Here is a 42,091-nt window from a genome sequence, read left to right as displayed (position 1 = left end):
GGGAAAATGAGAAATTCCATTGAGTTTGAAGTGTATGGGAAATATGCGCTGTTCACCGATCCACTGACAAAAATGGGTGGGGAAAAGCTCAGCTATCAGGTACCTACATACCAGGCATTAAAGGGAATAGTCGAGTCTATTTACTGGAAACCCACATTGCTTATGATTGTCGATGACTTGCGTGTCATGAATCCGATTCGGATGGAGTCGAAAGGCGTCCGGCCGATCGAATACGGCGGGGGGAATACGCTGGCGAATTATACTTACTTAAGAGATGTTCGTTATCAGGTACGTGCACATTTCATCTTTAACCCCCACAGGCCGGATTTGGCGTTCGACCGCGACGAGAACAAGCATCATAATATTCTTAAGCGTTCCCTAAAAGCCGGCGGCAGGAGGGATATCTTTTTAGGTGCCCGTGAATGCCAGGCTTATGTGGAACCTTGCGTATTCGGAGAAGGTGGGGGCTATTACGATCATGTTGATGAAGTGTATTTAGGGACGATGGTACACGGCATCAATTATCCGGATGAAACTGGCAGTAAAGAAATGGAAGTCCGGTTATGGAACCCGGTCATGAAAAATGGTGTCATCCATTTCATTCGCCCTGACGAATGTAAGCTTGTGCGAAAAATTTCTGAAATGGACATGAAGATTTTTAATGAAAACAACGTTGAGCCTGCAGATAAACTTCTTGAACAATTAGAGAAGGAGGGGGGGAGCAGATGAGTTGGTTATTGAATTTATATGATACGTATCAAGCGAATGTGGATCAAGTGGGGAAAATTGAAAAGAAAAGAAACGGTCAGGAATTTACATTACTTCCAATCTCCCATACTACGCAAACCGCCCATATAGAAGTGGAAGTGACTGAAACTGGCGACTTCCACTCAGCCCGGGTGATTGATAAAAACGATGCCATTACATTAATTCCATGTACCGAAGAATCATCCAGCCGTTCGGGTACAAAAATAGCCCCTTACCCGTTGCATGATAAACTCAGTTATGTTGCTGGAGACTTTGTTGCATATGGGGGGAAAATCAAGAAGGAAGAGTCTTTTTCTTATTATATTTACCAACTGGGCGAATGGGCGAATTCGGAGTATGGAAACGCGAAATTAAAAAGTATTTATATTTATTTGAAAAAGAAACGGTTAATTCATGATCTTGTTGAAGCTGGAATTTTGTTTTTGGATGAAAAAGGGCTTTTAATTGAAAAGTGGGACAGCAAATACGGGAATAAGCCCCCTTTATATTCTACTGTTACTGGTAGTATAGACAGTGCTTTCGTAAGATTTACAGTTTATTCGCCGGAAAAAATTTTAACAAAAATTTGGAAAGACCCTGAGATGTACGATTCATTTATAAAATATTATAACCGCTATTTAAAAGATCAGGATCTTTGTTATGTCACGGGTGAATTATTGCCGATTACTGAAAGGCATGCCAATAAAATAAGGAATTCAGGGGATAAAGCAAAGCTGATTTCTGCCAATGATTCGAGCGGTTTTACGTATAGAGGAAGATTTACAGAAAGCAGGCAAGCAGCGAGCATTAGTTACGAAGCCTCGCAAAAAGCACACAATGCGCTAAAGTGGCTGATTAACAGGCAAGGTAAAATTATTGATAATAGAGTTTTTCTGGTCTGGGAAAACGGCGGGAATGAAGTGCCGTCATTTACAGAAGATTCGTATGATATAACCAGCCTGGATCCTTTTGCGCTTGGAGAAGAAAAGAAGGTTAGTTTTACAAATCAGGAATTTGCCAGAGAGTTTTCAAAAGCACTGGACGGTTATAAAAATAACCTTTTAACTGAATCCAATATTAATATTTTGGTTTTAGACTCGGCAACAACCGGCAGATTAGCCGTTCTTTATTATCGGAATTTAGACAAGGAAATCTATTTTGAAAATCTGGTTAAATGGCATACAACTTGCGTATGGTTTCATCGCTATCGAAAGAATGAAAACAATCAACCAATTTCATTTTTCGGTGCGCCTGCAACGAAAGACATTGCATTTGCTGCATACGGCCCAAATGCAAGCGACAAAATCGTAAAGGGTTTAATGGAAAGGATGCTCCCGTGCATTGTTGAAGGAAGGAAAATTCCAACTGATATCGTCAGAAGTGCATTTCACCGTGCTTCCAACCCGGTTGCAATGGAAAAATGGGATTGGGAAAAAACATTAAGTATTGCATGCGCTTTAATTAATAAAGAGGAGGGATATAATTTGGCACTAGATAAAGAAAATAATAATCGGGACTATTTATTTGGAAGATTGCTTGCGATTGCCGATGTACTGGAAAGAAATGCTCTTGATTCCAGTGAAAACCGTGCGACCAATGCCATCCGCTATATGAACGCTTTTGCACAGCATCCGGAACGTACCTGGAACACGATTCAGGCAAGTTTGCAGCCTTATCAAGTCAGGCTTGGAAAAAGAGGAATATATTATTCGAGATTAATCGATGAAGTGGCATCCAAACTTAAATTCGAGGATTTTAATGATAGGCCTTTATCTGGCAAGTATTTGCTGGGTTTTTACAGTCAGCGCTATGATTTGTATCAGAAAAAAGGAAACGATGCTTCTGAATCAGCTGAAGAACAAAATTAATTGAGGGGGAATATAAAAATGCCAACGTTAGATCATAAAATTGATTTTGCAGTCGTTTTGTCCATTACAAAAGCAAATCCAAATGGTGATCCGTTAAATGGGAATCGCCCGCGCCAAAACTATGATGGTTATGGAGAAATTTCCGATGTTGCTCTGAAACGCAAAATACGAAATCGTCTCCAGGATATGGGTGAAGCAATTTTTGTCCAATCTAATGATAGAAAAACAGATGCTTATAACAGTTTAAGAGAAAGAGCAGAAGCCAACCCGGAACTAAATAATATTTTAAAATCTAAAGATGGATCCAGTGAAGCTTTTGCCGCAATTGCATGTAAAGAATGGATCGATGTCCGCAGTTTTGGCCAGGTTTTTGCATTTAAAGGTTCAGGAAATAAGGGTGTATCTGTCGGAATAAGGGGACCTGTTTCGATCCATACTGCCACAAGTGTGTCACCGATCGATATTACGAGTATGCAAATCACAAAAAGCGTGAATTCGGAACCTGGTAAAGACAGGGGATCCGACACGATGGGGATGAAACACCGCGTAGACTTTGGCGTGTATGTATTTTACGGCAGTATTAACACCCAGTTAGCGGAAAAAACAGGCTTTACAAGTGAAGATGCAGAAAAAATTAAACAAGCATTAGTAACCTTATTTGAAAACGACGCTTCTTCGGCACGTCCGGAGGGAAGCATGGAAGTCCACAAAGTTTACTGGTGGGAACATAATTCAAAGCTCGGCCAGTATTCATCCGCAAAAGTGCATCGATTGTTAGAAGTCACACCGATTGCCGATAATCCTAAGTCTATCAATGATTACTCGATTACTTTAAACGAATTAGAAGGTTTAAAGGTTGAAGTAATCGATGGAATTTGAAGAAGACAATTACCTTATGTTGTCGGGCATCCAGCATTTTCAGTTTTGTAAACGGCAGTGGGCGCTCATTCACATTGAACAATCCTGGGAGGAAAATGTTAGGACAGTTGAGGGGCAAAATATCCATCGTAAAACGGATAGCCCCTTTATCCGGGAAAAACGCGGGGATAAACTGATTGTCCGTGCCATGTCGATTAAGTCAAATGAATTAAAATTCACTGGAATATGTGATGTCGTCGAGTTTGTAAAAAATGATAATGGTGTAGAAATCTTTGGAAATGAAGGCAAGTACATTCCTTATCCGGTGGAATATAAGCGCGGCAAACCAAAAAAGAACGATTCCGATATTTTGCAACTGGCTGCACAGGCGATGTGCCTGGAAGAAATGCTGGTATGCGAAATCGACAAAGGCTATATATTTTACAATGAAATCAAGCATCGGATTAAGGTGCCGATTTCCGAGAAAGAAAAAAATAAGGTGAGAAAAATAGCAGCTGAAATGCAGGATTATTATCAGCGCCGACATACACCAAAAGTAAAAACAGGCTCTTTCTGCAATCAATGTTCCCTTCAAAATTTATGTTTGCCGAATATCATGCGCAAACGATCTGTAAAAAGTTATATAGAAGGGAAGATATTTGAATGAAAAAACTTTTGAATACATTATTTATTACGCAGCCAGATGTTTATCTGTCTTTGGACGGTGATAATATTGTACTTTCGAAAGATAAGGAACAATTGGGGAGGCTACCCTTGCATAATCTTGAAGCAGTCGCTGCTTTTGGTTATACTGGTGCAAGCCCTGCTTTGATGGGCTACTGTGCGGAAAGGAATATTTCCTTAATATTTTTTACGATGAATGGACGCTTTTTGGCAAGAGTAATCGGCAAAAGCAGAGGTAATGTTGTTTTAAGAAAAAAACAATATCGGCTGTCTGATGATGAAAAAGCTTCTGTTCGAATTGCCCGTAATTTTATAGTCGGAAAAGTATATAACCACAAGTGGATGCTCGAAAGAATGACGAGGGATTATCCTTTGCGTATTGATGTAGCCCAATTTAAAGAAGTATCTCAATACCTATCATCAATAATTAAACAAGTTAGAGTGTGTGAGAGTTTAGAAGAGTTAAGGGGATTGGAAGGCCAAGCGGCAATCAATTACAATAAATTATTTAATCAGATGATTTTGCAGCAAAAAGAAGATTTTTTCTTTCATTCCCGTTCACGACGGCCTCCACTGGATAATGTGAATGCCATGTTGTCTTTTGCTTATACTTTGCTTGCGAATGATGTGGCATCTGCTCTGGAAGGTGTCGGTCTTGATGCGTACGTGGGATTTATGCACCGTGACCGGCCGGGACGGATATCCCTGGCTTTAGATTTAATGGAAGAATTGAGAGGAGTGTATGCGGATCGTTTTGTTCTTTCCATGATTAATATGAAGGTGCTCAACAAAGATGATTTTATAAAAAAAGAAAATGGGACAGTTATTATGACAAACGAAGCACGGACAAAATTTCTGAAAGCCTGGCAAAATAAAAAACAGGAAAAGATTACTCATCCATTTCTAGGAGAGAAGATTTCATGGGGATTGGTACCCCATGCGCAAGCGCTATTGTTGGCACGCTATTTAAGAGGGGATTTGGACGAGTATCCGCCTTTTCTGTGGAAGTAGGTGAAATTGTATTGCTTGTTGTGATCACTTATGATGTTAGTACTTTGACGGGTGCAGGACAAAAAAGATTAAGAAAAGTAGCGAAGATTTGCCAAAATTATGGGCAACGTGTGCAAAATTCAGTGTTTGAATGTTTTGTGGACGCAACGCAATTTGCTTCTTTAAAGATCGAACTAGCAAATATCATTGATCCTAAAGAAGATAGTCTAAGGTTTTATCAGCTGGGTAACAACTACAAAAATAAAGTATCCCACGTTGGTGCAAAACCATCTTTGGATTTAGAGGGCCCCTTGATATTCTAGTGCGAAGGTATAGCGCACATTTATTACCGAGCAGCTTCGCACCAATTTATTAACCAATAATTTCAAGATTATGGTTAAATCAGGATAACGTTCTTTGCTTTTGCAAAGGGAATAGTGAATTTTAACTGATTTAAAGCAATAATTTTGGTTATTTTGTCTAAAATTCGCCGTCGCTCCCTACTTGGGGGCGTGGATTGAAATCGTTTAGAATAATATTAGCCATTTTCAATACTTCGTCGCTCCCTACTTGGGGGCGTGGATTGAAATAAATTAGTGCTCGCAGCCCTGACCAGCTACAAGTTGTCGCTCCCTACTTGGGGGCGTGGATTGAAATCATCTAAAATTTGATTTCCAACACCGCCGCCAAACGTCGCTCCCTACTTGGGGGCGTGGATTGAAATGCCTTTAAAAGCGATGTGTTTTTTCTGCGATACGTCGCTCCCTACTTGGGGGCGTGGATTGAAATTGCATCACTAATACGATTTGTCAAACTGTTAGTTGTCGCTCCCTACTTGGGGGCGTGGATTGAAATATGATTTTCGATTCTTTCATCCATGGTCAATCCATGTCGCTCCCTACTTGGGGGCGTGGATTGAAATCCGCCCAGCAATAGCCTTTTTCATTACAAAGCGCTGTCGCTCCCTACTTGGGGGCGTGGATTGAAATCGCTGTATCTTTCAGCAGTGTATTCGACAGCGTGGGTCGCTCCCTACTTGGGGGCGTGGATTGAAATCATGTGCTTAAATTTCTTGTGTTCATGGCCATTTTCGTGTCGCTCCCTACTTGGGGGCGTGGATTGAAATTTTTTCTTTGGCTGTTTTGTACGTCACACCATCCGTCGCTCCCTACTTGGGGGCGTGGATTGAAATCAATTCGCTTAAAGATAGCTCATACAGCTGCCGAGTCGCTCCCTACTTGGGGGCGTGGATTGAAATCTACCCTTGTTTTTAATACTTCATCAACCTCCGTAAGTCGCTCCCTACTTGGGGGCGTGGATTGAAATTTTCATAAAGCTTCCTAGGAGTGCCTTTTCAGCGTCGCTCCCTACTTGGGGGCGTGGATTGAAATCAGCATGATAAAATAGTCGGCTTCTAGTTTAGAATGTCGCTCCCTACTTGGGGGCGTGGATTGAAATAATCCAAGCATTCCTTAATTGTTCAATGTTCATGTCGCTCCCTACTTGGGGGCGTGGATTGAAATATACATGCCTATTTTTTGCGTAAAATACCCCCCAGTCGCTCCCTACTTGGGGGCGTGGATTGAAATATTTCTATTTGCTTCCAATTCTTCCCGGATGTATGTCGCTCCCTACTTGGGGGCGTGGATTGAAATATGAAATCGCCATCAATGACAAAGCATTCTAAAGTCGCTCCCTACTTGGGGGCGTGGATTGAAATAATCGGGTTTACTTTTGTTTTGGTTGGCATTTTTGTCGCTCCCTACTTGGGGGCGTGGATTGAAATTTCTTGCGCACCGGCCGGATCCAGAAAAATGTGGCGTCGCTCCCTACTTGGGGGCGTGGATTGAAATATTTAATTTATTATTTAACTTAACTAAAGTATATCGTCGCTCCCTACTTGGGGGCGTGGATTGAAATAATACGTCCGTTTGGGTATTTTTCCCAAAACTTTGTCGCTCCCTACTTGGGGGCGTGGATTGAAATTGCTTTTAAATCCACACCAAACACCGTTAATCAAGTCGCTCCCTACTTGGGGGCGTGGATTGAAATATTTTGTTTTGCAGTTTGTTCACCTTTTCCTGCGTCGCTCCCTACTTGGGGGCGTGGATTGAAATATATTCCGGTAACTCCCTCATGTCGCGTGTTTCCGTGTCGCTCCCTACTTGGGGGCGTGGATTGAAATACTACTTTACCGGAACGCATGATCCCATTTCCGGTCGCTCCCTACTTGGGGGCGTGGATTGAAATGAGGTGTCTATATATTAACTTGATTTTGATTAAACGTCGCTCCCTACTTGGGGGCGTGGATTGAAATCAGATTCGTAAGCAGTCCCGACGATATTATACATCGTCGCTCCCTACTTGGGGGCGTGGATTGAAATATCGAATAGCAATAGAAAAATTCGTTAGTCATTCGGTCGCTCCCTACTTGGGGGCGTGGATTGAAATAGCGCAGGAAACACTGCACAATATTGGCTTGATCGTCGCTCCCTACTTGGGGGCGTGGATTGAAATAATACGTCCGTTTGGGTATTTTTCCCAAAACTTTGTCGCTCCCTACTTGGGGGCGTGGATTGAAATTTGAGCAGTATTTGCTGTTTGTTGCGCATTACCAGTCGCTCCCTACTTGGGGGCGTGGATTGAAATAAAAAATGGTTGCATTTTATAACCGCGTGATGCAGTCGCTCCCTACTTGGGGGCGTGGATTGAAATATTAGTCATAGTTGGATGATTAGAAGCTATAACCGTCGCTCCCTACTTGGGGGCGTGGATTGAAATAACAAGAAGCTAGATATATTTGCAGGGAAGAAATTGTCGCTCCCTACTTGGGGGCGTGGATTGAAATTTCTCATGTAATTAAAAAGATCCCGTAATGGCATGTCGCTCCCTACTTGGGGGCGTGGATTGAAATACCTTTAGCCTCTTTAACTTTTATTTGATCACCGTCGCTCCCTACTTGGGGGCGTGGATTGAAATATACATGCCTATTTTTTGCGTAAAATACCCCCCAGTCGCTCCCTACTTGGGGGCGTGGATTGAAATATTTCTATTTGCTTCCAATTCTTCCCGGATGTATGTCGCTCCCTACTTGGGGGCGTGGATTGAAATATGTTGGACAAAATGCACGCTTACCTTTTCCTGTGTCGCTCCCTACTTGGGGGCGTGGATTGAAATAGTCTTGTATACTCTTTTTAGTAATGCCTCATCAGTCGCTCCCTACTTGGGGGCGTGGATTGAAATAAGATTTAAAGTACCATCTGACAAGACAATTCCTGTCGCTCCCTACTTGGGGGCGTGGATTGAAATTCCACTAATAACACTTTCCGCAATCATTTCCCAGTCGCTCCCTACTTGGGGGCGTGGATTGAAATTACTATTGATAAGCGTTCCTTATGATCATTAACCGTCGCTCCCTACTTGGGGGCGTGGATTGAAATTTACCATGTCGCAAATATCGACCAGGAACTTGTCGTCGCTCCCTACTTGGGGGCGTGGATTGAAATTAATTTCGGATTTTATGCGGACGGTGTTCGTTATAGTCGCTCCCTACTTGGGGGCGTGGATTGAAATACAAGGAAATAACGGACATCATGAACGTTGTTTCGGTCGCTCCCTACTTGGGGGCGTGGATTGAAATTCCTTTTAATGCTTTTAGTTTTTTGACAAGCAAAGTCGCTCCCTACTTGGGGGCGTGGATTGAAATATTTAGTTTCATCCCATCCACCGCCCGTTTGCATGTCGCTCCCTACTTGGGGGCGTGGATTGAAATCGGAGTATGTCCGATTATATACAGCCATGCTCAGTCGCTCCCTACTTGGGGGCGTGGATTGAAATTTCTTTGTTAATGTCGCCGGATGCTTCGCATTTGGTCGCTCCCTACTTGGGGGCGTGGATTGAAATAGGTACAACCGCCGTCGCTGCCGTCCGTACTAATCGTCGCTCCCTACTTGGGGGCGTGGATTGAAATCGGTCCGCGAGGTTGTATATCGAAAACGTAAATAGTCGCTCCCTACTTGGGGGCGTGGATTGAAATCGGCCGTTACGCGTCCCTTTGTATCTACCGTAACGTCGCTCCCTACTTGGGGGCGTGGATTGAAATCGATAATGCCCGTCATCAGAGATTTAGCGAACGCGTCGCTCCCTACTTGGGGGCGTGGATTGAAATAAATTAACTGAAAAAGGGGAAAGGTGGTGCCGGAGTCGCTCCCTACTTGGGGGCGTGGATTGAAATTGTTTCCGTACCAAAAGAGCCCGTTTGGACTTGTGTCGCTCCCTACTTGGGGGCGTGGATTGAAATACCAAGCGCCTGAACTGTATTTTCCGGTAAGAAGTGTCGCTCCCTACTTGGGGGCGTGGATTGAAATGTCGAAAAATGCTGCCATGCTGGCGACAAGCTGCTGTCGCTCCCTACTTGGGGGCGTGGATTGAAATATATGCCGGCAGTAGTATCTTTTCCGGATGCTTAGTTGCTCCCTGCTTAAGTTCGTGGATCATATGAATGTGAGAGAAAAGGGATAAGAAATTACTAATAGTTGTATCAGTATCTTTCCTTAGCACAAAAAGAATGGATACCCCTTCATATCACCGCGGCCGATTGATTTTGGTCATGTAGCACAGTTTTGCTGTTCTTTTCAACTGAACCTATAATCTTTTTAAAAGATTCGCTTGTAGCTTCAGTTGTCGGCTAAAGGATACAGCAACCGATGCTTGCTTTAGGGAATTCCTCCACCTGGACATTATATTGGTTGGAATCGGAAAGCATGGTTTGGACTTTATCGGCCATCGTTTGGACAGATAATTTTCTGATTTCCTGCGAGACGATTGCGTAACCTCTATCATGCTTTCCTGCACGGGCTACTTCAATGGCAGAATTTAAAGAAACCAAAATTTGTTTATTCGGCAATATCATTTACGGACAGGATCATATCCTTCTTTTCTCAGGAGGACTTGCCCTGTTTTTGGATAATATCCAACTTTTCTTTTGTCGTCCATGCAGCGATTGTTTCCGCATTCCAATCGACTGATTTAGCTTTTTCTACCCAATTTTGGTATTGGCAGCTGTCATACTTGTCCGCTGGGCTGCTTTCTATTGCGCTTTCATCCACTTACTTGCTGGATATTGAAACTTAAAGGACTCTACAAACGCCTCTGTATTTTGTACGAATGCAGCCAAACCTTCGATGACTTGTATCATTTTTTCTTTTAAATCATTTTGCCCGAAGCAAACAGTCTTGAAATTGCAGAAGATTTTCAATGATTCACCTAACGAAACGCGACAATTGAAACATTCATCTTCCTCGCCTTTTCCATCAAGCCTTGGGTAGGAGTGCGGGGCTTTTTTTGAAATGAATCCACTTCATGTAAATTCCCCCAATTGATGGCCGGTTGCGTTGCCAGCCCAGGTTCTTCCAAGCGCCCTCATACAGAAAAATTATCATTGCTTCCATAAAAGAAAAGTATGGATTTTGTAGTTTATGTCGATTGCGGTTTTGCTTAACAATCTTGAATAAACAGAGAAAATTTATGAAGCAATATCCATCGTTTTTTGCCTGTAACAATAAAAAAACCTAAGGCAAAGCAGGTCATTTCTCGACCCACTCCTCCTTAGGCCTGTCCAGTTCCATTTTCTGTAATTCTAATTTCATTTTCTCTGCTTCTAACAAAAAGTTCTCGTTTTTCAGTTTCTCCAGTTCCAGTTCTTTTTCCAACACTTGCAACTTTATCTTTTGCCTGTCTTTAAAAAAATTTGTAATTACTGCGATAATGGGCACAGAAAATATAAGTACAACGGTAACCATGCCTGTCGACATAAGCGCGCCCCCAGTCCTGCTATTTGTCCCTATTATACAATAATTACTGAAGTTTTTAACACTTTTAAATTATAATCCTTTGTCCGATGCGGCAGCCAAGCAGAAACATTAAAAAAAGCAGTGTGGCCTGCCATTGGCAAAACCGCACTGCTTTTCTGCGTTAAGCCGGATCTCCGGATCAGGAACTTGAGAACTCTCCATCACCCCGTATTCCTCAACCCTGCGGCGATGCCGTTGATCGTAAGCAGGACTTCCGTCAGCAAGTCTTCCGCTTTCTCGTCGTTGTTTTCGCGTTCGCGCAAGTGCGAGATGAGATAGACCTGGAACAAGTTCAAAGGGTCAACGTATGGATTGCGCAGGCGGACAGATTCTTTGATGTTCGGCGTGTAATCGAGCAGCTCTTTCTGGCCTGCGACTTTTAACACCATTTCCTTCGTCAGTTCGTATTCTTCTTTAATCAGGCCGAATATGCGGTTTGCGACGGCCGGGTCTTTCACGAGCCTCGTGTATTCTTCAGCTGTCAAGAGCTCGGCTTTAATCAGGGCCATCTGCAGGTTATTGATCGTTGCTTTAAAAAACGGCCATGATTCGTACATTTGCTGGAGCAGGCGCAAATTGCCGGTTTCTTCCACATATTTGCTCAAACCCGTGCCGGCCGCGTACCACGCAGGGAGGAGCTGGCGGCTTTGCGTCCATGCGAACACCCACGGAATCGCGCGCAAGTCTTCAAAGCGTGCGCTCCCTTTCCGGCTCATCGGCCGTGAGCCGATATTCAGTTTGCCGAGTTCGTTCAAAGGCGTTGCTTCTTTGAAATATGCCAGGAAATCCGGGTCGTTGAAAACGAGTGCCTGGTATTTTTCAAGGGCGTATTCCGAAATTTTATCCATAGCCCGGACAGCTTCCTCGTTCGGCGCTTTTCCTTTTTTCTCGTTCAGTTTTTGTTTTGCAATCGCGACCATCATCGTGGATGTTGCCTGCTCAAGGCTGCGGTAGGCAATGTCACGCAGCAAATACCGCGATGACAGCACTTCACCCTGTTCGGTGATTTTGACGCCGTCGCCGAGCGTGACCGGAGGCTGCGACAAGAGGCTCGAATACAGCGGGCCGCCGCCGCGCCCGAGAGAACCGCCGCGCCCGTGGAAAAATTTCAGCTTGATGCCGTATTTGGCGCCCATTTCGTGGATTTCTTTCTGGGCCTTATACAGCTGCCAGTTCGCGGTGAGCGTACCGCCGTCTTTGCTGCCGTCGGAATAGCCGAGCATGACTTCCTGCAGGTTGTTGCGCACCTTTAAATGGTTCCGGTAAACCGGGAGCCGGAACAAAGTCTCGAGCATTTTCGGGCCGTTCCGCAAGTCTTCAATCGTTTCAAGAAGCGGGGCGATATGGATTTCGCTTAAAATTTCCCCGTTCGGGTACACGCGGTACAGGCCGGCTTCTTTTGCCAGCACAAGCACTTCGAGCACATCGCTGACCGAGTGCGCCATGCTGATCAAATAAACTTGTATGGAGCGCTCGCCGAACGTTTGGTGGGCGCGTTTGATCATCCGGAATGTATTGATGACTTCCTGTGTTTCCGGTGTAAACGTGTCATAAATGGAAATCATCGGCCGCGGATCGTTTAATGCTTTCAAAAGCACCTGTACTTTTTCCTCTTCTGGCAGATTTTTGTAGTCTGCGGCAATGTTAACATTATAAAGTACCTCGGCAAGCGCCGCTTCATGCTCACCGCTGTGGTTGCGGATATCAAGCGAAGCGAGGTGGAAGCCGAACAGCTCGACCTGCCGGATGACTTTACGGAGCAATTTAATCGGATGGCCGTCAGGATGGTGCTGGCTGATGCTGTTCCGGATCATGTACAGATCGGCCAGAAGTTCCTCTGCGGTTTGGTATCCGCCTTTGTGATGTTCTATGCATTCAAGTTTATGCAGCATGATCGTCAGTTTTCTGCGGTAAATTTCATCTTTTGTCGGCCAGGTATCACTAACCCGCATCCCTTTTTCTTCGTTCTCCACAGATGCGAGCAGGGCAGGGCTGGCGTTGACTTTTTTGGACGAATGGCTGAGCAGCTCCCTGAGCATGCGGAGCGATTTTTTATACTTGTTCAAGACAAGTTCGCGCTGCATCTCGAGCGTTTTCCAAGTGACATCTGCGGTGACGTTCGGGTTGCCGTCGCGGTCGCCGCCGATCCATGACCCGAAATGGAGATAGGGAGGGACTTTGAAACGCTGCCCATACGTTTCATACAGGTAATCTTCCAAATCTTCATGGATTCGCGGCAGGACGTCAAACAGGACGTTGTCAAAATAATAGAGGCCGTTTTCCACTTCATTCGAAACAGTCGGTTTCTTTTCTCGGATTTCGGCACTCTGCCAAAGAATGGTGATTTCATTAAAAATCGTTTCTTCAATAACTTTTTTCTCATAACGCGTGCTTGCAAATTCAAGCGCCTTTAAAAGGTCCGCAATGCGTTTATGGATTTTCAGAATCGTCCGCCTTGCTGCTTCCGTCGGATGTGCCGTAATAATCAGTTCAAGCGATAAAGTATCCAACATCTCTGCGACCATATCGGCAGGCACATGTTCTTTCTGCAGCGTTTCGATGCCGTCTTCCAGAGAACCCGGCTGAACCTGGTACGTATCTTCCGACTGGTATTCCCTCCGGCGCTTAATTCTGAAATTTTGTTCGGCGATGTTGAATAATTGCAGATAGGTGGAGAAAGCGCGGATCACTTCCTGCCGTTGCGGCGGTTTAAGGGTAGTAATTTCATTTTTTAATTGAAGGTAAATGGACTGGTCTCCTGTTTCCCTCGCTTTTTGCGCAAGGGAGCGAATGTTGGTAATAATGTTGAGCAGGTCTTCGCCGCCTTCAAATAAAATGACTTTGTCCAACAAGCCGGCGAGAAAATCCATGTCCTCCTGCAATGCCAGCCGGCTTGTTTTCTTTTCGTCAATTTGATGCAAAGATGATCGCTCCTTTCTGGTTGGTAAGAAAAATGCACAAAGAAAAGGTTATTACTATTATACTTGTAAACTTTAAAAAGTCTAATACTTTATAAAATTAAAAAACAGTTACATAATTATATTCCCGCTATTTTGAAGTTGAAACCTTATGCTTACAGTTTTTTATAGATAACAAAAGCATAAAATACGAATATTAAAAAGTCAATAACATATATTGTTCGGATTTGAAAACCTCCTATTTGAACTTTCTCAATAAAGATTTAAAGAATCAATTGGTTCATTAATAATAAATTAAGAAAACGTTGCTAAAGTAGAAGAAAAGTCAGCCGGCAATAAAAGAAAAGGGGGAATGTTTTTCTTTGAAAAAAATCCATTTATATGAGATCGACTTTATGCGCGGCTTCATTATGCTCTGTGTACTGTCTGTCCACACGATGTCCATTTACGACAGCCGGTTGGAAGACTGGACAGTGGAATTTCTTGCGATGTCCGCCGTGCATTCTTCCATGCATGTCATGCGAATGGCATTTATGTTTATTACCGGGCTGGTGCTGTTTATAACGTATTACCGGCGCGATTTCCAAACTGTGGCTTTTTGGAAAAAACGCCTGTTTTTCACGATGATTCCTTATGTATTTTGGAATATTGCCTATATTCTTTTTAGAAGTGCCGCTTCTTCGATAAATCTGCACGGGTCTTTTTTCAACTTTGTAAAAACTTTAATGGTTTCCCTGATCCACGGAGATCAGTTTTACATTTATTATGTGTTGGTGACGCTGCAGCTGTACATGATCTTTCCGCTGATGCTGCACGGTTTGCGCAAATTCGAAAAATACCACATGCAGATTTTTCTCTGGAGCGCGTATCTCCAGCTTGCAATGACAGCGTTTTTCAAGTTTGGAATACCTCATCTGGACACTTCCCATTGGCCTTATCTTTTCGCGAATTATGGCGTATTTGTGCTGACGTACCAATGCTATTTTATTGCCGGGGGAATTGCTGCCTGCCATTACGATAAAATTGTCAAATTTATTGAAGAACATGCTCGTTTTTTAACAAGCATATTCTGTGCCAGTTTGGTCATGATGTGGATCCATTACTACCTGAACCGCTTTATTTTGCATGAAAGCGACCATAAAGCCCAGTCTGTGCACCAGCCGGTCTATCTCCCATGGGCCCTCCTTGTGGTGGCGCTCGTACTGTATCTTGGGAGGTTGTGGGCAAAACGGCGCACAGAGAGGAAGTGGAAGCTATTCAGCTGCTTTGTGATGACAGCTTCTCAAACCTCGTTCGGCATGTATTTGGTGCAGCCGTTTTCTTTATATGTGATGGGCAAATACATGATGCCTCATTTGGCTGGAAACAAATGGCTGTTTTACGGGTCCCTGCCGTTTGGCATTTTATTTGTTTATTTTTCTTCCATGCTGATTGCGTACATTTTCTATAAAACTCCGATTTTGTCCTACTGCATCGGCAGGAAATCGAAATTTCCGGTCCGCGCCAAAACGGTACAGGTGCCGGACAAGCAACAAATTTAATGATTTTAGGAGCTGGTATGATGTCTTATTTAATAGAAAGACTGGACGATTTGTTAACTGGCCCGGATAAACCATTGATCAAAGATGCCGGGCGCTGGTATTCGACACATGAATTACAGGGGGATATTGCAAAAATACAAAGCGATCTCGCAGCGGCGGGCGTACAGCCCGGCGACCGGATCTTGCTCAGCCTTCCGAATTCCTATACTTTTGCGGCCGCCTATATGGCGGTGATCGGCTACGGGGCAACAGTCTGCCCGGTAAATCCGGAAATGCCGGCGTATGAGCTGCGGGCGTTTGTCAACCGCTGCCGGCCGGTTTACGGTATTGCGCGCGGTGTTCATGCGGATGAACTTTTAAACGGCGAAAGTTCTCTTAAAAATCTTTTTGTAGCGGATGAAAAAATGCAGAATTTTCATTGGTTTGTAAGAAGCGAAGGCACATGGGAGGAGAGAAAAAACCAGGGTGCTGCAATCGTTCGGAAGAGCAGGGAACCCGCTGGAGATCAAATTGCCATTCTGCTCTATACATCAGGAACAACCGGCAGCCCGAAAGCGGTCGGGCTTACCCATGACCAAGTGTTTGCGGCGGCCCAAAACATTATTGCCTCCCACCGGCTGACTTCGGATGATATTACGTATTGCTTCCTGCCGCTTTTCCATATTAATGCGGAAGTGGTAGCTGTCCTGTCGACGCTGCTTTCGGGCGGAAAAATCGTGTTAGAGTCGAAATTCAGCGCCTCGAAGTTTTGGAAAACGGTTTGTGAAGAAAAAATTACATGGATATCAGCCGTGCCTGCGGTGATTTCCATTATTTTAAATATCGAAAAACCCAAAGAAATTCCGGATCATCTGCGGTTTGTGCGCTCAGCATCCGCGCAGCTGCCGATTTTGCATGCGCGGCGTTTTGAGCAGGAATTCGGCATTCCAATCATTGAGTCGTACGGGATGACGGAAGCGGCCAGTCAAATTTGTGTAAATCCGCTTCCGCCGGAAAAACGGGTACTTGGTTCGGTAGGCATCCCGGTTGGGGTGGAACTCGCCATTTCCGATGAATCCGGGCAGCATCTTCCGCCGAAAACGGTCGGAGAAATTGTGATCCGCGGCAAAAATATCATTACGGAATATGTGAAGGCCGAAAACCAGGACGATTTCCGGGACGGCTGGTTCCATACCGGCGATGTCGGTTATGTGAATGAAGAAGGATACGTCTTCATCGTAGGGCGAAAAAAAGAGCTGATTAACCGCGGTGGTGAAAAGATCAGCCCGTATGAGGTTGAAGAGGTGATCCGTGGGCTGCCTGGCGTGCACCAGGTGGCGGTCATCGGTGTGCCTGACCCGAAATACGGCGAGCAGGTAGCCGCCTGCATTGTGCCGGAAAACGACGACCCGGCTTCATTAAAAGCGTTGGAAGAAGCGGTGATGGAGCATTGCCGCCGGTCTTTATCGAGCTATAAATGCCCGTCAAAAATCAAATTTGCAGAAGAACTGCCAGTCGGCCCAACCGGAAAAATCCAGCGCATCCGTCTGAAACAGGAAATGGGGCTGCAGAAAATCGCCGGGCAGTCCGGACGCTAAACCATTACGAAAAAATCACGAGAAATATCGTTCCCAAGGGACTCACAAGTTCCGGGGGAATTATACGGCCTTGTGAAAAACATGCATGCCATATTGGGCAATTTTGCTTAACTTTAAAAAGGAAGAAGGGAAAAAAGTGAAAAGAAAGAGACCGCTTGTTTTACTGCTGGCATTTTTGCTTGTTGCTGTTTCCGCCCTGGCCGGCTGCGGTTCGGATTCGAGCAGCTCCTCAAACAGGAAAACGATCCGCATCGGCTACCAAAAGGGCGACCCGCTACATATTACAAAATCACTCGGTGAATTGGACAAGCGCCTGAAGGAAATGGGCTATAAAGTCGAATGGAAACAATTCCAGGACGGTTCCGCTCTCATTGAGGCACTGAACGCGGGCAGCATTGACTATGGACGTACCGGGGATATTCCGCCGATTACCGCACAGGCTTCCGGTTCCAAAATTGTCTATGTCGGGGCCGGTCATTCGAAAGCAAAAGGGAGCGGTATTCTTGTCCCTAAAAATTCTTCAATCAAGTCCATCTCGGATTTAAAAGGGAAGAAGGTCGCTTTTTCGAAAGGGTCCAGTTCCCATTACCTCGTTGTAAAAGCTCTGCAAAAGGCGGGCTTGTCATTGAAAGATATAACCCCGGTTTATTTAGATCCTTCAGAAGCGCGGATCGCGTTTGAAAAAGGCAATGTCGATGCATGGGCGGTTTGGGATCCTTACACTGCTTCCGCACAGGTGAATGCGGGTGCAAAAATGCTTGTAAGCGGCGAAGGATTGACGACCGACCGGGATTTCATTATTGCATCAAAAAGCTACGCCGAATCGCATAAAAAAGTGACGGATGCGGTTTTGGAGGAAACGGAAAAAGCAATGGAATGGGCAAACAACCACCACAGCGAACTGGTTAATAAACTTGCCGGAGAACTGAAAATGGATAAGAAGACAGTACAAACAGCGGTTGAACGGCGCGTATACGGCTTCAGCAAAATTTCGGATACCATCTTGAAAGAACAGCAATCGATCGCTGATTTATTTTACGAATTAAAAGTCGTTCCGAAGAAAGTAAATGTCCAGGATGCGGTTTTGAAATAGGGAGGTGCAGATGATGCAGAAAGAAAAGAAATGGGCGGCGCGTGCGATCCCGTGGGCAATACCGGTTCTGCTTGTGGCCGTGTGGCAGGTGTTGTGCACGGCCGGCGCCATTCCGGTGAATATCCTGCCTTCGCCCGTTTCGGTTGTGAAAGCTGGGATCGGGCTTGCGGCATCCGGCGAACTGGCGCAAAACATCGGTATCAGCCTTTACCGGGCGCTGATGGGTTTTCTCATCGGGGGGTCCATAGGGTTTGCGCTTGGCATTTTAAACGGGATATTTAAAATATCCGATCTTCTGATTGATTCTTCCATACAAATGCTACGCAACATCCCCCATCTTGCCTTGATTCCGCTTGTCATTTTATGGTTCGGGATCGATGAAACATCAAAAATTTTCCTCGTTGCGCTCGGGGTTTTATTTCCGGTTTATATCAATACGTACCATGGTATTAAGTCAGTTGACAAAGGGTTGATTGAAATGGGAAAAGCCTATGGGTTGAACGGGATGTCGCTGTTTTTTCAAGTTATCTTTCCGGGTGCGTTATCTTCTATTTTGGTCGGAATTCGCTATGCGCTCGGCGTGATGTGGACGACGCTCATTGTAGCGGAAACGATCGCCTCGAATTCCGGTATCGGCTATATGTCCATGAATGCCCGTGAGTTTATGCAGATGGATGTCATCGTGCTCAGCATTGTGATTTACGCCATTCTCGGAAAAGTATCGGACATGGTTGCGAAATTTTTTGAAAATAAATGGCTGCGCTGGAGAAAACAGACGGCTTAAGCGGAAGGGAGTGGAAACGTGAAAGAAGAACAATTTGTGTTAAAAGCGGAACATGTCGGGAAAGCTTACGGGGATCTCCATGTGTTAAAAGACATCAATTTGCAAATTGCAAAAGGGGAATTTGTGGCGGTTGTCGGAAAAAGCGGGTGCGGGAAAAGCACGCTACTCCGCCTGATCGCCGGGCTCGAACAGCCGACGGAAGGCACCATTACCCAAAACGGGGAAAAGGTGGCAGGCACAAACGGCCGGGCTCGCATGATGTTCCAGGACGGGCGGCTTCTGCCATGGAAAAAGGTGATAGACAACATCGACCTCGGCTTAACAGGCGGCTTTAAGGATAAAGCAATGGAAGCTTTGCGGAGCGTCGGGCTGGAAGATAAGGCGAAGCATTATCCGCAGTTCCTTTCCGGCGGGCAGAAGCAGCGGGTGGCGCTTGCCCGTGCATTGATCCACGAGCCAGAGCTGCTTTTGCTGGATGAACCGCTCGGCGCGCTGGATGCATTAACGAGGATGGAAATGCAGAACTTGATTGAGGAGGTTTGGATCAAAAACCAATTTACCGCAATTCTGGTGACACATGATGTAGAGGAAGCGGTTCGCCTCGCTGACCGTGTGATCCTGCTTGCGGATGGCGAAGTCAAAATGGATAAGGCGATCAGCCTTCCGCGTCCGCGCATCCGTACGCAGCCGGCTTTTGCAGCTTACACGGAAGGAATTCTCGGGGAAATTTTAAATCCCGGTTTTCAGCAATACGACAGACGAAAAGCAATCGGAAAATTTTAATACGGTAAGGTAGGGCTAATCCTAAAAGCCCATTTGAAACAAGAAAACCCGTATAGGGAACGTTATGATTCCCAACGGGTTTTCTTTGTTTGTTGATCTGCGGAACAGCCTTTTTTAAAAACCGCTTTTTCACCCGCACGGTGATATAAACCGGCGTGTAATTGGGCAACCTATAGGCATGATCTATGTGCGAAGGGGTTGTTTGGGATGAAAAAGAAAATTTTTAAAAAAGGCGCTAAATTTTTGGTGCAACCCATCGGCCGTTACCTGCTGAAAGAGAACCACCGCCTTGCCTGCCAGTATGCCGGTTATTACGAACGGCTCGGCATCAACAAGCGGGTCATTTTTTACGAATGCCGGGATGGCGCCGGGATAACGGATAATCCGTATGCCATTTTTAAATATCTGCTTGATCATCCGGATTATCAGGATTTCATACATATTTGGTCATTCAGCGATTTCGCCGCGGCCGGACCGGTGATTGCAAAATACCGCAACCGCCCGAATGTGAAATTTGTCAGGCGGAATTCGAAAAGCTACTTAAAGGCGCTCGCCTCATCCGGGTATTTGATTAACAATGCGACGTTCCAATCGTTTTTTTCCCCGAAACCGGGCCAGATTTATATCAATACTTGGCATGGGACGCCGCTGAAACGCATGGGGTTTGACATTCCGGGAAATCCTGCGCATTCGCAAAATGTCGTGCGCAATTTTTTGAGCGCGGATTATTTGCTGAGCCCGAATCCGCATACGACAAAAATGTATACGGACAGTTACAAATTAAAAGGGCTTTACGGGGGCAGGATTCTTGAAACAGGTTACCCGCGCATCGATTTGACAATCCGGACCGAAGCTAGGAAAGTCAGGGAGGAATTGGGAAGTCTCGGTTTAAAGCTTGATCCTGAGAAAAAAACGGTTCTTTATGCCCCGACATGGAAAGGGGAAGATGTATCACATGTGGAAAATGATGCCGAAAAGATTATGGAAGATTTTTTTGTGCTCGTGCGGAAAGCAGGCGATGCATACAATTTCCTGCTGAAAGTCCACCCGTATCTTTACGGGGAATCGGCAAAACTACCGGCCCTCCGGAACAGGCTTGTACCCGATTCGTTTGATACAAATGAACTGCTTGCAGGCGTCGATGTGCTGGTGACCGATTACTCCAGCATTTTCTTTGATTTTCTTGTGACAAACAGGCCGATATTGTTTTATGTGCCGGATGCAGAGCGCTATAAAGAAGAACGTGGTTGTTATTTTAAATTTGAGGAACTGCCGGGCCCCGTATTTTCCCATGTGAGGGATGTTGTAAAGACGCTCCCGCAGATTGGGGATTTACAGGAACAGTACAGGGAACGGTATGAAGCAGCTAAGCAGGCGTTTGTGTTGTATGAGGACGGGAATGCAACGGAGCGGATTATCCGTTTTATTTTTCATGGCGAAACCGGCGATGTAAAGGTATTGGATCATTTAAATACGGGAAAAGAAAAAATCCTGATTTATCCGGGTGGATTAAAAGATAACGGGATCACTTCCTCTTTTATCAATTTAATGAATAATCTTGACCACAGCCGTTATGACGTCAGCTGTTTCAGCGGCTATCCGCGTTCACAGGAAGTGCTGAAAAACATCGCGAAGATCCATCCTGCTGTCCGCCTGTTGTTTAAGCCCGGGCTTCCGCTGTACACGCTTCCCGAAGTGTACCGGGATAAATGGATCCACCATTTTGGAAAGCGCGGCCGGCTTGAGCAAAAGCTTTATCCGCACCGGGCGTACAAACGCGAACACCGGCGTTTATTCGGGCGCACGGCATTTGATTATGTCATCGATTTCAGCGGCTATAGCCTGTATTGGGCGAAACATCTTCTTCCGGCAGAAGCAAAAAAGAAAATTTGTTTTATGCACAATGACCTGCTTTCCGAAAGCCGTAAAACTATAAACGGGAAGATGCCGCACTATATTAATTTGAGGGGGCTGTTTACGGTCTATAACGATTTTGACAAGCTTGTAAGTGTTTCAAAAGGGACAATGGAGCTGAACCGTGAACGTTTATCGAAATATGCCCCGATGGAAAAATTTTACTATGTGATGAATTCGATTCAACCGGAGCGCATCTTTAAGATGGAGGAGAAGCGCCCGCAGTATCAAATGGAAATGGGGGGAGAAATCACGTTTATTCCCGAGAAAGACCGTTACCATTTCGTCAATATGGGCAGGCTGTCACCTGAGAAAGGGCAGGACAGGCTGATCCGGGCTTTTGCCAATGTCTATGCGAAACATCCGGTAAGCCGTTTGCTCATCCTCGGCCAGGGCCCGCTGAAAGAGGAGCTCCAGTCGTTAATCGACAGTCTGGGCATTGGGGATGCTGCTTTCCTTTTGGGGCAGATCGAACATCCTTTTCCGCTTTTGCGCCGATGCGATTGTTTTGTCCTGTCTTCGCATTACGAAGGGCAGCCGATGGTTCTGCTTGAAGCGATGACGCTCGGCATGAAAATCATTGCGACAGATATCGTCGCCAACCGGACCGTGCTCGAGGGCGGCAAGTACGGCCTCCTTGTTGAAAACAGTATAAACGGGCTCGAAAAAGGGATGCTTGCGGTGCTGGAACGCGGCGGAGAACTGGCTTCAGAGCCGTTTGATTACAGGCGGTACAACAAATTGGCGATGGAAACTTTTTATAATTGCCTGCGGGAAGGGTAAAAAATCCGCAGATAAAAAGGGGCCGGCCCCAAAAGTCAGGGAAACGGCACCCCCTTTTTTAGTTGCAATACGATTTCACTGGATTTAATGGGACTCTTGCGGGGAAAGAGGCCGGGCGGGAGCCGGGACCCTTATGCGAAACAAAGACCGCCCGTTCCCCCTGAAATTGCAAAATCAGCGGAAATTGCGGAAAAATCGGCGGACTACCCAGGAAAATCGGCGGGGACCTTAAAAATATCAGCGGAAAAGTGTGAAAAATCAGCGAACAGGAGAAAAAGCAGGGAGAAGAGGCACTGCTGTATGCAAATTTCCTGCATTAAAAGAGCCCCTATTGAGAAGAATGTCCTTCTCAGTATTTTTTTCATTAAAATGGCTTTTACGATTGTGAGAAGTCTTTCCGCCTTGCGATTTTGCGGAAGATTTTCTAACAAGAATAATGATAAAAGCGGGAAAACGTTGGATAATGGTTACAAATGGAAGTATATAAGCGGCCAACAAAGGAGGTTTAACGCGGTGAAAGTATTGTTTTCGATCGGGCGTCCTTTTTACGAGGCATATCCGCAAATCGTGGAAAATCTCGAAAACCTCGGTGTGGAAGTTTCCTGCCTGATTAAGGACTATGCAGCCGATCAGCGGGAATTGATGGCTTACTTAAAAGATGCTGATATTTACATCAACGGCATTGACCGCGTGGATAAAGAAGTGATTGATGCGGCTCCGTCTCTGAAATACATTCTCAAATATGGTACGGGGGTGGATAATATTGACCTCGATTATGCAGCGGAAAAAGGCATCTTTGTTACAAACGCCCCCGGACAGAATGCATCCTCCGTTGCGGAGCTTGCGGTCGGGCTGATGCTGTCCGTTTCAAGGCAAATTCCAAAATCCGACCGGGCGGTAAAAGCAGGTGGATGGGGGATTGCAATCGGCAATGAACTCGGTGGCAAAAGGCTCGGCATTATCGGCTTCGGTAGCATCGGGCAAAAAATCGCGCAATTGGCATCCGGCTTCGGAATGGAAATCGTGGCAAGCGGAACATATATGAATGTGCAGGCGGCCCGGAAATGGGATGTTTCGTTTGTTGAACTGGAAGAGCTGCTGGAAACCTCCGATTATGTCACGGTCTGCACGGCGCTAAAAAGCTCCACTTACCGCATGCTTGACCGGAAAAGGCTTGCTCTAATGAAACGTTCGGCTTTTTTAATCAATATTGCGAGGGGGGATATCATTGACGAAGGCGCCCTGTATGAAGTGTTGAAGGCCGGCAGCATAAAAGGCGCCGCACTAGATGTTTTTTCAAAAGAACCAACCGATTCAAAACTGGCCGGCCTCCCGAATGTGGTCGCCACCCCGCATATCGGAGGGGCAACGGCGGAATGTGTACGGAGGATCGGCAAAATCACCGAAAAAAATATCGGCAGATTCTTAAGTGGTTTGCCTGTTTCCCACCTTGTCAATACGCCGCAAACAATACAGTAGTGAAACAGCGTCCGGAAGCGAGCGCTTTTTTTCGGAAGGTTCCAACAGGAATATTTTAATAAGCACCCGTACCTTTTCCGAAATTTAAGCAAGATTTAAGCAAAAAGCGCTATACTAGGGCTAGTAATGGAAAAAGGATGCGGGTGGAACGAACATGAAAGTGGAAAAAGGCGTGAAAACAGCACTCATTGTATCAATGGTGGGGCTTGGGACGGTTTCGCAGCTGCCTTATACAGCATTAGCCGCAGGCACTTCGGGTCCTTCAACTGCCGTGCAGGAGGATCAAAGCATCTCTTCAACAGCCGGGCAAAGTGGTATGGCTGCAATCCAAACACCACAAATGGGAACATCGTTAACAAGCCAAACGTCGGACTCAGGGACATCGCCAACAAACTCAACGTCGCAAACGGGCTTGCCTGAAACGGAACAGGCAGCTAAACTCTCGGAAATGACGATCAACGGTGCAACACTTTCCCAAAAATTTTCTCCGGACACGACGATATATGAAGCGACTGTTGCAAACAGCGTGGCCAAAATCGGCCTTATATTAAAAAGCAATGTTGAAAATGCGGTGATCAAAGTCAACGGAGAAAAGGTCTCAAACGGGGTGGAAACGGGTTTGGATCTTAAAACCGGAAAAAATACTTTCACGATAGAGGTTTCGGATTCATCCGGGATAGCAACTCCGACTGTATATTCACTGGCAATCACCCGGGAATAGAGCGCCGATAACCGCTTGTCCGGCATTCTATTATCTGCGGGGCGTTTGTCGCCGGCATTTCAATCATCTAAAACTTCATATAACGTGACGGTTCCAAACAGTACATCGGTTCTCAAAATTACGCCGAAAGTGAAAGACAGCACAGCTTCTGTCAAAGTAAACGGCATTATGTATAAATCGAAAGCTGTTTCAGTCAAGCTGCCGGTCGAAAAAACAACGATTTCGATCATAGTAACGGCAGAAAACGGCGAAGCCAAAACGTATACATTACATGTGACGAGAAAGGATGATGAAAAACCGCTGAACCAAGGTAAGCAGACGGGCGGAACGAAAGCCGAATTGCCTGGCAGCACCTCTAAACAGCCGGGCACAAAAAACACAGGCGCGTCAAAACAAGCGGGGGCAGGTAGTGAAGGCATAGTGAAGCAAGGCGCGTTGGCCGGGAAAACAGCAAGCGGCATGTCGGAGGCCTGGAATCAAACATCAGGCGGAAACAGCATGGCTTCACAAGCCTTAAACAAGACTGCAGCCGGCACCGCCTTCAAAATGGCGGCAGCTTTTTCGGGGAAAAACAGTTCCTTATCCGCCGGCACAACGGCGCTGAAAACTTCGGCGGCTGTTTCGGTGAAAAATATGGGCACAAAAGGCAGCACTGCGGCAGTAAGCAAAGCGACGCTCTCATCGCTTACAGTTTCCAAAGGGACGTGGAATAAAGATTTCAGCAAAAATGAGTATACGTACCATATTAAGCTTGCCACCAGCTTAGAATCCGTTACCATTACGGCAACGCCAACATATTCAGGATCAACAGTATCCATTCGAGACAGTTCGGCCGGCAAAATTTCAATTGGGAAAAACGAAGCGGAAAAAGTCGTATCGGTTGTTGTGACTAATGGAAGCGAACGGAAGACGTACGTGTTGGTATTTAAGAAAAAAGTAACAGGCACTTCTACAACTGTATCCGATACGGGCAGTACATCCGCAAGGCAGGCAGATGATGCGTCTTCCTCCGGCACGGCGCAAACCCGAACAGCAGCTACTGCCGCGTTCCAAACACAGCAGCAGCAACCTTCTTGGTGGTCGAAATTCGTCAGTTCGATTGAATCATTTTTTAAATCGTTATTTTCTTTTAATTAAGCGGGCACCCCACTTTTTTTATTCGACTTTCCCAAAAGGATACGGGCAGGCCCCCGGGTGAAACAGGTTTCGCTGCCGTGAAATATGTCAAAAACAGTCCTTTTTTCCTGAGTTTTGCTTTGTTTAGGTATTATGATTGAAAACGGTCGCAATATCGCTTATTGTAAGAATACAAGTAATATGAACAAAAAATGAAAGAGCAAATTACTGAAAGGTAAAGGTGCAAAGCCACAGGTCTAAGGCATGATTGCTATGACGGCAGGGTTGCCACAAACAAGGAGGCAAAATCTATGAACCAGCTGGAAGAAGCCGACCGGGAGTGGTACCAATTAATTTTAGCAAAGAGAATTGGCTTCAGCATCGAAGAAGTCCGTCTTTTTATCAACCGCAGTTTTTTCCTTTCGTAAGATGCTTTTGCCCATCAGAAATTGCGTTATCATGAAGCCTAGTCGATTAAAATCCACAGCATTCATCCTCCTGCCGGGGGATTTTTTCTTGTTAAAATTTAACATTTTCATTTGGCTTATTTTTTACATATAGACACCAAAAAATGCGTAATAGAAATATCATTTTAAATAAACAGATTAGCGAAAAATGTAAACGGATGATTTGAAAAAAACGTCATAATCATTCAAAATCACGCAAAAAAGTGGGGAAACTTTCATTTTTTTGCCATAAATTTTGTGAATCTAATCACAAAAAAGGTGGTATACTTAGTTTTGTGGCATGAAGGAAAATGAAAAGAACGTTCAAATCCAGTCATGCTTGTGCGAACAGTACAATAAGTTTCGGAAGCCATGCCGGCACATTCCGCGGCAAGTTTCAATTTCCTGTTATGAAGGAAAAACAAGTGTATGAAATCCATTGAAGTTGGAACAATACTTTTAAAATTGCCTGTACTTGGAACTGTGTTCAAACGGCGGCTTACTGGGCTTGTAAAACTGGTTTCATACAGTGGATACATTCTTAACTTTTTGATAGGAAAGGAAGATTAACACATGAAAAAAGTAAACCGTGTTGCAGTGATCGGAACTGGCGCAGTAGGCACAAGTTATTGCTATGCAATGATTAACCAGGGCGTTGCAGAAGAACTTGTTTTAATTGATATTAACGAAGCAAAAGCGGAAGGGGAAGCAATGGATTTGAACCATGGCCTTCCGTTTGCCCCGACGCCAACCCGTGTATGGAAAGGCGATTATTCGGATTGCGGCACCGCCGACCTTGTTGTCATTACTGCAGGTTCCCCGCAAAAACCGGGCGAAACAAGGCTTGACCTCGTTGCCAAAAACGCAAAAATCTTTAAAGGCATGATCAAGAGCATCATGGACAGCGGATTTAGCGGTATTTTCCTTGTTGCTAGCAACCCTGTTGACATTTTGACTTATGTAACATGGAAAGAGTCCGGGCTGCCAAAAGAACATGTTATCGGCTCCGGTACTGTGCTTGACACGGCCCGTCTACGCAATTCGTTGAGCGCCCATTTCGGAATTGACCCGAGAAACGTGCACGCATTGATCATCGGCGAACACGGCGATACGGAACTTCCAGTATGGAGCCATACAACCATTGGCTATGAAAGCATCGTATACAATGCGGAAAAAGGAAAAATTGACGAAAAAACGATGGAAGAAATTTTTGTCAATACACGTGATGCGGCTTACCACATCATTGAGCGCAAAGGTGCGACTTACTACGGTATCGGCATGTCCTTAACCCGTATTACAAGAGCCATCCTGAACAACGAAAACAGCGTATTGACGGTATCGGCTTACCTTGAAGGGCAGTACGGCAACAGTGATGTTTACATCGGTGTGCCTGCCATTATTAACCGCCAGGGCATCCGCGAAGTCGTTGAAATTAAATTGAACGAAAAAGAGCAACAACAGTTTGACCACTCCGTAAAAGTATTGAAAGAAACAATGGCGCCGGTATTATAAGAATCGGGCGCGGCCAGGCTCCCCATCAAAGGAGCCTGGTTATTTTTTTAGATTGTCAGCACACCCGTGTAGGTATATACCTCTTGCCGCAATATTTTGAGGATATGTGCAGGATTTTTGTTGGTATAGTTGCAAAATTCGTGATATTTTCGGCATTTCAGCTGATAAACAAGCAGGGCAGGTGGCAGATAGATAGCTCGCACATACCCCACCCGCCGGTTTAAAACAACATCCGGCCGACCGTTTGCGTCTCGCCTCCGAAAAAAAGGGGCTGTCCCAAAAGCCATTTTTTAAACAAGAAAACCCGTTGAGAAATTCATTTTTCTCAACAGGCTTTCTCATTTTCCGGATCTTCTTTCTGAAGCAGTCGGTTCTTTTCCGCCTGTTTCAGATGGTTATGGGCGATGGCGACCAGCCTCCGCAAGAAAATCTGCGGAACTTTTGATATGACCAAACACGCTTTCTACCTCGATTCTTCTCCGGGCGTAGATTTGCGCGCCCTCGTCAGACCAAAGGCTTTTTTTGGCTTTTGCTTTCATTTCTTCATACACCGGATTATGGAGGATTTGCCGGTTTCCTTTTGCCTTTGTGCACCTTTCTTTCAGCGAGCAGTCTGTACAGTCTTCACACCCATCATTTTTAAAGTCACGTGTTAACCCATACTGATCTGTTTTCGTTCTGTAATGTTTAAAGGCAACCTTCCGATGATTCAGGCAAATGAAGAAGTCGTCTTTTTCACGGTATTCCCAGTTGGCGGCATTCCGTATATTTTTTGTAAGCCCGGGTCTCTTCCTTCCTCATGGTATTGTAGGGAATCAATGCTTCTTCATGCGCATACAAATAGTTGGCTTCTCCGCCGTAGCCGGCATCCGCAATCATCCGTTTTGGCTTAGGCAGGCCGGATGTTTTCAGTTTTTCCAAATGCGGGGTGAAGCACCTTGTATCTGTCAGCCTTTGGTGGATGGTGTATTCCGTTCCGATTTGGACATTGTAATCCGGCTTCAGCCGGCCGTTTTTCATATGGTCTTCTTTCATGCGCATAAAAGTGGCATCGTGGTCTGTTTTGGAATAGCTGTTCCGGTCACCGAAAGTTTCCATCTGTGCTTCATATTTCTTCAGGCGCGGCGAATAATCTTCTTTGAGCTTCTTATAAATTTTCCGTTTCAACCGGTATGCTGCCTTTTTCTCTTTTTTTATTTCTTTGTTCTTTTCCTGTTCTGCATCTGATTCAGCTTCTTTGACTTTTTGTTCCACCTATTTGCAATCTTTTCCAGTCGTTCTGTGCTTACTCGCTGTGCCGGTTCTTTCACTTCTTTCAAAGATTTCTCATCTAATTCGATGGTTTCTTCGATCAATTGGAACGTCTTTTGAAGATTTTTTGGAGTTTCTCTTCATATTTTTCTGTCGCCTTTTTCCATACAAACGTGTACTTATTGGCGTTTGCCTCGATCTTTGTGCCGCCCATGAAGTAGTTTTCCATCGTGATATATTTTTGTTCCAATAAAAGCTTGATGAGTTCGGTAAAAAGGGGCTCGATCATGTCTTTCATCCGTTCCGAATGGAACCGGTTGATCGTCCGGAAATCCGGGGTTTGCTGGGCAGAAAGCCACATCATCGGAAGATTTTCCCGAAGAGCTTTTTCGATGCCTCTGCACGAATAGATTTTTTCAGTGTAAGCATAGAGGATAATCTTTGTCATCATTTTAGGGTGATACGAAGGACGGCCTCCGCCTTTATAATACGAGAAGAAGAAGTCGTCGCTGATTTGATTCACCATATCATTGACAACGCGGGCTACATGGTTTTCCATCAGCAATCTCTGATAACTTTTACTTTTTATGAAAAAAGGGGGTGTCCCTAAGTCAGTTAATTGACTTTTGAGACAGCCCCTTCGTTAATTCAATATAATGACTTTTACAGTTTTCCGCCCCCATGCGAGGCAAGCTTTTTTATTTGGCATCAGTAAGTCAATCGTGTGTCCTTTGATGGCCCCACCTGTATCTCCTGCGATTGCAACGCCGTACCCTTCAACCCAGACTTTGCTGCCGAGCGGGATAACCGACGGATCCACTGCGATCAATTTCATGTTCGGGTTTTTCTTGATGTTGTATCCAAAAGCGGTAATATCCAATTTTGTATCTTCGTGGCTGTAAGCAGTGGCTGTCACATAAAATGACTTGCCTGAAGTCTGCGTGCTGGATGATGGATCCGCGCTGGCACTTGAGTTGAAGTTCGATTTGGCAGCAGATTGTGCATTTGTGTGAGCCGCTTTTTTAGCTTCAGCTTGGGCAGTTTTCTCAGCTTCAGCCTCAGCAACCTTTTCGGTATCCTCCTCACGCTGCTGCTTTTCCAGCGCTTCAGCCCTTGCTTTTGCCGCTTCCTGCTGCGCTTTTAATTCTTTTTGCAGATTGCTGATTTGCGCTTTCAGGTCTGACTTGTTTTGCTGGGCTTTTGTCAGCTCTTTATCAAGACTATTATACTTTGTTTTTAACTTTGACAGTGCAACTTCTTTTTCTTTCAAATTTGACTGAAGCTTGATTTGACTGTTTTTAAGATTTTGTTGCTCCTGTTCCAGCACTTTTTCCTGCTCTGCAATTTCCTTTTTATCCGCTTCGATTTTCTCAAGATCGGCTTTTTGCTGGTCCAAAAGCTGCGAATCGGCATTTAACAATGTGGTGACGGCGTTGATCCGGTTGATTAAATCGCCGAAGCTATCAGCGTTTAACAATGTCTCGATGACGAAGCCGTATTCGTTGTTTTTTTGCATGGCAACAAGACGTTTTTTCATAACGTCTTCTCTTGCAGAAACCTGGTCTTCCAGATGTACGATTTCTTCTTTTTTCTTTTCAATCAAATCGTTTGCCGACTGGATTTTATTTTCTATTGTTGTGATGTCTTCTTTATTTTGCTGAATGGATGATTGCAAAGCATTCCAGTCTTTTTGCAAATTTTCCATTTCGCTTTCTACGGATTTTTTTTCGGATTCTTTCTTTTGGATGATCTGCGTGTTTTCATCCAATTTTTTCTGTAAGGAATTTTGATCTGTTTCTGCATAGGCATTTAGCTGTGACGTGCCAACAAAAATGGCAAAAGCCATAACTGCAATTCGCCTTGTTAAGTGCATATGACAACTCCCTTCTCCGTACTATTGTTATAACATAAATAGGTAAAAAGTAAGATTACAATCCTATTAAATTCATATTACGAAGAAGGAAAAATGGCTTCTTTTTTATAGAAAAAAGAGAAAAGATATATTTGTGCGAATTTTTAATGGGGGGGTAGTATCGTTCCAATTTCCCACCGGTTCGCCTATAATGGAAAAAAAGACGTCGGGAGGGAATTGCTTTGGCTATTGCAGACATCACCATTTTTCCGATGGGAACCGAGTCGACAAGCGTCAGCCGTTATATTGCGGAAATTGAGAAGGTGCTGAAGAAAGAGAGGAACAGGGTAAAGATCCAGCTCACCCCGATGAGCACATTGATCGAAGGGGATATTCATGACTTGTTTGAAATCATTGAAAAACTGCATGAGGTGCCTTTCAAACACGGGATCATGCGGGTGGAAACCAATATCCGCATCGACGACCGCAGGGATAAACCGTTAACGATGGAAGGGAAGCTGGCATCTGTTGCGGAAAAAATGGGCAAATAAAAACCCGGCACAAGGCCGGTATGATAAAAGGAGGTTTGACCGAGCTCTGGGGGAAGCCCGGCCAAATATGGTTTGCTGCAATTCCTTGCCGCTGTAATAAATGTAATGCAGCAAAACTAAAATCGTATGAAAGAAAAATGATAAAGCGATGAGAATTTGTGAAAAAATGGCATAGACTTAAAAAGGTGAACGGCATTGCGACCGTTCACCTTTTTGACTAAGCATGCAAAAATTTCACGCAAACCGGATCCGGAACAGGGATATCTTTTTGCAATAAAGTTAACTTCCCTGTTTCGGCATCGCGCGCGTATAAGACGAGCGTGCCTGAATTTTGGTTCGAGGCAACGACAAATTGTTCGGTCGGATCCAGCACAAAGTCGCGCGGCCAGTTTCCTTCCGTCGGCGTGTATTCAACGAGGGAAAGCTTGCCGTCCTCTTTTACTGCGAATACGGCAATGCTGTCATGCCCGCGGTTCCCGGCATAAACAAAGCGGCCGTCGGAAGAAAGATGGATCGCGCTCCCCTGGCTGTTTTCCGTAAAATCTTCCGGGATTGCGGAAATATATTGCAGCTCTTTAAATGTACCGGATGCTTCGTCAAACTCCAGCGCAATGACTTCGTTGCTCAGTTCCGTCATCACATAGGCAAATTTCCGGTTCGGGTGGAACGCAAGATGGCGCGGGCCGCTTCCCGGGCGGACGGAGAGGACCGCTGCTTCGGTTAATTTCCCGTTGCCATGCGCATAGGTCGTTACCGTATCATTCCCCAAATCGACGGCTACAACATATTTTTCGTCCGGCGTGAAGCCTGTAAAATGTACATGTGATTTTTCCTGGCGTTCTCTGTTCGGGCCGGAGCCGGTATGATGGATGACGGAAGCGGCCTGCTGCAGGCTTCCGTCATCATTCACGGTATAGGCGGAAACCGTGCCTTTATGGTAGTTGGCGGAGACAACGGTTTGTTTGGCCGCATCGACGCTGACGTGACACGGGGAGGCGCCGTCAGATAATTGCCGGTTGAGTTCTATCAGTTCCCCCGTTTCGGCGTTTACAGAAAAAGCTGCCACGCCGCCTTGACCACCTTCTTTTACAACGGCGTAAAGATTGCGGTTGTCTTTCGTAATGTTCACATAAGTCGGGTTGTCCAGTTTCGCGGCAACTTTTACATTTTCAATCTGTTTTTTCCCCGGATCGAGGGTAAATGTATAGATCCCTTCGCTGGCGCCTTTTGTATAAGTGCCGACATATCCAATGAATTTTGAATGTTCCATGGCTGATCTCCTTCCAATCGGTAATGTGAATATTATAACATAGAAAACGCTTGAATTCTGTAATTTGTGAACTTCCGGGGCATCACAACATCGTGAACGTGTATAGGGATTTTGGAATCCGGCCTTTATCACCACGAATTATTGCGGGACCCCTTCTTGAAAAGCAAGCAACTGTGTCCGTGCGGGTGGCTTGCGGATTTTGTATATTACATGCAATAACCGGATTTAAAAATTCCTTGCCAAATGTTTCAGCTTTGTATCAGAAATGATAGCGAACTGAAATTTTTCTGCCGGCATATCTTTGTTAAAATAAGGATAAACGACAAAATTCTACACATAGATACATACTGGATACAATATGATAGATATAAAACAGGGCCCGCTGATGAGGAGGGGAATCATGAAGCTAGAAGACCAGTTTGTGAATAAATCTTATTATGAAACTTTTATAAAAGAAGGCGAAGAACGCCATCCGCTTGAAGTGCTCGGGGAAGCGTTTGTGGAAGAAAATGCCTTGGAAAATTCCGATCTTTCCTATATCCGCTTTGCGCAGGGGGAAGTGTATTTCCATTACAAAGATTATGAAGCGGCCGTTTTTAAGTGGGAGAGCATACATAACGACTTTGAGCCGTGGGCGCAGAAAAATATGGGGGATGCCTACTTCGAGTTGGGCCTTACGGGGATGGCGGAAGAAATCTACAAAACCATCCAGACCGATTCAATGATTTTGAAAACGGAAGTCGCGCTGCAGCTTATCTCGCTTTATATCGAAGAACAAAAACATGAGCAGGCCGTGCAGACGATTAAACAAACGGTTGCGATGAATCCGGATTATCCAAATGTTACAAAAATAGCGCGCGCTTATTTTGAAAAAAACGAAGACTGGATGAATGCAGTCGAACTGGCGGTAAACGAGTCGGTCAGGACCGAATCGCTGTTTTGGTTTGAAGTTTTAAAATCGTACATTGAAAAAGGGTATACTAAAACGATTTCGCCGGATTATTTCCGTGAAGCTTTGGCCGTTTTATACAAAGTGGATCAAATCCATTTTGAGCAGATGGCCGCTGCGCTTTGGCGTTCGTATCAAACGGAAAGCTGCTACCTCGAATGGCTTCGCGAATTCAATGTTTTGTTTGCCGGGCTGGACATCCATTCGTTTGAAACATGGCATGAGCTCTCCGCCATTTATCAGGAGACGTATCTATCTTTAATCGGCGGCAATTATTTATTGAAACAGCTCACCCCGATTATGCCGGGCCTGTTAACGAATTGGCTGAGGATTACGGACTCCGGCCACGCGCTTTTGGCCTCGTCCGCGGTTTTGGCTTGGAACGATTTATTTTCGGCCGGCATCGAACCGGATCAAATAGCCGATGCGGAAACGATTTTGTACCGGGCCGAAAAAACGATTGATCAGCTCGAATATCCGCTTGAACTGCTGGATTCCATCATCAAATGGGCGAAATTGCATGGACTTTCCGTCAGCACACGCTTAAAATGGATGGCGAGGGAGCTGATTGATTTTGATGTGCAGCATATTCTTGTTGCCGGCATGAATGGTAGCGGGAAGACAGCGTTTATCCAATCTGTCTTGGCGGACAGCCTGCCGGAAAAGCCGACCCAATTTGTCATGGCGGCGCGCCACGGTGATCATCATGAGCTGGCGGTGATTTCCGACGGGGGGATTTCGGCTATAACGGAAGAAGACAGCCAGCAGCTGGACCCGGATGCCATCCTCGAATGGCGGGGGCCGAGCCAGTTTTTGAAAGAAAATGCGCTTGTTTTTCTCGATACGCCGGGCCTGAACGGGTCACAGCGAAGTAAAGTATACGAGTATTTGCATTTTGCGGACGGTCTCCTGTTCGTTTTAAATGCGAATGACCCGCTTACCGTCAAAGAAACGGATGTGTTGTTAAAAATAAAGGAACAGGTGCCGGATCTGAAAATCCACTTTTTGATGAGCAAAATGGACATGATTTACAGCAAGCAGGAAGCGGCGGACTTAGTGGAAGAAACGGCGCAAAAAATAAAGAGGGATTTCCCACAGGCAGAACTGCACCCGTATTCCTCGCATTATGCCGCGAGGGAAGCGGTAAACGGGCTGGCGCAGTTTTTCCGTAAAAACTTTAAAGTGGAAAATCTGGAAGCGCACCGGATTGAAAAATTGGTCCGCTGTATACGGGAATCGATCACGTATTTGTTGAAGCAAAGGCTGCAAAACGAGAATGAATTGGTCGAATCGATCCACCGCCATGAAGATATGCTAGCGAAATTAAACGGGGCTGCGAACCAATTAGAAGATGTCATCCATGAACAAATCCAGCTGATCCGTTCGTCTTACCACAGCATGACCAAGTCCATTAAAGAAGAGCTGCAGGCCAAAATCCCGGACATTTTACGGAAAAGTTCCGATTATATTAAGCTAAACAGCGATTTCCGAAAAATCCATCTCGAATTGAATGAGGAAATGAACAACCGGATCCGGAGCTTTTTGCAGACGGCCATTTTCCCGAAATATTATGAGCTCGTGACAAAATGGATTGCGGATTCGGAGAGTGAGCTGCAGCAAAGCCAGGCTTACTTGGGTGAAATGGCGGAAGGCTTTAATCAATTGTACGGGGAAAACATCATTGCCCTCGCCTGCGATTTTAAAATCATGGACGACTGGCGGCGCGATGCAGACCGGATGGCAAACGGCGTCCACTTTGATTCCGTGAATATTTTACTTCGCCATACGCCGTCGCAAGTGCTGTTGAAAAGCGCGGGCAAACTGCTTGGCGCGCTTTCCCAAAATAAAGCGATGCTGTATAACCGCTACAAGAAATTCATTGAAAGTGAAGATTACCAGGATATCGCAGGCTTGATTACCAATAAAGTAATGCTGCAGTTTGAGCTGTTTGAGCAGGGGCTCGAAAGGGATATCCGCATGTTCTTTAAAAATCCGGAAACGGTACTGCGTGATACGATTACAGAAACAGAGACGGTCATTGACGAAAGTAAAGAAAAATTGTCGAATATGAAAGAAAACCCTGAAGTGTATCAGGATCCGTTAAAACTGTTCGAACTGAAACTCCGCCAGTTCGAATGGATGCAGATAAATACCAAAGCAAGACAAAAAGTGTAAAACGTGGCGGCGCCAAATTCAATTTTTTGATACGGCGCCGCTTTTTTTTACTTCCTGCCATTCCTGCGGCTGGAAAAGTGTATCTATGAATTTTATCGATCATAATACATTTCTACTGTCGTATTTGATACATTCGTGATACTATAAAGATACAGTACGGATAAAAATTGAATTGAGGTGGGACCATGAAGCGTATTGATCGGATCTATGCCTACCTGGTTGAGCAGTCAGAAGGAAAAACGCTGGATGACTTTGTCCACATGGAAGGGTTTACAGCTTCTGATATTGCCAACGATCTTGATATTTTAAGGAATAATGTCAGCGCGGAACTCAATAAACTGCTGCGGCAAAACTCCATCATCAAAATTAAAGGCCGGCCGGTGCATTATTTGGTCAAAAGCAGCATCGAAAAACTGCTGGGGTGCAAACTGCCGGATGACCAGCATGAATATGAAAATATGAACGAGCTTTTAAGCTTTCAATCTCCAACAATAAGGCCCGCTGCAAAGGGAAATGCGGATGCTTCGGAAGAGCCGAATCCTTTTGATGACCTAATCGGTTCAAAAACAAGCTTAAAAGTGCAGGTTGAACAGGCGAAGGCAGCGGTCCTGTATCCGCCGCACGGTCTCCATACGTTAATTGTCGGGCAGACCGGTGTCGGGAAAACGCTGTTTGCCAATATGATGTTTAATTATGCAAAATCTTCGGCGCCGTTTATGGATGAAGATGCTCAATTTATCGTGTTTAACTGCGCAGATTACGCAAATAACCCGCAGCTTTTGCTTTCCCATATTTTCGGCCATACCAAGGGTGCGTTTACGGGGGCTGACAGTGAAAAAGACGGCCTTGTCACAAAAGCGGACGGCGGCATGCTGTTCCTTGATGAAATTCACCGGCTCCCGCCTGAAGGCCAGGAAATGTTGTTTTATTTTATGGATACAGGGACGTATGCGAAGCTTGGGGAAACGGAACGGAACCGGAAAGCGAATGTCCTGATTATCGGGGCGACAACGGAAGATCCGGATTCTTCATTATTAAAAACATTTGTCCGGCGGATTCCGATCCTGATCCGGATTCCGTCCTTTGAAGAGCGGCCTGCAAAAGATAAAATCGAAATCCTGAAGTTCCTGCTTGCTATCGAAGCAAATCGCGTCCAAAAGCCGATTAAGATTGATGCGGAATCGATGAAAGCTTTAATCGGGAATACTTCATACGGAAATGTCGGGCAACTGAAATCGAACATCCAGCTTGTGTGCGCCAACGGATTTTTGCATTGCCTGAACGATGATGTCATTACTATCAACTTTAAAGACCTGCCTTCCGAACTGAAAAACGGCTTTTTCTATTTGAGTAGGAAGCGGCAGGAAATTCAGGAACTGTCGGAGTTGATTGATTCGTATTTGACAGTGTATCCGGAAGGGGAAAACAAGGCGCTCTTTGAAGAGGACCCTTATGAACCCGATTTCAACTTATACAATATTATCGGGGATAAAGTCAGCTTTATGATGGATCAGGATGTTTCGGATGAAGACATCAACCGGTTTTTAAAACTGGATATTGATATCCACTTGAATAAGTTTTACAATAAGTTTTCCAGCAATGCACTGAACCGCGAGAAAATTTTAAAAATCGTGAGTGAAGATATTCTTGATTTCAGCGAGGAAGTGCAGGAAATTGTGGAAAAACGGCTGAAACGCAAAGTCAATGACCGCTTTCTGTTTGCGTTCAGCCTGCATTTGACTTCTTTCCTGAAGCGGGTGAAAAACCAGCAGGTCGCCAATTATACAAATATCGAAAATGTGATCAATGACCGCCCGGAAGAGTACCAGTTGTCTCTTGACATTTGCAAAATGATCGAAAAAAGGTACCGCGTCCATGTGCCGGTTAAAGAAGCAATGTACTTGACGATCCTGCTCACGTCACTTTTGGACGACCAAAAAGCCGAACAGGTCGCCATTCTTGTTGCCGCCCACGGGAGCAGCACAGCAAGCAGTATGGTGAGCGTGGTAAAGAGCCTGCTTGGCGAATCAAACGTCGACAGCATCGATATGCCGCTTGATATGAGCCCAAAATATGTGTTGGAAGAAATGAAAAAACGGGTGAAAGAAATTGACATGGGAAAAGGCGTGCTGCTGCTTGTCGATATGGGGTCTCTGACTGGTTTTGGCGATATTATTACACAGGAAACGGGCATCAAAACACGGACAATCGATATGGTCACAACGGCGCTTGTCATTGAGGCGATCCGCAAAGCGACCATTATGGAAATGGACCTTGAAGATATTTACGAGTCGTTAAAAGATTTCCGCGGCTACGGATCTTACCAGGTGGAGCAGAAAACAGAGGAAACAAGGCAGCCGCAAAAACCGCCGGCCATCCTTTCCGTCTGCTCAACCGGGGAAGGGACGGCGGAAAAACTGAAACAGCTTGTCGAGCAATTGCTCAAAAACATCGGCAGAAGCGACATAACCGTGATTCCGCTGCAGATTAATGAAGTTGAAGATAAAAAAGAAACGTATATGCATAAGTATGACATTCTTCTAACCGTCGGAATTGTCGATCCGAAAGTACATGCCCCGTTTATTCCGGTAGAGGCCTTGTTTATGGGCGACGGGGAAGCACAGGTTATGCATCTCATCCAAAATCAGCAGCTGCTGCAGACGCCGCCAAGGTCTCCGGCAATGGTGCGTGAAATGACGGAAGAAAGCCTGAATGAATTTTTAACATTTTTAAATCCAAAAAAAGTGGTCGGCGCAATAACGGAGTTTGTATCTTCTATTGAAAGGCTTGCCGAAAGGCCGTTTAATAACGCTTCGAAAATCAATATGAATATTCATATCGGATGTGCGCTGGAAAGAGTGGTCACACATGCCGGACTCATTTATAAAAATGAAATTACCCCGGAAAAAGAAGAGAAGAAAGAAAGTTATAAAAAAGCAGCGAAAATTTTTGAAGACCAGCTGAAACTGAAGCTTTCGGATGATGAACTGTATTATATTGTCGATATGATCGACAATTTATCCTCCCGGCAGACGGCGGGTGTGCAGTGATTTTTGCCTGTAAACAGAGGAAAACTGCTGTTTACAGGCTTTTTTAGTGCGCCTGGCGTGGCTGCACTCTATAGGGTGAAAGTCCCGAATCGCGAAGGCAGTAGTAGCGATAGCCTAACGCAAGGGTGTCCGTAGTGATGCGGAATCTGAAGGAAGCGAGCGGCAAACCTCCGATTCTTGAGGAACACGAACCTCATACAAGGCTAGGTATCATTGGATGAGCTTGCCGAACAAAGTAAAGTCCATACTGCCAAAGGTGATACAGAGTAAATGAGGCAGATAGGTGGAGGAAAGAGTGCAGTCTTACCCAGGGAGGTCTGACTGGTACGCCGACTAAGTTGGTAACTAGCCTAGTGATAGGTTATTGAACAGTCAGAAGTCAGCAGAGGTCATAGTACAATACGGGTCGCTCCCGTTTTGGAAGGACTGAACAATCAAAGAGAAGTTTTCGTCTGGAAATTCTGTATGGCAATGACACAGACAATCCGTAGTGGACTTACTTGAGGAAAGTAGTGGTGAATTCCATGAGGGACCTCAAGAGGGTGGAGCCAGAACAGGTTTATTGAAAGAGGATACAAATGGGTCATTGAGGGGGAAACTCAAGGAAAGCATATTGGCGAATTTCTAAAAGTCCAATATTACACAAAACCCTTGGTAACTCCTACTGAAATCACCAAGGACTGAAAAGCCTGTATGAAAAGTATTGTGACAAGCGTCATTTATTTGATTGAACCGCCGTATACGGAACCGTACGTACGGTGGTGTGAGAGGACGGGGGCTAGTCACCTCCTCCTACTCGATTATCGTCAAAAAAGAACAGGAACTTGCCAGGAATTTCTTTTTTCAACAGATGCCGGAAATCGTTTGTTTGCGATACAGAATACATGTTTAAGATCAAAGTATCAAAATGATATCGCGGGCTTTTTTAATACAGTAATAAAAATGAAAGATGAAATACATTTTTAATGTGTATTAAAAAGGGTGTTTGTGTATTATAAGCATGAAAGGTTTTTCAGAAAACGCTTATACGTCAAGATTCGACATTGATACTCAAAAGTTGGCACGCATCTTGCATTATAAAAAGGCAGAAAAGCAAAAGAGGTAAATCAACAAAATTTGCAGAAGAATTTTTTCTACCTTATGGCGGAAAATGAGATAAAGAAAATCGCTTGATCCGACTTGTCGGTATTATCCCTTGATGGAAAGCCGGAGAAAATCCGCCGAGGCCTTCAAGAAAAAGTTCAGTAGTGAACAGGCTTACAGTTGGAGGTGGGATGAGAATGGATATACGACTCACTCGTATTGATGACCGTTTGATTCATGGCCAGCTTGCTACTGCCTGGTCGAAGGCAACGGGAATCGAACGAATTTTAGTGGTCAGTGATGAAGCCGCCCATGATGAGTTGCGAAAGTTTCTATTGAAACAAGCTACACCACCAAGCATCAAATCCCACGTCATTACGAAACAAAAACTGATTGATATCGATCAAAGCGGACTGTTTGACGGGACGAAGATTATGTTGTTGTTTGCTTCACCACAAGATGTACTGGAAGTAGTCCTCGCAGGTGTTCATTTAAAATCGGTTAATATCGGCGGGATGCGTTTTTCTGAAGGCAAAAAGATGGTCACAAATTTTATTTCCCTGGATAATGAGGATGTTCAAGCCTTTGTAAAGTTGGCCAATCTGGGGATCGAGCTTGAAATCCGCCAAGTACCTGCAGATCGGAAAACGGATCTGATGCAACTGATCAAAAAAGAAAAGTTGCTGCATGAATGAATTTTGGTTACAGGTTTTTTTATAACTATTTATATGATTCTTTAAGCTGTAACAATAATTATAAGGAGGTAAGAAGATGGTAGGGATTATCATTGCTACTCACGGTGAATTTGCCAATGGTATCCTGCAATCCGGATCAATGATTTTCGGGGAACAGGAAAATGTAAAAGCCGTTACATTAATGCCGAGCGAAGGACCTGATGATGTAAAGACAAAAATGAAAGAAGCAATCGCCTCTTTCGACAACCAGGATGAAGTATTATTCTTAGTCGATCTTTGGGGTGGAACTCCGTTCAATCAGGCGAACAGTTTGTTTGAAGAACATAAAGACAAATGGGCAATCGTTGCCGGTTTAAATTTACCAATGTTAATAGAAGCTTTTGCATCGCGCTTCTCCATGAATACAGCGCATGAAATTGCTGCGCATATTTTGGGCGCAGGTAAAGAAGGGGTTAAAGTAAGACCGGAAAGTCTGGAACCGGCAGCACCAGCTGCTAAAGCTGCTGCAGGTCCGTCCAATGTAGGCGCTCCTGGTAAGTTTGAATACGTACTGGCACGGATCGACTCCCGTCTGCTTCACGGACAAGTCGCAACTGCCTGGACAAAAACAACACGGCCTACACGGATCATTGTTGTATCGGATGCAGTTGCGAAAGATGATCTTCGTAAGAAATTAATCCAGCAGGCTGCGCCTCCTGGTGTAAAAGCACACGTTGTTCCTGTCGCTAAAATGATCGAACTTGCAAAAGATGATCAGCACTTCGGCGGCCAGCGCGCACTGCTTCTTTTTGAAAACCCGCAGGATGCGCTCAGAGCGGTTGAAGGCGGCGTTCCATTGAAGACCATCAACGTCGGTTCCATGGCACACTCGCCTGGTAAAGTTCAGCCGAATAAAGTACTGGCCTTCAGCCAGGATGATATCGACACATTCAACAAGTTAAAACAGCTTGGTGTGAATTTCGATGTGCGTAAAGTGCCGAGTGATTCAAAAGGCGACATGGACGAAATTATCAGGAGAGCTCAAGAAGAGTTAAACAAACAAAATAAATCCTGATCATCAGGAGAAAAGGGAGGAATAATAATTATGGATTTGAATATTGTCCAAATGATACTAGTCTTTATCGTAGCATTTTTAGCTGGTATGGAAGGCATTTTGGATGAATTCCACTTCCACCAACCAATTATTGCCTGTACGTTAATAGGCCTAGTTACAGGAAACTTAGTACCATGTGTTATCCTGGGCGGTACGCTTCAAATGATCGCTTTAGGTTGGGCAAACATCGGGGCTGCCGTAGCGCCAGATGCTGCACTGGCATCTGTTGCATCAGCAATTATTTTAGTTTTAAGCGGGGCAGGTAAAGCCGGTGTATCTTCAGCAATTGCAATTGCCGTTCCGCTTGCCGTTGCAGGTTTGTTATTGACCATCATCTGCCGTACAATTGCAACAGCATTTGTACACTTTATGGATGCTGCAGCGAAAGAAGGAAGTATCGGCAAAGTTGAATTCTGGCACATCGTTGCGATCTGCATGCAAGGTTTGCGTATTGCC

31 protein-coding genes, 1 pseudogene, 1 CRISPR repeat array and 1 riboswitch (1 of these 34 only partly in view) are annotated in these 42,091 nt (G+C 45.0%); of the genes and pseudogenes, 24 read left to right on the top strand and 8 right to left on the bottom strand.

The window, feature by feature from the left end:
- Positions 1 to 6 precede the first annotated feature (6 nt).
- Genes cas5c through cas2 form a run of 6 tightly spaced genes read left to right on the top strand, consistent with a single transcriptional unit; the run spans position 7 to position 5,470 of the window.
- Positions 7 to 729, top strand: a complete 723-nt coding sequence (gene cas5c / locus BpJC4_RS06425; protein ID WP_151697675.1) for a type I-C CRISPR-associated protein Cas5c — start codon at positions 7 to 9, stop codon at positions 727 to 729.
- Entirely contained in the window at positions 726 to 2,615 is a 1,890-nt protein-coding gene (gene cas8c / locus BpJC4_RS06420; RefSeq protein WP_151697673.1) for a type I-C CRISPR-associated protein Cas8c/Csd1, read from the top strand. The genes cas5c and cas8c overlap by 4 nt, the downstream gene beginning before the upstream one ends.
- A gap of 18 nt (positions 2,616 to 2,633) precedes the next feature.
- Positions 2,634 to 3,494, top strand: a complete 861-nt coding sequence (gene cas7c / locus BpJC4_RS06415; RefSeq protein WP_151681893.1) for a type I-C CRISPR-associated protein Cas7/Csd2 — start codon at positions 2,634 to 2,636, stop codon at positions 3,492 to 3,494.
- Positions 3,484 to 4,140 (top strand): CRISPR-associated protein Cas4, encoded by a 657-nt coding sequence (gene cas4, locus BpJC4_RS06410; protein WP_151681894.1) that lies wholly within the window; start codon positions 3,484 to 3,486, stop codon positions 4,138 to 4,140. The genes cas7c and cas4 overlap by 11 nt, the downstream gene beginning before the upstream one ends.
- Entirely contained in the window at positions 4,137 to 5,168 is a 1,032-nt protein-coding gene (gene cas1c, locus BpJC4_RS06405) for a type I-C CRISPR-associated endonuclease Cas1c (protein WP_151681895.1), read from the top strand. Before cas4 ends, cas1c begins: the two co-directional genes overlap by 4 nt.
- An 11-nt stretch (positions 5,169 to 5,179) precedes the next feature.
- Positions 5,180 to 5,470, top strand: coding sequence for a CRISPR-associated endonuclease Cas2 (gene cas2, locus BpJC4_RS06400; RefSeq protein ID WP_151681896.1), 291 nt, complete (start codon positions 5,180 to 5,182; stop codon positions 5,468 to 5,470).
- 169 nt (positions 5,471 to 5,639) lie between these two features.
- A CRISPR array of direct repeats spans positions 5,640 to 9,581; the repeat unit is 32 nt; unit sequence GTCGCTCCCTACTTGGGGGCGTGGATTGAAAT.
- 253 nt (positions 9,582 to 9,834) lie between these two features.
- On the opposite strand, the gene BpJC4_RS16900 is transcribed toward cas2, so the two are convergent.
- The 3 genes from BpJC4_RS16900 to ppc all read right to left on the bottom strand — a co-directional run bounded on the left by BpJC4_RS16900 (position 9,835) and on the right by ppc (position 13,869).
- Positions 9,835 to 10,059, bottom strand: coding sequence for a methyl-accepting chemotaxis protein (locus BpJC4_RS16900; RefSeq protein ID WP_269467543.1), 225 nt, complete (start codon positions 10,057 to 10,059; stop codon positions 9,835 to 9,837).
- 673 nt (positions 10,060 to 10,732) lie between these two features.
- Entirely contained in the window at positions 10,733 to 10,960 is a 228-nt protein-coding gene (locus tag BpJC4_RS06390; protein WP_151681970.1) for a hypothetical protein, read from the bottom strand.
- A gap of 200 nt (positions 10,961 to 11,160) precedes the next feature.
- Entirely contained in the window at positions 11,161 to 13,869 is a 2,709-nt protein-coding gene (ppc, locus tag BpJC4_RS06385) for a phosphoenolpyruvate carboxylase (RefSeq protein ID WP_172967528.1), read from the bottom strand.
- 410 nt (positions 13,870 to 14,279) lie between these two features.
- Between ppc and BpJC4_RS06380 the strand changes: the two genes are divergently transcribed.
- The 11 genes from BpJC4_RS06380 (at position 14,280) to BpJC4_RS06335 (ending at position 27,666) form a co-directional block, all read left to right on the top strand.
- Positions 14,280 to 15,458, top strand: coding sequence for an acyltransferase family protein (locus BpJC4_RS06380; RefSeq protein ID WP_151681888.1), 1,179 nt, complete (start codon positions 14,280 to 14,282; stop codon positions 15,456 to 15,458).
- A 20-nt stretch (positions 15,459 to 15,478) separates the two neighbouring features.
- Positions 15,479 to 17,035: an AMP-binding protein gene (locus tag BpJC4_RS06375; RefSeq protein ID WP_151697672.1), complete on the top strand. Its 1,557-nt coding sequence runs from the start codon at positions 15,479 to 15,481 to the stop codon at positions 17,033 to 17,035.
- A 136-nt stretch (positions 17,036 to 17,171) separates the two neighbouring features.
- The gene (locus BpJC4_RS06370; protein ID WP_308689670.1) at positions 17,172 to 18,128 is read left to right on the top strand and encodes a sulfonate ABC transporter substrate-binding protein; all 957 of its coding nucleotides are present in this window, start codon (positions 17,172 to 17,174) and stop codon (positions 18,126 to 18,128) included.
- A gap of 13 nt (positions 18,129 to 18,141) precedes the next feature.
- Positions 18,142 to 18,912: an aliphatic sulfonate ABC transporter permease SsuC gene (gene ssuC / locus BpJC4_RS06365; RefSeq protein ID WP_151681889.1), complete on the top strand. Its 771-nt coding sequence runs from the start codon at positions 18,142 to 18,144 to the stop codon at positions 18,910 to 18,912.
- 18 nt (positions 18,913 to 18,930) lie between these two features.
- The gene (locus BpJC4_RS06360; protein WP_017554134.1) at positions 18,931 to 19,695 is read left to right on the top strand and encodes an ABC transporter ATP-binding protein; all 765 of its coding nucleotides are present in this window, start codon (positions 18,931 to 18,933) and stop codon (positions 19,693 to 19,695) included.
- A gap of 207 nt (positions 19,696 to 19,902) precedes the next feature.
- Positions 19,903 to 22,392: a glycosyltransferase gene (locus tag BpJC4_RS06355; protein ID WP_151697670.1), complete on the top strand. Its 2,490-nt coding sequence runs from the start codon at positions 19,903 to 19,905 to the stop codon at positions 22,390 to 22,392.
- Positions 22,393 to 22,905: 513 nt separating this feature from the next.
- Positions 22,906 to 23,871 carry a phosphoglycerate dehydrogenase gene (locus BpJC4_RS06350; RefSeq protein ID WP_026104844.1) on the top strand — a complete coding sequence of 322 codons (966 nt, stop codon included), beginning with the start codon at positions 22,906 to 22,908 and terminating at the stop codon, positions 23,869 to 23,871.
- A gap of 154 nt (positions 23,872 to 24,025) precedes the next feature.
- Positions 24,026 to 24,592, top strand: a complete 567-nt coding sequence (locus tag BpJC4_RS06345) for a cadherin-like beta sandwich domain-containing protein (protein ID WP_151681885.1) — start codon at positions 24,026 to 24,028, stop codon at positions 24,590 to 24,592.
- A 45-nt stretch (positions 24,593 to 24,637) separates the two neighbouring features.
- Positions 24,638 to 25,729, top strand: a complete 1,092-nt coding sequence (locus BpJC4_RS06340) for a cadherin-like beta sandwich domain-containing protein (RefSeq protein ID WP_172967526.1) — start codon at positions 24,638 to 24,640, stop codon at positions 25,727 to 25,729.
- 188 nt (positions 25,730 to 25,917) lie between these two features.
- Positions 25,918 to 26,001: riboswitch (cyclic di-GMP riboswitch) on the top strand.
- 18 nt (positions 26,002 to 26,019) lie between these two features.
- Complete coding sequence (locus BpJC4_RS17260) at positions 26,020 to 26,136, top strand: hypothetical protein (RefSeq protein ID WP_017554129.1); 117 nt, start codon at positions 26,020 to 26,022, stop codon at positions 26,134 to 26,136.
- Positions 26,137 to 26,727: 591 nt separating this feature from the next.
- Positions 26,728 to 27,666: an L-lactate dehydrogenase gene (locus BpJC4_RS06335; protein ID WP_151681883.1), complete on the top strand. Its 939-nt coding sequence runs from the start codon at positions 26,728 to 26,730 to the stop codon at positions 27,664 to 27,666.
- A gap of 395 nt (positions 27,667 to 28,061) precedes the next feature.
- Here the strand turns inward: BpJC4_RS06335 and BpJC4_RS17080 are convergent, their stop codons facing one another.
- The 4 genes from BpJC4_RS17080 to BpJC4_RS06315 all read right to left on the bottom strand — a co-directional run bounded on the left by BpJC4_RS17080 (position 28,062) and on the right by BpJC4_RS06315 (position 30,790).
- Entirely contained in the window at positions 28,062 to 28,379 is a 318-nt protein-coding gene (locus tag BpJC4_RS17080; RefSeq protein ID WP_371862300.1) for a transposase, read from the bottom strand.
- Between the two features lie 22 nt (positions 28,380 to 28,401).
- Complete coding sequence (locus tag BpJC4_RS06325; RefSeq protein ID WP_151697668.1) at positions 28,402 to 28,920, bottom strand: transposase; 519 nt, start codon at positions 28,918 to 28,920, stop codon at positions 28,402 to 28,404.
- 97 nt (positions 28,921 to 29,017) lie between these two features.
- Complete coding sequence (locus BpJC4_RS06320; RefSeq protein WP_151697667.1) at positions 29,018 to 29,476, bottom strand: transposase; 459 nt, start codon at positions 29,474 to 29,476, stop codon at positions 29,018 to 29,020.
- Between the two features lie 84 nt (positions 29,477 to 29,560).
- Complete coding sequence (locus BpJC4_RS06315; RefSeq protein WP_151697666.1) at positions 29,561 to 30,790, bottom strand: 3D domain-containing protein; 1,230 nt, start codon at positions 30,788 to 30,790, stop codon at positions 29,561 to 29,563.
- 221 nt (positions 30,791 to 31,011) lie between these two features.
- On the opposite strand from BpJC4_RS06315, the gene BpJC4_RS06310 reads away from it, so the two are divergent.
- Positions 31,012 to 31,320, top strand: a complete 309-nt coding sequence (locus tag BpJC4_RS06310; protein WP_151681271.1) for an MTH1187 family thiamine-binding protein — start codon at positions 31,012 to 31,014, stop codon at positions 31,318 to 31,320.
- A gap of 217 nt (positions 31,321 to 31,537) precedes the next feature.
- Here BpJC4_RS06310 and BpJC4_RS06305 read toward each other — a convergent pair whose 3' ends face one another.
- The gene (locus BpJC4_RS06305; protein WP_151697665.1) at positions 31,538 to 32,590 is read right to left on the bottom strand and encodes a lactonase family protein; all 1,053 of its coding nucleotides are present in this window, start codon (positions 32,588 to 32,590) and stop codon (positions 31,538 to 31,540) included.
- Between the two features lie 400 nt (positions 32,591 to 32,990).
- On the opposite strand from BpJC4_RS06305, the gene BpJC4_RS06300 reads away from it, so the two are divergent.
- The 6 genes and pseudogenes from BpJC4_RS06300 to BpJC4_RS06275 all read left to right on the top strand — a co-directional run.
- The gene (locus BpJC4_RS06300) at positions 32,991 to 35,714 is read left to right on the top strand and encodes a P-loop NTPase family protein (RefSeq protein ID WP_151697664.1); all 2,724 of its coding nucleotides are present in this window, start codon (positions 32,991 to 32,993) and stop codon (positions 35,712 to 35,714) included.
- A gap of 185 nt (positions 35,715 to 35,899) precedes the next feature.
- Positions 35,900 to 38,764, top strand: a complete 2,865-nt coding sequence (locus tag BpJC4_RS06295) for a sigma-54-dependent transcriptional regulator (RefSeq protein WP_151697663.1) — start codon at positions 35,900 to 35,902, stop codon at positions 38,762 to 38,764.
- 593 nt (positions 38,765 to 39,357) lie between these two features.
- A pseudogene (locus BpJC4_RS16515) lies at positions 39,358 to 39,432 on the top strand (group II intron maturase-specific domain-containing protein); the annotation flags it as partial.
- 606 nt (positions 39,433 to 40,038) lie between these two features.
- The gene (locus tag BpJC4_RS06285) at positions 40,039 to 40,542 is read left to right on the top strand and encodes a PTS sugar transporter subunit IIB (protein WP_151697662.1); all 504 of its coding nucleotides are present in this window, start codon (positions 40,039 to 40,041) and stop codon (positions 40,540 to 40,542) included.
- A 76-nt stretch (positions 40,543 to 40,618) separates the two neighbouring features.
- Positions 40,619 to 41,596 carry a mannose/fructose/sorbose PTS transporter subunit IIA gene (locus tag BpJC4_RS06280; protein ID WP_151697661.1) on the top strand — a complete coding sequence of 326 codons (978 nt, stop codon included), beginning with the start codon at positions 40,619 to 40,621 and terminating at the stop codon, positions 41,594 to 41,596.
- 30 nt (positions 41,597 to 41,626) lie between these two features.
- Positions 41,627 to 42,091: the 5' portion of a PTS mannose/fructose/sorbose transporter subunit IIC gene (locus BpJC4_RS06275; RefSeq protein WP_151681265.1), read on the top strand. Its footprint extends 345 nt past the window's final position; only the first 465 of its 810 coding nucleotides appear in the window; its start codon is at positions 41,627 to 41,629; the stop codon falls past the right edge of the window.

Source organism: Weizmannia acidilactici (assembly GCF_008974185.1).
Classification (GTDB): Bacteria; Bacillota; Bacilli; order Bacillales; family Bacillaceae_C; genus Weizmannia; species Weizmannia acidilactici.
The sequence above is the reverse complement of the archived record's forward strand: the minus strand, read 5'-3'. Positions and strand labels throughout refer to the sequence as shown.

Coding starts and splice junctions, on each gene's coding strand:
- cas5c (WP_151697675.1), top strand. CDS start 7: ATGAGAAATTCCATTGAGTTTGAAGTGTATGGGAAATATGCGCTGTTC.
- cas8c (WP_151697673.1), top strand. CDS start 726: ATGAGTTGGTTATTGAATTTATATGATACGTATCAAGCGAATGTGGAT.
- cas7c (WP_151681893.1), top strand. CDS start 2,634: ATGCCAACGTTAGATCATAAAATTGATTTTGCAGTCGTTTTGTCCATT.
- cas4 (WP_151681894.1), top strand. CDS start 3,484: ATGGAATTTGAAGAAGACAATTACCTTATGTTGTCGGGCATCCAGCAT.
- cas1c (WP_151681895.1), top strand. CDS start 4,137: ATGAAAAAACTTTTGAATACATTATTTATTACGCAGCCAGATGTTTAT.
- BpJC4_RS16900 (WP_269467543.1), bottom strand. CDS start 10,059: ATGATATTGCCGAATAAACAAATTTTGGTTTCTTTAAATTCTGCCATT.
- BpJC4_RS06390 (WP_151681970.1), bottom strand. CDS start 10,960: ATGTCGACAGGCATGGTTACCGTTGTACTTATATTTTCTGTGCCCATT.
- ppc (WP_172967528.1), bottom strand. CDS start 13,869: ATGGATTTTCTCGCCGGCTTGTTGGACAAAGTCATTTTATTTGAAGGC.
- BpJC4_RS06375 (WP_151697672.1), top strand. CDS start 15,479: ATGTCTTATTTAATAGAAAGACTGGACGATTTGTTAACTGGCCCGGAT.
- ssuC (WP_151681889.1), top strand. CDS start 18,142: ATGCAGAAAGAAAAGAAATGGGCGGCGCGTGCGATCCCGTGGGCAATA.
- BpJC4_RS06355 (WP_151697670.1), top strand. CDS start 19,903: ATGAAAAAGAAAATTTTTAAAAAAGGCGCTAAATTTTTGGTGCAACCC.
- BpJC4_RS06345 (WP_151681885.1), top strand. CDS start 24,026: ATGAAAGTGGAAAAAGGCGTGAAAACAGCACTCATTGTATCAATGGTG.
- BpJC4_RS17260 (WP_017554129.1), top strand. CDS start 26,020: ATGAACCAGCTGGAAGAAGCCGACCGGGAGTGGTACCAATTAATTTTA.
- BpJC4_RS06335 (WP_151681883.1), top strand. CDS start 26,728: ATGAAAAAAGTAAACCGTGTTGCAGTGATCGGAACTGGCGCAGTAGGC.
- BpJC4_RS06320 (WP_151697667.1), bottom strand. CDS start 29,476: ATGGAAAACCATGTAGCCCGCGTTGTCAATGATATGGTGAATCAAATC.
- BpJC4_RS06315 (WP_151697666.1), bottom strand. CDS start 30,790: ATGCACTTAACAAGGCGAATTGCAGTTATGGCTTTTGCCATTTTTGTT.
- BpJC4_RS06305 (WP_151697665.1), bottom strand. CDS start 32,590: ATGGAACATTCAAAATTCATTGGATATGTCGGCACTTATACAAAAGGC.
- BpJC4_RS06300 (WP_151697664.1), top strand. CDS start 32,991: ATGAAGCTAGAAGACCAGTTTGTGAATAAATCTTATTATGAAACTTTT.
- BpJC4_RS06295 (WP_151697663.1), top strand. CDS start 35,900: ATGAAGCGTATTGATCGGATCTATGCCTACCTGGTTGAGCAGTCAGAA.
- BpJC4_RS06285 (WP_151697662.1), top strand. CDS start 40,039: ATGAGAATGGATATACGACTCACTCGTATTGATGACCGTTTGATTCAT.
- BpJC4_RS06280 (WP_151697661.1), top strand. CDS start 40,619: ATGGTAGGGATTATCATTGCTACTCACGGTGAATTTGCCAATGGTATC.